The following is a 57,671-nucleotide window of genomic DNA, read 5'->3' as shown; positions in this document are numbered from 1 at the left end:
ACGTTGCTGCAAAGCTGCGTGAGCACTCAGATGAATTAGCTCGTGCTTGTACGATTGATATGGGTAAATTAATTGGCGAATCAAAAGGTGAAGTTGAACTTGTTGCCATCATCGCTGATTGGTTTGCTGATCATGGTGAGGACTTATTAAAGCCAGAAAAGATTGATACCATTGCCACTGGTGATGCTGAAATTCAACATCACGCAACCGGTGTTGTTATGATGGTTGAACCTTGGAACTTCCCTTACTACCAAATTATGCGTGTGTTTGCACCTAACTTTATGGTAGGGAACCCGATGATTTTGAAACATGCTGCCAACACCCCAACATCAGCTAAGATGTTTGCCGATGTTGTTGCCGAAGCTGGCGCACCTAAAGGCGCCTTAACCAACATGTTCCTTTCATATGATCAAGTTACTGAAGCAATCGACGATCCTCGTGTTCAAGGCGTTGCTTTAACTGGTTCCGAGCGTGGCGGTACAGCCGTTGCCGGAGCTGCTGGTAAAGCACTCAAGAAGAACACAATGGAGCTTGGTGGAATGGATCCATTCGTTGTATTAGGCGATGCCAACATGGATGATGTTAATGACATCGCATGGCGTGCACGGATTTACAACGATGGTCAAGTATGTACTTCATCCAAGCGATTCATCGTTATGGACAACGTATATGATGAATTTGTTGAAAACTTGAAGAAGAAGTTTGCTGCTTTGAAGCCCGGCGATCCAATGGACCCTAAGACAACTTTAGCTCCAATGAACACTGAGAAATCAAAGAACAAGCTTCAAGGACAGTTGGACGACGCAATTGCTGCCGGCGCCAAAGTTGTTTATGGTAACGAACACATTGACTTACCAGGTCAATTCTTCATGCCAACAATTTTGACTGATATTGACAAAGATAACCCAGCATACAGCGAAGAAATGTTTGGCCCAATCGCTGCTGTATACAAGGTTCACAGTGAGCAAGAAGCAATTGATCTTGCCAACGACAACCCTTACGGACTTGGTGGAATCGTCTTTGCCGGCGATCCTGACCACGGTGCCGAAGTTGCATCACAAATCGAAACTGGAATGGTATTCGTTAATAACTTCATGGCAACATTGCCTGAATTACCATTTGGTGGTGTAAAGCTTTCAGGTTACGGCCGTGAAATGAGTCACATTGGTCAGATGGCCTTTGTTAACGAGCAATTAATCGTTAAGACTGACAAACCTAACTTGGCTAACCCAGCAGGTGGTTTGGTAGCAGCAGACCCAGAATAGAGAGTGTAACAAACCGTTTAGATCTTGAGTATTAACGGAATAACCGGAGGTAATGCGTGGTTCATGCGCATTACCTCCGGTTATTGTGTTAAACGGAAATGGTTTGTGGAACTCGTTTCGGCAAACTGAAGCAAACCGTTTAGATACTAGGCGTTTCACGCCGTCGGAGCATTGACGGAATAACCAGTTGTGATGTGCAGTTCGTGCACATTACGACTGGTTATTTTAGTTAAATGTCAGGGATCAGCCTTTTGCTGCACATTGTATCTATGGAGAAGCAGAACTGAAGCGGTGCAAAAAAATCGTCAATCACATTTATGATTGACGATTTTTTAGTTTCTCGGCACAACAACCTGCAAAAAGTCCGCCTTTGTTTTCACTGTAATAGGCAGTGACATTGCCGGATCACCATCAATTCGGGCCTGAATGTCACGTTTTGATAATCCTTCAATTGTAAGTGTTTGAGTTTTAAAGTATCGAACTCCTTTGGCATTCTTTAAGTTACCCGTAATGAAGTAGCTCAGGTAAGCGAGCAGGGACATTGGCGTGAAGCTTTTTAGTAGGAATACGTGGAGGTAGTCATCATCATAGGAAGCATCAGGGTTGAAGGCAACGAAGCCGCCAACTGAATTGGTTGTGGTGATGAGCAATATCTGCGCCCGCAAGGTTTCGGTTTGATGGTTCGCTGTGATTTTTAGTTTATAAGATCGGTTAGCGAACAGTTCTTTGAAACCTTTGATGAGATAAATGATTTTCCCGAAGCGTTTTTTATCCTCATCCTTCACATTTCTGGCGATATCGGCTAATCGACCCAGTGTCAGACTGCTGATAATTGGCGTCTGATTAATTGCTCCGAGATCAACTTCAGTTGGATTACCGGCTACCAAGTTGTGGATTGCCTTATCAGTATCCAAAGGAATTTTGAGCGCTCTGGCAAAGTTATTGATTGTCCCGCCTGGGATGATTCCCAGTGGGATGGATTTGCCTGCAGTTAAAAATCCTTCACATGCGGTATTGATCGAACCATCGCCACCAATCGTGACAAGGCAGTCATATTTGTCTGTGGCCAGTTTGGCTTGTTCAACGGCATCATCACGTGACGCTGTTTTGGACAGGGTGACATGTTTGCCGTTTTCTTCCAAGAAAGATTGAGCCTGTTTTGCAATTTTTTCGTTATCACTTGTTCCTGCATTGGCGTTATAGATGATTAAATAATTGTTCATGCTGCACCTCCTCAAGAGGATCGATTTGGATTACATCTATATTATATGTTGATTAATCCTCATCGTCTTCTTTGGGGATTATGGTCAGCGGACCGTTCATAACTGGTGAAGTTGCGTCAACAGTATGGGGGTTTGTGAAAATTTGGAGAAATTTCATGAAACTTTCGGCTGTATTATCTTCGTTCAAGTCTTTCAGTGGCAGCCAGTAGTTTTTTCCCTCATCAGATTGTTTTAAAGTTCCCTGGAAATCACTGGTGCGGTACAGGAAGCCCACCCGTCGGTAAGCTGGTTCGTCGTTGAACCATTCAACAGTTCCGCAAGACTCTAAATTTTTGACAGTGAGGCCGGTTTCCTCAAAGACTTCCCGAACCATGGCATCATAAAGACTCTCACCTTTTTCAACATGACCGCCGGGGAAGGTGTGGCCGAATTTCCAGGCAACATCGGTTTTATCTTCAACTAAGACTTCCTTGGTTTCTTCATTATAAATCATGCACATATTGACCATTTCGATTGATTCAGACCTTGAATATGTCATTTGGCAGCCTCCATTTTATGATTTCGTTTGATTGTTTAATTACAGTATAGGGTAGACGTGATGTGCGGACAAGGAGGGATGAAGTCCAATAATTGTGGATATCATTGCAGGTAGTATAAAGCGCTAAGCTCCCGGAAAAGAAGATACTTCAGTTTTTAAAAGAATTTCTCTTTAAATTCCGTATATATTTTTTAGAAAGACTTTTTATAGCATATACGGTATAATTAAGGCCCATCAAATGAGATTTGAGTATTACAATTATGATGAGTTTCGAAAATTTTTGAGATCACTATCCACCGCAGGTCAAACCACTTGATCATAACTTATATGAAATTAGAGTACATTTAAGCCACAGCATAAGCCGTTCGTTGTATTTTAAATCCATGAATGGACATTACGTCATAACGCAAACATTCATCAAAAAGTCCCAGAGGACACCTAAATCTGAAATTGAAAAAGCCAAGCACAGAAGGAGGAAATTTAATGACTCAAACCGATGATTTGATTAAACAAATGAGTAAGGACCGTCCGGGATTCAAAGAAAAGTTTGAACACTATAATCAACAATTTGACTATGCAGTTGCCATCGTCAATCTCCGTAAATTGGTTGGTTTGACGCAACAACAACTTGCTGATAAAGTCGGTGTTCCGCAGTCGACAATTGCCAGGTGGGAAACTGGTGATGGCAATATTACTATGAAAAATATGGAAAGGATCGCCGCGGCTGTTGACAAGCAGCTGGTGATTGAGTTTAAGTAAACGTAGCATCTCAAAAGAGCCCCGAATTCATTGGTGTGAATTCGGGGCTCAATTATTAGTTGTTATGAATGTTTTAATCAATGTACATGAGAATCTTTGTTGGGATCCAGTCCGCCCAACTGTCCTCTGAATTCTTTTGAGTAGAGATTCAAATCAGATCTGTATGCGTCAAGGTTATCACTCATGTCGACGGTGTAATCAACTTCCTCACCGTGTTCACCTTTATCAAGACCCATTTTTTCTTCTTTACGGTTAACCCGCATTGGCATTACAAGACTCAATAATTTGATGATCACTGAAGCAGCAATTGCAACGAAGACGATGGTTACGAGGGTGGCCAAAATTTGAACGCCTAATTGATGGAGACCGCCACCATAGAAGGCACCATTATGGGTCACAATCGGATTAACGGATTTTGAGGCAAATAATCCAGTGGCAATTGATCCGACAATTCCGCTGACACCATGACATCCAAAGGCATCCAAAGCATCATCGACACCGATTCGGTCTTTAAGATAGTTAACGAAGAAGTAACTCGCAAATGTTGAGAACATGCCGATCCAAAATGATCCGGCGATCGTTACAAAGCCACAGGCAGGGGTGATCCCAACCAGCCCACAAAGGGTACCGGTACAAACTCCGACCAAAGTAGGCTTGCCGCTGATGATCATGTCCAGAATCATCCAGGTGACCATTGCGGTTCCTGTTGACATAGTGGTTGTAATTGTTGCCTGAGCGGCAATATTATCAACACCTAATGCTGACCCGGCGTTAAATCCATACCAACCGATCCACAAGATGGTCGTTCCAAGAAGGACCCAAGGCAAATTGTAATGAGTATGAGGAATGTCGCCAAACTTAACTCGTTTACCCAAGAATGCTGAAAGCACAAATGCAGTAATCCCGGCATTGATATGAACAACGGTTCCACCGGCGAAATCAAGAACACCAAGGCCGTAAAGAATGCCATGAGGACTCCAAACCAGATGGACCATTGGATAGTAAATCAGGATTGACCAAAGAATTAAGAACACTAGTAAGAAGTTAAACTTAATTCGGCCAACAACTGCCCCAACAAACAACGCAGGTGTAATAATAGCAAACATCATTTCAAATACTGAGAAAATACCTGTTGGGATCTTGGTTGCCGTCAATGAGGTCAAATCAACGCCATTCATGAAGAAGTTCTTCACATTTCCGATAATCCCGGCAATATCGCCTGAGAACGACAATGAATAGCCGATAACAATCCAAAGAACAATTGCGACACCTGTCATAATAAAGACTGACAGCATCGTGTTAACAACATTTCGCTTTGAAACCAGGCCCCCATAGAAAAACGCTAGTCCGGGAGTCATGAATAATACTAAAATACTGGATAAAATCATGAACGAAGTATTTGCAGCATTCATAACATCGCTTCCTTCTCTTTTAATGTCATAAATTCTAACATCATCTTTTTAAAACGTCCAGTCTTTTTTGAAATTGGTTAGAAAATTAGAATTCACCTCATTAACTTGAAAACGATGCCAACCCCGGCGCCACGCCAGCTTTCGCGGCACAGTCTCTAATTAAAAAAGTTTAATTGAGCAATTGGTATATGTAAGTAAAGCTAACACAAAAGCAGCCCATCATAAGATGATGGGCTGCTTTAATTGTGATCTATCATTATTTAGTTAATCAAGTTCGTTGATTGCTTCGGGAATCGGCTCATTCCCGGTGCTCATTTCAATGACTTCTTTAATGCCCGCGTGATTTTCGACAAGACCGATCAGAACGTCGGCGACATTATCAATACTGTTTTCGTTTGTACTATATGATCCAAGGGTCACTTTACCAGAACCGCTTTTTTCAACCAAGGCGGTTGGTTGGAGGACGGTGTATTCCAAGTCGGTGTTGTGAATCAGCCACTCGTCCGCATAGTATTTTGCGATCAGGTAATTTTCAAGAGGTGATTCATTAAAATTATCAGGAGACAGTGAACCTTTAGAACTCAGCATGACAAACCGGTTGATTTCCATTTCTTCCGCTGCCTGCATGGCCTTAACAGCGCCATGGAGATCAACTTTCAGTAAATCCCGGCCGCCTGAACCGGCAGTGAAGATGATCGCGTCTGCTTCCGGCAGAGTTTCCTTGATATCGTCCATATCTTCAGTTAAATCTACTTTAAATGGGGTAACGTTATCATGAACAGGAACCCTTTCAGGGTGGCGCGCACCTGCATATATCTTGTCATTTGCATGCTTTGCAAGCTTTTCAACAACGTTTGAACCAACCCGGCCAGTGGCACCAATTACGATAATTTTCATTGTGGAATCCTCCTCTTCTCTCGTTACCTCAATTATGGTTGATATAAGGCTAGATTGCAAAAGAAAAATTCAAATTGGGTCAATTGAGCTTTTTTAACTCGAAGGTTCCTAGCAGCATGTGAGTAATTTTTAATGCAACCACTAGTGAAATGATCCAGAAAATCAGCAGTAGAATTAGTTCAACGCCTGATAGGGCAAGAATTGACATGCTCTCCGGAAGCAGCAGAGTTAACCATCTTACAAAATATAACGAGAGTGTTAAAAATATCCCCACAAAGGCCAAGTAGACAATCCACCAGACAATTTCATGCTTTAGTCGAGCTTTACGATGTTCCTTATATGAATCATCGTCGTTCATTACAATCATCTCCAGAAAATATGTATTCATGCTAAGTGTAACAAACAGTAGAGTCGATATGTGGAAATTCATAAAATATTCAAACTTGATCCAGGTCAATTCTTTATAGCTGTTTTCCCCATATACTTAAGACATAAATTAAGGAATGGAGCGGGAAATTATGAAATTTCAACGATATATTAATCAGCATACAAATCAAATTACGCTGGCAACCGCAATTTTAATTGGGGTCGGCCTGCTTGGAAAAGTTATTAACAGCGATATGATTTACACGGTTTCCTTCATTGTTGCCTCTATCATATCCGGAACGCCGATTGTTCTTCGAGCAATTTCCGCACTGCGGTTCAAGACCATCAGTATTGAACTGCTTGTCAGTATCGCCGTGATTGGGGCTTTTATCATTGGTGAATACAATGAATCGGCCATTGTGACCTTCCTGTTCTTATTTGGAACATTTTTGGAAGACAAGACTTTGGCCAAGACCCGTCACTCGATCAAAGATTTGACGGAAATGGCACCAACAACCGCTTTGGTAGTTGATGAAGATGGTGAAACCGAAGAAACCGACGTCGACTTTGTGGATGTCGACGACATCGTTCTCGTCAAAGCCGGTGGTCAAATTCCCGTCGACGGTGAAATCGTTGACGGATCAGGCCACATTAATGAAGCCAGTATTACTGGTGAATCCAAGTTAGTCACCAAAAAGGCCGGTGATCAGGTATTCTCAGGGACGATGCTTGATAACGGAACGGTTAAAGTTCGCGCAACCAAAGTTGGTGATGACACCACGTTTGGCAAGATTGTCGAATTGGTTGAAGATGCCCAGGATACCAAATCACCAGCAGAAAAGTTTATTGACAAATTCGCCACATACTACACCCCGGCCGTTTTAATTATCGCCTTGATTGTTGGCCTGGTTACTAAAGACTTTCGATTAGCGATTACCGTGTTGGTATTAGGGTGCCCAGGGGCCTTGGTTATTGGCGCCCCGGTTTCAAACGTTGCCGGAATTGGCAATGGTGCTAAAAACGGTGTCCTGATCAAGGGCGGCGAAGTGATGAATACCTTTGCCAACGTTGATACGCTGGTATTTGATAAGACCGGTACCTTAACTGAAGGTAAAACAGCTGTTACTCAGTTCAAAGATTATTCAAAGGATAAATTAGGAATCCAAATTGCTGCCGCCGTTGAAAAGCAATCCGATCATCCACTGGCTCAAGCGGTCGTGAGTTTCACAGCCGATCACAAAATTGACTTTGACAATATCAAGGTAGCCGATGCCGATACGATTAAGGGCCGTGGGGTCAAAGCAACTGCGGATGACCACCAGGTATTGATCGGTAATCTGAGAATGATGAACGATGAAAAGATTCAACTGACAGCACAACAACGAGAAGATTTGGAAAATAGTCAAAATCAGGGCAGTTCAACGGTGATTGTTGCCTTTGATGGTCAAGTTCAGGTAATCTTTGGAATTTCCGACGTTATCCGTCAGGGTGTCAAAGAAAGCCTGGCTCAGCTTAAGTCATTGGGCATTAAGAAGACCGTCATGCTGACAGGTGATAATTTACAGACTGCCAATGCCGTTGCCCAACAAATCGGGATTGATGAAGTGCATGCAGAACTGTTGCCTGAACAAAAGGTTGACTATGTTAAACAGTATCAACAAGAAGGTCATAAAGTTGCCTTCGTTGGTGATGGGATTAACGATAGTCCATCATTGGTAACCGCCGATATTGGGATTGCCATGGGTAGTGGAACCGATGTTGCCGTTGAAACATCTGACGTGGTCCTAATGTCATCCGGATTTAACGAATTAATTCATGCATACGGCTTATCAAAGAAGACTGTCATGAACACCAAAGAAAACATTTTTATCGCAATTGCCACAGTTGCCGCATTACTGATTGGTTTGATTCTTGGCTTTATTTACATGGCCAGTGGGATGTTTGTCCATGAAGCAAGTATCCTGGTTGTTATCTTCAATGCCATGAGATTGATCAAATATCAGCCCAAAAAAGCAAAACTTGATCCAGATCAATTATCTGTCAGCCAATACGGTTTATCATTAAAGCAGTAAAAGAGATGGAGGTCATTAATATGAGTAAAGCAATTTTACAGTTAGACGCATTATCATGCCCGTCATGTATGCAAAAGATCCAAGGTGCACTGGAAAAACAGGATGGCGTTGAAAACGTCAAAGTGTTGTTCAATGCAGCCAAAGTCAAAACCGAGTTCGACGGTGACAAAATTTCCGCTGACAAATTGTCCGACACTGTAACCGATTTAGGTTATGAAGTTCAATCAATGAAAGTGAAATAGGTGAAGAATATGACAACAGCAACTCCAGAAAAACTATTTGAAGCAGAAGTAAAACAAGCAGATATTGATCATCACACCCCAACTGCCGGCGCTATGACCGGACATATTGTTTCAAACCTGGTTGTTTTATCAGACAAGCTCCAGATGGCAAAGTGGTATGTGAAAGGGATGCAGGCTGAACAACTCAAAGCTTTATTCGGCAGACTGCTGAACCAGACATATGCTCAAAAGGATGCCTTGGGAACAGTCTTGATTGACGAAGCGTTGGTGACACCAAGTACTCAAAAAGAGTTTGGCGAGTACGCCATGCTTGAAGAAAACGGCCAAAACAAATACGAATCTGCAGAGTGGATTGTCAATGATTTGGTTCATGATTATGACACTGAGAACATGTTTGTGACCCGTGCTATCAAGCTGGCAGACAAAGAAGATCGCCCAGTTTTGGCACAGCATTTGGTTGGTTTGTTACGGGATAACAATCACAACATTGCCAAACTTCAAGCTTTACTTGGCAAGACACCACGTGAAGGTCTGGATGAGGAAGACGATGAAGACTAGATTTAAATGATCCTTCATGAAATACAAAAAGTTCCGGAGCAGATTTTGCTTCGGAACTTTTTTGATGCAATTTTTTGAGCTTAAATGTTTAAATAAACGAGCAAAATGATAAAAACAACTGTAACAGCTAAAATCCACCAGCCAACTCGATAAGCAGTTCCTTGATACTTTGAAATCTGATCTTCACTCAAATGTTCGAAATTGGGCATTTTCAGCGAGGCGTTTTGAAACATACTGGCTTGCAGCAGGGTAAAGTCTTTCCTAATGAGAAGCCGGTAGGTTGTCCACGACAACACCAAAATAAATCCAATCATCGCGATGTTGATTGAGACAAAAAGCAATAGGGCACAAATTATTAGAGCACTAGTTAAAAAAATCTGCGAGCTTTCATCGTTAACCACGCTTTCTTTATTTCAAATCGAGTCGCTGCGTTTAAATTACCAGAGATATTCAACTGGGTTTTTAATGTATTTATCGTAAACGTCACGGACAATCTGCATTTGCTCATCGGTAAAGGCCGGCAAATCGGCAGCTGTTGTATTACGTTCAATTTGAGTGGGATTGCTTGCGCCGGGGATGACTGCTGAGACGGCATCATACATTAGGATAAAACGTAAAGCCATTGCAGCAAGATTGTCTGTTCCAAGGCGTTGCTTTAATTCATTTGCAGCTTTGACGCCAGTCAAATAATCAACACCAGAGAAGGTTTCACCTTTATCGAATTGTTCACCATGACGATTGGTAGTTCGATGATCTTCGGGTGCAAATTTCGTGTCGGCTGTGTACTTACCGGTCAAAAGACCACTCGCAAGGGGAACACGAGCCAAAATACCGACGTTGTTCTTCTTGGCCAAGTCGAAGAAGAGATCGGCTGGACGTAAGCGGAACATGTTGAAGATGATTTCTACTGCTGAAATATTGTAGCTTAAGGCTTTGATGCCTTCTTCAACTCGTTCAACACTGACACCGTAATTCTTGATTTTACCTTCCTTTTTGAGTTTGTCCATTTCAAAGAAGGTTTCCGGCATGTAATAGTTCATCATTGGTGGGCAGTGGAGCAGAACCATATCCAGTGAATCAGTTCCCATATTTTGAAGCGACTCTTCAACGTAGCGGGCAAGGTGGGCTGGATCGAAGTGCTTGATGTCCAGTGGCATTTCTTTTCGACCAATCTTGGTGGTGTAGTGGACGTCAGGATGGTTCTTGATGAATTCACCCACCGCTTTTTCGCTTTGCCCATCCTGATAACCATCAGCAGTATCGAAGAAGTTGACCCCTTGATCATAGGCTTCCTCGAGTGTGTCCCGAGCATCTTTTGGATCAAATGGGGTTCCCCATTTACCACCAAGCTGCCATGTTCCAAGAGAGACCTCACTAATCTTAAATCCGGTTTTTCCAAGTGTTCTGAATTGCATGATTGTTCCTCCAATTTATCATATTGATATGTTTATCATAACATTTTCCAAAGTGTGGTTGAGGGGGGCTAAAACGACTGACTAAAGCTGGACCGTGAGAAAATGCTGATATTTTAGAAAAAGAATGATTAAAATACGTAAATTAATCAAAAAAATTAAGTAAAAATAGTCATATACCGTTTTAAACACGAACATTAACGTTGACTTCCATTATGATGTCAAGTATATTGTAGACACTAAATAAATTGAAAAGGTGAGTGGTTGGAATGGCAAACGTTGTCGGTGTGGCAATGGGATCAATATCTGATTGGCCAACGATGAAGCTGGCTTGTGAACAACTTGAAAGTCTTGGAATCCCTTATGAGAAGCACGTTATCTCAGCTCATCGGATGCCCGATGAACTTCAAGAATTTGGCAAGACAGCTCGTGACAAAGGGTTGAAAGTGATCATCGCCGGAGCTGGTGGGGCTGCTCATTTGCCCGGAATGATTGCCGCCAACACGACACTTCCAGTTATCGGCTGCCCCATGAAAACACGAACATTAAATGGTGTTGATTCATTGTTATCGATTGTTCAAATGCCATTTGGCGCTCCGGTAGCCACTGTCAGCATCGGTGAAGCCGGCGCGAAGAATGCCGCTTTACTTGCTGCTCAGATTTTAGGAACAACCGATCCGACAATTGCCAAAAAGCTTGCCGACTTAAAAGAAAAGCAAAGAGTGGAGGCCAAAAACAGTGAGCAGCAGTTCGATTAAAACCATTTTGCCACCAGCTACGATTGGAATTGTTGGCGGTGGCCAGCTTGGCCAAATGATGGCCCTGATTGCCAAATCAATGGGCTATCATGTTGGAATCCTTGACCCAACCCCTCAGGCACCGGCTGGACAGGTTGCCGACTTCCAAATTGTTGCCGAATATGATGATGTTGATTCATTGATGAAGTTGGCCGAAAAAAGTGATGTTCTAACTTATGAATTTGAAAACGTTGATGAGGATTCACTTCTCAAAGCCAAAAAGGTTGCCGAACTTCCTCAAGGTGTCAATTTACTTCATATTACCGGCCAACGGTTGAACGAAAAGAACTTCATCCAAGATTGTGGCATTCCGGTAACCAAGTTCGCCGCAGTTACTGATGAGGATTCACTGAAGACAGCGATTGATAAAGTTGGATATCCGGCAATTCTCAAAACGGTCTCCGGCGGTTACGACGGCCACGGCCAGATGGACATTAACTCAGCTGATGACATCGCCAAAGCTTCGGAACTTTACTCCAAAGCTGAATGTATTCTCGAAGCCCGACAAGATTTCATTGCCGAAGCTTCAGTGATGGTGACCCGTGATTTGAACGGTAAGGTCATTACCTTCCCACTTGTTGAGAATCGCCATAAGAACCATATCCTCCACACAACCATTGCACCTGGAAGATTTTCCAAAACGGTTCATGCCAAAGCCAAGCAATATGCCGAAACCATTGCTGATCGGCTCGACTTATATGGGGTTCTTGGAATCGAACTTTTCGTTATCGACGGTCAGGATGTCATGGTTAACGAACTGGCACCCCGTCCACATAACTCCGGTCACTACACGATCGAAGCCTGCAACATCTCTCAATTTGAAGCTCACATAAGAAGTATCTGCGGCTTGCCAATCCCTGAAATCGTTCAGGAAAAGCCCGCAGTGATGCGTAACCTATTAGGAACGGATTTAACCCTTGCCCGCAAGCTGCTCACTGAACATCCAGAGTGGCATTTCCATGATTACGGCAAGGCTGAAATAAGACCACAACGTAAGATGGGCCACGTTACCGTTGTTGGTGACGACATTGACCAGTTGCTTAAATCAACAGACATGCTAAAGGGAGAAAACTAAAATGACTGAAATTGTTAAAAAAGATTTGTTGTATAAAGGTAAAGCTAAGGAAATGTTCACAACCAACGATCCTGATACCATGTGGGTTCACTACATGGATCAGGTAACTGCCTTTAATGGAAAGAAAAAAGTTCAGATGGAAGGTAAAGGCCAAACCAACTGTGAAATTTCAGCTTTGATCTTCAAAGACCTAGCCAACCACGGCATTAAAAACCATTTCATTAAGCAAATTGATTCAAATAACCAATTAGTTAAGCGCGTTAAGATCATTCCACTTGAAACAGTTGTCCGTAACTTTGCTTCAGGAAGCTTTGAAAAGAAATTCGCTGTTAAGCACTTGATGAAGTTCGACAAGCCGGTTCAAGAATTCTTCTACAAGAGTGATGAACTCGATGACCCCTTCATCAATGATTTCCAAGCCGAAGCTTTAAATGTTGCCACTGAAGGTCAGATGAACAAGATGCGTGCCATCGCTCTTAAAGTCAATGACCGTCTTAAAGAAATCTTCTCAGAAATGAACATTGATTTGGTTGACTTCAAAGTTGAATTTGGAATCGACTCCGACAACGAATTAATCTTGGCTGACGAAATTTCTCCAGACAGCTGCCGTTTAATTGATCGTGACACTAAGAAGTCACTTGACAAGGATGTCTTCAGAAAAGGTCTTGGCGCTTTGGTTCCTGTCTATAAAGAACTTCTTGGTCGCTTGGAAAAAGTGGAGGATGTTAAATAATGGCTCTTGTAAAAGTTTATGTTAATTACAAAAAATCAATTTTAAATCCTGAAGCAGAAGCTGTTCACAAGGCCCTTAAGCGTTTAGGCTATGACAATATTGATGACGTTAAACTTGGCAAATACTTTGAATTAACCGTTGCAGACGGCAAATCAAAAGCTGAGCTTGACAGCGAAATCAATGAAATTTGTGACAAACTTTTAGCTAACTACAATATGGAAAACTATCACTACGAAATTGTTGAAGCGGAGGCTGCCCAATGAAATTTGCCGTCCTTGCATTTCCAGGTTCGAATTGCGAAATGGACCTCTACAACGCAATTAAAGACATCATCAAAGAAGATGTCGAACTGGTTTCATATAAAAAGAACACACTCGAAGGTTTTGACGCCGTACTTATTCCCGGCGGTTTCTCTTATGGCGATTATCTGAGAAGTGGCGCAATTGCCCGTTTCTCACCAATCATTCCTGCTTTACAGGAATTTGCCAAAAGCGGCAAACCAGTTCTTGGAATTTGCAACGGATTTCAAATTTTGACTGAAGCCGGATTACTTCCCGGCAGCCTGCAGAAAAATGTTTCAGCTAAATTTATCTGCAAGACCGAACCACTGGTTGTTAACAACGATCATTCAATGTTTAGTTCAGAATACAAAGAAGGCCAATTGATCAGCCTGCCTATTGCCCATGGTGATGGTAATTACTACTGTGACCAAGACACATTAAGGGAACTGGTTGCCAATGACCAAATCGTTTTCAAATATGCCAACAATCCAAACGGTAGTGTTGATAACATTGCCGGAATCATCAATAAACAGGGTAATGTCCTTGGAATGATGCCCCATCCTGAACGAGCCGTTGAAGCAGTCCTTGGTTCAGATGACGGCATCGGCGTTTTCCAGTCAATCGTCAATCACATTAAGAGTCGAGGGGTTATCTATGAATAGTGTAATGGATCAAACAACCGAAGCAACGCCGGAACAAATCCGCGATAACAAGTTATACCAATCAATGGGATTAACCGACCACGAATATGGTTTGATTAAGGATGAAGTTTTACACCGTCTTCCCAACTACACCGAAGTAGGTTTGTTCTCAGGAATGTGGAGCGAACATTGTTCTTATAAAAACTCCAAGCCTGTTTTGAAGAAGTTCTTTACTAAAGGCAAGCACGTTGTTAAAGGTCCTGGTGAGGGTGCCGGGATTATTGATATCGGCGACAACCAGGGAGTTGTGTTCAAAGCTGAAAGTCATAACCATCCGTCAGCCGTTGAACCTTTCCAAGGCGCAACCACGGGTGTTGGTGGAATCTTGCGGGACATCTTTTCAATGGGTGCCCGTCCAATTGCCAGCATGGATAGTTTAAGATTTGCAGAACCTAAGACAGATGCCGACAAATACTTCATCCAACAAATCGTTGCCGGAATCAGTGCCTATGGTAACTGTATCGGAATTCCAACGGTTGGTGGCGACACAGCCTTTGATGACGCTTATGCCCACAATCCTTTGATCAATGTAATGTCCGTTGGTTTGATGGATCTTGATAAAATCGAAGTTGGCGCAGCAGCCGGTGTTGGCAACAGTATCATCTACGTCGGTCACAAGACTGGTCGTGATGGAATTAACGGTGCCTCATTTGCCTCATTCCAATTCGATTCCGAACACGAAAGCCAACGGTCAGCTGTTCAAGTTGGTGATCCATTTGAAGAAAAATTAGTTATGGAAGGCTGCTTGGATGTTATCAATAACCATTCTGACGCCTTAATTGGTATTCAGGATATGGGTGCTGCCGGATTGGTTTCATCATCTGCAGAAATGGGCTCAAAAGCCGGTGGAAACGGAATGGAACTTGATCTTGACTTGGTTCCTCAACGTGAAGCAGGGATGTCAGCTTTTGAATTAATGCTTTCCGAATCCCAAGAACGGATGCTCTTGTGTGTCAAAGCGGGTCATGAAGATGAAGTATTAAAAGTTTTCAGCGATCATGGCGTTAACGCAGTGGTAATTGGTCACGTTACTGAGGGCCACAATTACAAACTGCTTCATCACGGTAAATTGGTTGCTGATGTTCCTGTTGATTCACTGGCTTCACAAGCTCCTGTTTATCATCGTGAATCAGAAATGCCTGAACATTTAAAGAATGCCGATTCCAAGCAATATCAACCAAAAATTACCAACCCAACTGAAACATTAAAAGAAATGCTGGGTCAATTAACAATTGCTTCAAAAGAAAGTATTTACGAAACATATGATACCCAGGTTCAGACCAATACCGTTGTTGCTCCTGGATCAGATGCAGCAGTTGTCCGGGTTCGTCATCATGACAAAGCTCTGGCAATTACCACCGATGTCAATGGTCGTTACCTTTACTTGAATCCTCGGGTTGGCGGTGCCATGGCAGTTGCCGAAGCAGCGCGAAACATTGTTGCTTCTGGTGCTGTTCCACTGGGAATTACCGATTGCCTGAACTTTGGTAATCCTGAAAAGCCTGATCAGTTCTATGAATTGGATCAAGCAGTTATGGGAATGAGCGAAGCCTGTGAAAAGTTTGAAGCACCAGTCATCTCAGGTAACGTTTCCCTCAACAATGAATATGACAACGTACCGATTTATCCAACTCCAATGGTTGGAATGGTTGGTTTGATTAAAGGATTGGATCACATTACAACCCAAGATTTCAAGCAAGCTGGCGACGCGGTCTACGTTGTTGGTAAGACCGAACCAGGATTCAACGGTTCTCAAATTCAAAAGATGCAAACCGGTGAGATTTCCGGTCAGCTCTTCAACTTTGATTTAGATTATGAAGTTAAAATTCAAAAATTAGTCACAGCAGCAATCCAGCAGAAATTACTCAACTCAGCCCATGATATCTCAGAAGGCGGTTTGATTACTGCGATTGCCGAAAGTACCTTTGGTAATCAATTGGGAGTTGATTTAGCCGCCGACTTAACAGTTGCTGATTTCTTCTCAGAAAGCCAATCAAGATTTATTGTTTCTGTACCACAAGAAAAGCAAGCTGAATTTGAACAATTAGTTGGAAATGACGCCCAAAAGCTTGGAAAGGTAGTCGATGACAATCACCTGTTTGTCCAAGCCAACGACGGTTACTTCGATCTTGACGTTGATAAAGCATTTGGTATTTGGAAAGGGGCATTGCCATGCCGTCTGAAGTAAAAAGTTTAAATGAAGAATGTGGGATCTTTGGCGTTTGGGGTTCTCCCGATGCTGCCAAGCTTACCTACATTGGCCTCTTTGCCCTTCAACATCGTGGCCAGGAAGGTGCCGGAATCACAGTGAACGATGATGGCCACTTGACTACCAAGCGGGGATTTGGGTTGTTAACAGATGTCTTTGACTCACCCAATGCGGTTGATGATATGACTGGGGATGCGGCAATTGGTCACGTTCGTTATTCAACTGCCGGCAGCAATCTCCTGGAAAATATTCAGCCATTACCATTTAATTTTAGTGATACGCAATTTGCTTTGGCTCACAACGGTAACTTAACCAACGCCATTTCAATTCGTAAAAAGTTGGAAGACCGCGGTGCCATTTATCATTCAAGTTCAGATACAGAAAATCTGATGCACCTGATTCGACTGAGTCGCAAAGATAATTTGGACGACCAGATGAAAGAAGCTCTTAACATCATCAAAGGCGGCTTTGCTTACCTTGTGATGACCAAGGACCGCTTATATGCCGCCCTTGATCCCAACGGTTTTCGACCTCTAGTCGTTGGCCAACTTCCAAACGGGGCCTACGTTGTCTGCAGCGAAACCTGTGCCCTTGACGCGGTTGGTGCTGAATTTAAATTTGACGTTCAACCAGGTCAATTGGTTAAAATTGATAATTCTGGGATTACCGTTTCTCAATACACAGATGATACCCAACTGGCAATCTGCTCAATGGAGTTTATCTACTTCGCTCGCCCGGATTCAGATATCTATGGGGTTAACGTTCACTCTGCCAGAAAACGGATGGGTGCTCGGTTAGCTCAGGAACAGCCGGTTGAAAATGCCGATATGGTGATTGGCGTTCCCAACTCATCTCTTTCAGCCGCAATGGGTTATGCCCAAGAATCTGGTTTGCCATACGAGATGGGACTTGTGAAGAATCAATATTCTGCCCGAACTTTCATCGAACCAACTCAGGCGCTTCGTGAGCAGGGGGTTAACATGAAGCTTTCTGCCGTTAAAGGCGTTGTCCGTGGTAAGAATCTGGTACTTGTTGATGATTCAATTGTCCGTGGGACGACGAGTCGTCGGATTGTTAAGCTGCTTAAAGATGCCGGTGCAGCTTCCGTTCATTTGCGGATTGCTTCCCCACCATTACGCTACCCATGCTTCTATGGAATTGATATCCAACACGTTCGTGAACTTATCGCTGCTAATAAGACGATTGAAGAAATGCGTGAAACCTTTGGTGCCGATTCATTAGGCTTCTTGAGTGTTGAAGGCGTTGTGGATTCGGTTAATTTAAAGACCGATGCGCCAAATAAAGGTCTCTGTGTTGCCTACTTTGATGGCAAATATCCAACACCACTTTACGATTATCAAGAAGAATACGATCGTGATCAAGCTCAACTACAATCAATGAGATGAGGTAATTCGAATGGACGCCTACAAAAAGGCTGGTGTTGATATTAACGCCGGCTACAAGTTAGTCGATGATATTAAGAATTTATCCAAAAATAGTGACCTTGGCTCATTTGGCGGTCTGTTTCCATTGACATTGGGTGCTTATAAGAATCCAGTACTGGTGTCTGGAACCGACGGTGTTGGGACCAAACTGCTGATTGCCATCAAGGCTGATATGCATAAAACAATCGGCATTGATTTGGTTGCGATGTGTGTCAACGATGTATTGGCTCAAGGTGCCAAACCATTATTCTTCCTGGACTATCTTGGTGTTGGTCACTTAAACAACGAAAAAGCAAAGGATATTTTATCCGGTGTGGTCGATGGTGTTTCTCAAGCCCAAGCCAAGCTGGTCGGTGGCGAAACTGCTGAAATGCCCGATATGTATACCCATGGTCACTACGATCTTGCAGGATTTGCTGTTGGGATTGCCGATAAAGACAAGCTGTTGAGTTCGGATAATCTGCATGAAGGTGACGTGTTGTTGGGGTTGGCCTCTAATGGGCTTCACTCCAATGGGTTCAGCCTGGTAAGAGATATTTTATTCAAGCAGAACTCATATTCCTTGAATGACACGCTTTCCGGTTCCGACCTCGATTTAAAGCATGAGCTTTTACGGCCGACCAAGATTTATGTTAAATCAGTTCTTCCACTGGTTGAACAGGGCAAGATCGCTTCGATTGCCCATATCACTGGTGGCGGGCTGCCAGAAAACGTTGCCCGGATCTTGCCTGATCATTTATCCGCTGAATTCAATTATGGCAGCTGGGAAGTCCCAACGATCATGAAAGATTTGAAGGAGATTGGTGATTTATCGTTTGATGATATTCTGCATACCTTTAATCTTGGTTTGGGAATGGTGATTGCCGTTCATCCCGACGTAGTTGATGATGTTAAGAACCAACTTTCTGCGGCTGGCGAAACAGTTTACCAAGTTGGAAAGCTCATTTCTGGAGACAAACAAGTAATCATTCGAAAGGATCAGCAATGAAATCTGACGTAAAAAACATAGCGATATTTGCATCCGGTGAAGGAACCAATTTCACGGCATTGACTGAAACATTCAAAAAAGAAAAGCTGCCGGTTAATGTCAAACTGTTGGTTTGTGATCATAGTAAAGTTCACGTCCTTGATCGGGCACATAAAGAATCCGTTCCAACTTTTATCATCAATTTTAAGGATTATCCCAATAAAGCAGCCGCTGAAACGGTGATTGCCAAGAAACTTGAAGATGAGCAGATCGACTTCATCATTTTAGCCGGTTACATGCGAATCATCGGTCCCACTTTATTGGCAAAGTATGAAGGCAAAATTATTAATATCCATCCTGCTCTGTTGCCCAAATTCCCTGGTCGTCATGGAATTGAAGATGCCTTTGAGGCCGGTGTTGATACGACTGGCGTCACCGTTCATTGGGTGGATTCGGGAATTGATTCCGGGAAGATCATCGCCCAACGGGAAGTCCCTGTTCACAAGGATGACAAGTTGAGCGACCTCGAGCAGCGGATTCACGCTACCGAACATGTTTTGTATCCAAGCGTTGTCAAACAATTATTAGAAAGAGGAGAAATTTAATGTCTAGAAGAGCCCTTTTAAGTGTTTCTGATAAAAGTAATTTGGTTGATTTTGCTAAGCAATTAAAGGATTTGGATTTTGAAATCGTTTCAACAGGAGGAACCAAGAAAGCACTTGAAGATGCCGGCGTTGATGTTACCGGTGTTGAAGCCGTAACTGGTTTTCCAGAAATGTTGGATGGCCGGGTTAAGACCCTTCACCCAAAGATTCATGCCGGAATTCTTGCTAAACGTGACGATCCAGATCATATGAAACAATTAAAAGATGCTGGGATTACACCAATTGATTTGGTTGCAGTTAATCTGTATCCATTTAAACAGACAATTGAAAAGCCTGAAACAACTCAGGCTGAAGCAATTGAACAAATTGATATTGGTGGTCCATCAATGCTTCGTGCCGCTGCAAAAAACTTTGCCGGTGTGTTGACCGTTGTTGATCCAGCTGATTACCAACCCGTAATCGATGCTCTCAAAGAACATAAAGACGATGCCGATTTCAGAAAACATTTGGCAGCCAAGGTATTCCGTCACACAGCCGCTTATGATGCTTTGATTTCCAACTATCTGACTGAAGAAGAATTCCCTGAAAAGCTGACTTTGACTTACGAAAAGCAGCAGTCATTGCGTTACGGTGAAAACAGCCACCAAAAAGCTGCCTTCTACCGTAAAGCATTACCTTCAAAATTATCAATTATTCCTAACCAGCTTCACGGTAAGGAATTATCATATAACAATATTAAAGATGCCAACGCCGCATTGAACATGGTGGCTGAATTTGATCAACCAACCGTTATCGCAATGAAGCACATGAACCCATGTGGTGTTGGAGTTGCTGACACCCTTGAAAAGGCTTGGGACGAAGCATATGAATCCGACCCAATGTCAATTTTTGGCGGGATTATTGCAGTTAACCGCGAAGTTGATGCAGCAACTGCTGAAAAGATGCACAAGATCTTCTTGGAGATCATCATTGCGCCTTCATATACTGATGAAGCATTTGAAATCCTTGCAAAGAAGAAGAATATTCGTTTGCTTAAAGCTGATTTGAGTCATCGCGATGAACCAGACCGCTTCGAAGAAATTACTGTTAGTGGTGGGATGCTCATTCAAGAAAGTGATCATGAAATCGATCAGATTCCTGATTTCAAAGTCGTTACCAAGACCCAACCAACTGAACAGCAATTGAAGGCATTGCAATTTGGCCAACACGTTGTTAAGCATGTTAAGAGTAATGCGGTTGTTGTGACAACTGACAGCAAGACTTTGGGCGTTGGAATGGGTCAGCCTAACCGAATTGACTCAGCCAAGATTGCCATTCAAAAGGCAATGCCAAAAGATGGATACGAAAATGCCATCATGGCATCAGATGCATTCTTCCCAATGCCAGACTGTGTTGAATACGCTGCAAAGCATGACATTAAAGCAATTATCCAACCTGGTGGCAGCATCAGAGATAAGGATTCAATTGCAATGGCCGATAAGTTTGGTATCGCAATGGTCACAACGGGAGTTAGACATTTCAGGCATTAGAAGCAGAGTGTGACGAGCCCCGGGTGGCCCCGCCGAGTAGGCTAGGTATTTCATGACCGTCGGAGCATAAGGTAAAGGTAACAATAATGAACGGTTTGTGTTCATTGTTGTTAGCTTTGCCTTATGCAGTAGGGGTCAGGGGCATCGGAACACATTTCGGCTAGGATGCCTAAACACCCGAAACAATCAAGCCCACAAAGCAAAACCACAAACAAGCTCCACAAAACGTATCACACAACAAGGCTGCCCCGCAGCCTTCATACATAGAATAAATTACCCAACAAAAAGGAGATCACATCATGGCAAACGTTCTGGTTATCGGTTCTGGTGCACGTGAACACGCAATTGCAGCAACAATGTTGAGAAGTCCTCAAGTTTCAAATGTTTATTGTGCACCGGGCAACCCAGGAATGAAAAAAGACAGCATTCAGGTTGTGGATATTGATGAAATGGATTTTCCAAAACTGGTTGAATTTGCCAAGGAGCATCTCGTTGATTTAACTTTTGTTGGTCCTGAAGTGCCACTTTCCAAAGGAATCGTTGATGCTTTTATTGCCGCTCGTCTGCAAGTATTTGGGCCTGATGAATCGGCTGCCAGACTCGAAAGCGACAAGAACTTTGCCAAGGGGTTCATGCAGCGAAATGATATTCCAACTGCTAAATTCAAGACCTTTGCTGATTTTGATGTAGCCAAGAGTTATGCCGATGAACTTTCACTTCCTTTGGTCGTCAAAGAAAATGGGTTGGCCGCCGGAAAAGGTGTCACAATCGTTAAAGATTCATCGGTTTTGGATTCAACGATCAAAACAGCCCTTGATAAGTCAGGTGAAATTTTGATTGAAGAATTCCTCGAAGGTGAAGAATTCTCATTGATGTTATTTGTCGGTGGCGATAAAAAAGTGATCTTCCCAATTTCTCAAGATCACAAGAAGATCAGCGAAGGCGAGACAGGTCCAAACACTGGCGGAATGGGGGCATATTCACCGGTTCCCCATATTACCCGAGATGTTCTGGATACCACTGTTCAACAAATTGTCGACCCGACGATGGCTGGACTTGCCAAAGAAGATCTGGAATTTGCCGGTGTCATTTACATTGGCTGCATGCTGACAAAACAAGGCCCCAAAGTGATTGAATACAATTTGCGACTTGGTGATCCCGAAACTCAAGTGTTATTACCACAGCTGAAGAGTGATTTTTATCAAATGACTTTGGATTTAATTGACCATAAATTGCCCAAGGTTGAATGGCAGAAGGGTGAATTTTATCTCGGTGTTGTGATTGCTGCACCGGGATATCCAACTTCTCCCAAGCAACACATTGCTTTACCCGAAGATTTACCCGGCAATGTTTTCTACGCGGGTGTAACTGAGGAAGACGGCAAATTGTACAGTTCAGGTGGCCGGATCTTTACTTTGTACAACCATGCATCAACGCTTGAATGCGCTCAGGCAAAAGTATATGCAGAGTTGAGTCGGCTTGATCTGTCCGGATTCTATTATCGAAAAGACATTGGTTTTAGAGACTTATAATGAAATTAAACACTAAAGCGGATACCCAATTTGGGCATCCGCTTTTTAATTCATGATTTTAATTTTTCAGCAAATTCCTTAATATTTTCTTTGGTGAATTTTGACATTGGGACATACAACCCGGCATTTGGATATGCATATTTGAATACTGCATTGCCAAAATTCAACAGGATGAAGTTTGTCGCAGCAGTATCCAGGTCTACGTCTTTATCAAGCTCGCCAGTTTTGACCATTCCAGTAAACTTTTCGATCAGGACAGCCTTTAAATGGGTCGGCAGCTGTTTAATGGCACTGATGATTTCCGGGAATTGATAACCATTCCGTAGGCCCAGCAGGAACAGGGACTTGTGGTTCTCGATAAACTGGTCGTAGGTTTTCGCAACCCGCATCAGATCTTGGACAATGTCACCTTTGATTTCAAATGAATCACTGATATTGTTGATGTCAGCCATATATCCTTCGATCAACTTTGTCAGAATTCCGTGCTTATCTTGAAAATGACGGAAGATTGTACTTTCGTTAACCCCGGCCTGCTCAGCAATTTTTTTAGTGGTGGTGCCTTCGTAGCCGTTGCTGAATAGTAATTCAGAAAATGCGGTCAATATTTTGTCGTCTGTGGATTGGGTTGCAGCCATGTTATCGCTCCATTTCTATTAACTTAACTGTTCAAATTGTAACATTGGTTGGTGTTTTCGCAATGCCACAATGATTAAATCGATTAAGAAAACGGCAATTGTTAGTAGTCCCAATCCCACCAGGGTACCAGTAATTGCGGATCCACCAAACATGGTATTGAAATCCGCCTGAATGCCATAAAACATTGGTGAGACATAGTGACTTGCTTTGAAGAAGCTGTTCATCGTCGCAACTGGAACCATTCCTGCACCAGCAACTACTTGAATCATGGTTAAGAGGATGTTGAGGGCTGTTCCGATCTGGCCCATCGCGAGGACCAGCATTTCGTTGAAATTATATGAGCCAAACAAAAGCAGTCCGTGGATCAGCCAAAGAGACCATAGTTTTGACCAAGCTAATCCCATCATCCCAACAATTGTTGCACTGACAAAGAGTGAACCCAGGGCAGCAAGGATAACCATCGACATTTCCATGAGGGCAAATGATCGATACTTGCCGACTAATTTTGAGAACTTAACGAAAGACCCGTAAAGTAACAATGCGCCGATCAATGATCCGAGATAAATTGCGAGGTTGGAAATAAACGGCGCCATTGAGTTGTTGAGACCGGTTGAAACCTTGTTAGTGGTATGAATGTTGACCATGACTGAATTCTTCACCGGGGCATATGCAGCGGAGGCTTTCTGTTGAATCTTTTGTTGGCCTTCAGTCGCTGCGTTGGTAATTTTAGCTTTTTCCGATACCGTTTCTTGTTGCAGTTTTGCGGCAAGTTGTGCTCTGCTGGATGCCGGTGATGCTTGGATAGTTTGCTTTTCTTGAGCAGCTTTTTGTTTGAGGAGGGTTTCCTGTTTTTTGAGCTGAGTCTGTAACTTCATCAATGGCTCTTTTGTCAGCATTGCTTCGCCTTTCTTTAAGATGACTTGCTGGCTTACAGAAGATCCGATTGTATTGGCCACAGATTTCATTCCTGAAACGACCGATGTTTGATTGGATTCGTTAATATAAAAATTTAGTTTAGCGGGTTGGTTCGCCTTTACATTTTTTGAAAAATTGCTTGGGACATGAATAACAAGATATGTTTTGCGGTTATTCAAATTCTTTTTCGCTTTGCTCAAATCAGAGGTGGTCTTAACAGTATCAAAAGGTAACGACTTTGTGATTTGACTGGTTAGCTTGCTATTTTGCTTGTTGCTGCTGACAACTGTAACCGGTAATTTGTCCATATTTGTTGGCATTGCGTGATATCCAGTGTAATAAACAGCGAAGATAAAAATGCCATAAAGCAGGGCAACAACTAATGCTAGAATTGGTCCTCTACTGGTAATAAATTTTTTTAAGTTCATGATGGTGCCTCCTGAAATATTTGTTTTTAACGATTTTTAGATTACCACCATTTTTAAATGCATGCAAGTACATGCTTGCATTTTAAAATATTTGCCATCAAAAAAAGACACCAAATCCTTTGGAGGAGAAGGTGTCTCAACTGTAAAATTATTTTTTACGAAGGAATACAAAATTCGTCTCTGATGAATAAGCCTCAGCGAACTTATAATTAGGTGAATCAAATTGTTTCAGTTCTTCAACATCGGCAACCTGGTGCTCTGCCATAAACCGGACCATTTCACCACGGGCCATCTTGGCAAAGGTTGCGCGGGTTTTGATGCTACCATCCACCAGGTGGCCAAAGGTGATATTAATAAATTGATCGTTGGGCTTCAGAAATTTGGTGACAGCTTTTGAATACTCTTGTGAGGCCAAATTGATGATCGGGCCATCATTGACCAGGGATCGGTAGATGCAGTCACCCCAATAATCATACATATTTTTTGCTGAACCGACTGCCAGTCGCGTATCCATATCAAACCGATAGGGGGCCACGCCATCGAAGGGTTTCAGGATTCCGTAAAATCCCGACAGAATTCGAAGACTATTCTGTAGATAGTCTAAACCGTCTTCACTCAACAGATCCGGTGCCATATATTGATATTGAATCCCCGAAAAGCTGAGGATTGCCGGTGTCAGTTGACGGTGCAGATCGATTTGCTGTAATTGCTCGTAACTGGATTGAGTCAGCTTGTCACTGGTATGCCACAGCTTTTTGAGCTGATCATAGTTCAATTTACGCAACTTACTCAGTATTTCAGCTGCTTGATCGAGATACATCGGCATTCCCCGCACATCAAAGTCATCTTGATTAACGACCATTTTCTTAGCGGGTGAAATAATGACTTTCATCGCTAATCGTTCTCTTTAAGCCAGCTATCAAGGACGTTGATAAATTCATCGTGCTGATCCAGCAGGGCTAAATGACGGCTGTTGGCAAATAGATGCCACTTGGCACCTGGAATATGATCGTAAACTGTCTTGGCGATTAACGGCGTACAGAGGTCGTCTGTGCCGTTGGTAACCAACACTGGTACATGAATGTTCTTTAGGTCGTCAGTGACGTCAAAGTCGCTGATTGTGCCGTTCTCGGTGAACTCGTTGGGTCCCTCGGCAATTAAGCTGGCTTTTTTACCATTGGTTGGTCGACGTAATGGCTCTGGCGAATTTTCATCGGGATCATCCCAACAGTACATTTCCATATAACGGTCGTTGGCAGCCAAATATTTGGGACCGGAAAAGTCCCCGGTACGCTCTGCTTCGGCAATTGCCTGGCGGTCTTCATAGCTGAGGTATTTCAACAGGCGGTGTTGTTCTTTAATCCATAACTGAATGGAAGAAGGTGAGCCATCGATCATGACACTTTTAACACCTTCCTGGCTGTAATGGGTCAGGTAAAGCATTTCCAGCATTCCACCCCATGATTGGCCGAGCATATGTACTTCATCCAAGTGCAAATATTTTCTGAGGGCGATTAATTCTTCCGCCCAGGTTTCTTTAACGTAAATGGATTCGTCTTCTGGAAGAGAAGATTTTCCACAGCCAACCTGGTCATACATAATCAATTGGCGGCCGGTATCAGCGTAATCGTCGAGCAATTCGAAATAGTTGTGAGAGGATCCCGGACCACCATGAATTAGTAGCAGTGGTGCCTTGCCAGGCGTCTTTTCCCCAACAATTCGATAGTATGTTTTGTAGCCTTTGAATGGCATGTATCCTTCTTCAATCTTCATTAAATAATCAAGTCCTTTCATGCAAAATTGTTTGATTGGCATAAATTATACTCCAGTTGGCAGACAATTATTAGAGGATTTATCATAAATAGACAAAACAAAGGCTGGATGTGATTACCCATCCAGCCTTTGTTCAGTCATACAGATTATTCATTGATTAGTTTTTCTCTTAGCTGATCAACCGAGGTATACGTATCATCAGGGTTGAGCTTTTCAAGTTCTTTGGTTTTGGCATTAATTGACCAGGCAGCCGAGTAGCACTTGATCCCGGCTTCGTTACAAGCAGTGACGTCGCTTGGGGCATCACCTATGTATGCCATGTCTTCCTTGGTGGCACCATATTGCTTGATGACATCACCAAACTGCTTTGCTTTAATGGAGCCGTCCGGTGAACCCGACAGTACAGGAGAGAAAGAGTCGCTCAAGCCGAGGGAATCAAGGCTGACCTGCAGGCTTTGTTCACCTTTGCCGGTGATCATTGGTGTGATAACCTTACGTTCGTGAAGTTCCTTGATTAATTTCTCGATGCCTTCAAACGGGTGGCGCAACTGAAGATGTGCCCGACGATAATTTTCGTGGAAGGTTTTTAACACTTCATCAGAATAATCGGGAACCAACTCTTTAAGCATTCCAATTTCATTAGCTCCAAAAGTGGCGAGGATGACCTGGTTACTGATCCACTTACCAGTGTAATCATGAACAGTTCTTCTAAACGAGTCAAAGATAACAGGGAAAGTCTCAGCGACCGTTCCATCCATATCAAACGCAATAATTTTTTCCATTACTAATTTTGACCTACCTTTCGAAGTACATGGCAAGGATTCCCAACCTGGACGTTGCGTTCACAACAGGATTCCTAAATGTGCCTATACAACCATTATCGGCTACTATAGGAAATTATTCAAATAATAAAAAAATCGCCGGCAAAATGTCGACGATTCATCAAAAATTTCATTTAATTATGCTTGCTTCAAGCTCAACTTCTTCAGTCCGGGTAAAGTGATCATGGTGATGAAGCTGATGACGTAGAGGATTGATAAGAAGCCCATAACAACTGTTAATGAATAGTTGTCCATCAGGATTCCGATAATGACTGATGAGAAGCCACCAACCGCACGGCCAATGTTAACGATGACGTTGTTGGCAGTTGACCGGATTTCGGTTGGGTATAGGCGACTGATAACGGCACCGTAACCACCAAACATGCCGTTGGAGAAGAAGCCAACGATGGCACCAATGATAAGCAGAGAAATTGTGTTGTGTGCCAATGTGATGGTGAAGACCATTGCTGCTGAGGCAATCAGGAAGATTCCAAATGCCCGGCGTGGTCCGAAGTAATCAAGGATTGAACCGAAAGTAATCATTCCAAGGCTCATTCCAATGATTGTTGAAATCATCCAGAGTGATGATCCTGAAACGTTTAAGCCCAATTGTTTTTGAACAATGATTGGCAGCCAGTTCATTAAGCCGAAGTATCCGGCAATTTGAACAGTGGTCATAATCATCAATGCAAAACTTTGATAGGCTAATTTGGGTGAACTGAACATGTATTTGAAGACGGCGCTGGTTGTTGATTCTTTCTTTTCTGCTTCAACTTTCTTTGCTTCAACGAATTCCTGAGTTTCGCTCAAGTGACGACGAACAAAGTAAGTTAAGACAACTGGTACGATTCCAACAAGGAACAGTGCATGCCAGCCCAGGTGAGGGATGACGATTGCGGCTGTGACCGCTGCAAGAATGGCACCAATCTGGCCGCCAATTGCAGCAACGGACGTCATTTTACCGATTTGGTTCTTGTGGAATGATTCGGCAATCATTGAGATGCCGACACCATACTCACCACCGGCACCAATTCCGGCTAAGAACCGTAGTATGTAAATCAATGTAATGTTATTGGCAAAGGCCATCATTGCGGTTGCGAATGCAAAGATGAAGATGGTGTAGGTGAAAGTCTTAACCCGGCCGAAACGGTCACCGATCAAGCCAAACATAATGCCGCCAAATAACATTCCCAAGTTCGTGATTGAGCCAATCAGCCCGGCAGCGCCACCGCTAAGATGTAATTGGCCAATCATTGAACTCATTGCAAAGGATAAAAATAGCACATCCATATTTTCCAATGCGAATCCAGAACTGGTAGAAGCAATTACCCATTTCTGATTCTTTGTAAAAGTACGGCTGTGCGTAAGTGTATTTGTATTTTCCATGTTCGTTCCTCCAAATGAATGCTCGCTGACATTCTTTATTTTTGCTGTTCATATTATTACACGGATGTTCTGGGAATGCAAGGTGATTAATTAAGGATATCGGTGATTGTTTGCTTAGCTTGGACAAAGGAGGGTGTATCAAGTAGGCTCACAAATTCTGCATGACGACTTTGAAAATCATAAGTAAAAAATTGAAGTGGATTCACAAACCCATCAATCTTTTCGTTATTAACTCTGATTAGAAAGCCACTTTCTCGTAACGAGTTGTTCACTGCATGGGTTATTGGGGCAACCACTACCAAGTGAGTCATTCGACTGTAACCTTGATTGCTTAAAACCAGAGCAGGTCGTCGTTTCCTGATTTCATGACCGACGGATGGATCGAAGTCAATGTAGATGATGTCTTGTTGATTTGGGATGTATGGTCTAATCTTTGGGGATTTCATTGCCAACTAATTTACCCCCAAATTCTTCTTGTTGTTTTAAATCGTGTGATTCTATGAACGCTTCATTGTGGAATGGATTGTCGTGCTTTGGGACATAAACAATTACACCATCTCTACCCTGAAAGACATCAAACTCGTGTGCAATTGGTTTGATATCATTTGGGACAGTTAAGGTGTTCGAATTGCCAACCTTGCGAATTTTAACTGACATGGATATCACTCCTTTCTTTTGTATACATGAAGTATACACAGAATGCGCCCGATATTCAACAAATGTGATCAATAAGTTTCACTTGAACAACCTGGTCCAACGTGATAAAGTTATAAACAAATAAAAGAGCTTTAATTTGGTTCAGAGAGGCCAAAAGCGGACGACAAAATAATCAAAGAGTCCGTGATTTTGCAGGAATTTGGTACAGGGATGTACTGAGTTCTGCAGTCTCGGGCTCTTTTTCTGTAATCAACCAGGAGGGTAATTATGCGAGGACCGTTAATTGTATCACTTGATGTTTGGAATCGAGAAGGCTTGTTCAAAATTATCGACCAGTTTCCAACGGACGAAGGCATGACTGTAAAAATCGGCATGGAGCTGTTTTACGGTGAAGGGCCAGAAATCGTTAAGGAGCTGCTTAATAAGGGCTTTAAAATCTTCTTGGATCTCAAGCTTCAAGATATTCCCAACACAGTCAAAATGGGAATGATGCAAATTGGTCGGATGGGCGTTACCTATACCACTGTTCATGCGCTTGGCGGTTCGGAAATGATTTCAGCGGCTAAGGAAGGTTTGGAACTCGGTAGTGAAGAAGCTGGAGTTCCAACACCCAAGTTGCTTGCCGTAACCGAGTTAACCTCAATTACCGAGGATGCTTTGGAAAACGAGCAGAACTGCAAATTAGATATGGTCAATCAGGTTGTTTCATTGGCTAAATTAGCTAAGCGATCCGGTGCCGATGGGGTTATTACTTCACCACTTGAAGTGAGCTCGTTAAAAGAACAGGTTGGCGATGACTTCCTATATGTTACCCCAGGAATTCGACCAGCCAACTTCCCCAAGGATGATCAGTCACGGACTGCCACACCAAAGCAGGCTGCCGAGTATGGTAGTTTAGCATTAGTTGTCGGCCGGCCAATCATTCGAGCTGAAGATCCGGTTGCCGCATATCATAAAATGTTGGAGGAATGGAACTATGCAAACTAATCAAATTATTCAATCATTGATTGATAACCAAATTGTCAGTATCAACCTTGAAAAGCCATTTAGATATGCGAGCGGGATTTTATCTCCTATTTACACCGACTTTCGATTGACTATTTCAATTCCGTCACTTAGAGACATGATTGCTGACGGTTTAGCCGAAAACATCAAAAAGAATTATCCTGATGCCACAGTTATTGGTGGGGTTGCCACAGCCGGAATTCCCCACGCTGCATGGGTAGCCGAACGACTAGACCTGCCACTGATTTATGTCCGAGCCAAGCCAAAGGATCATGGTGCCGGCAAACAGATTGAAGGTCGAATCACCAAGGATGACAAAGTTGTTTTGATTGATGATTTGATTTCAACTGGTGGAAGTGTCCTGGGAGCCGTTAAAGCCGTTCGCAATGAAGGTGTTAATGTGATTGGTGTGGCATCGGTATTCACATACGGATTGCCGGATGCCGACAAGAACTTTGCCGACGCAGACACGAAGCTCGTTCCACTACTCAGTTACGCTGATTTGATTGCCCAAGGTCACAAAGAAAATAAATTCTCAGACGAACAATATTCACGTTTATCAACTTGGCACAAAGCCCCTTGGGACTGGACAAAACGGGAGGAAGCAAATGCAAAATAATATCTCACTCGCCTCACACATTGGCGACTACCAATTCGATAACTTACTATTAAATGCTGCCGGCGTTCGCTGCTCAACCACTGATGAGCTTAACAAAACATTGGATTCAATGGCTGGTGGTTGTGTTACCAAGAGTGCCACACCAGAAGAACGGGCCGGAAACGAAAGCCCACGGATGAAGGCATTACCCCTTGGAAGCATTAATTCAATGGGATTGCCTAATCATGGGATCGATTATTATTTGAAATTTGCTGAAGAAAACCAAGGCAAGAACGGTAAGCAGGTTATCCTGTCAATCGCCGGCTTGTCAATTGATCAAAATATTGAAATGCTCAAAAAAGTTCAGGACAGTTCATTTAGCGGTTTAACTGAATTGAACCTGTCATGCCCAAACGTTAAAGGGAAGTCCCAAGTTGGTTATGACTTTGACGCAGTTCGGGACGTTTTGACTTCAACATTCAAGTTCTTCAAAAAACCACTTGGTTTGAAGCTGCCACCATACTTTGATTTTAATCAATTTAATGGGATTGCCGAAGTTCTCAACGACTTCCCAATTACTTACATCAACGTTATCAACTCAATTGGTAATGGTTTGGTTGTTGATCCAGAGACTGAATCAGTAGTGATTAAGCCAAAGGGTGGTTTTGGCGGACTTGGCGGCGACTACGTTAAGCCAACTGCATTGGCTAACGTTCGTGCCCTTCGTCAACGGTTGAACCCAGAAATTTCCATCATTGGAACTGGTGGCATCAAGTCAGGAATGGATGTTTTCGAACATGTCCTTTGCGGTGCCAACTTGGTTCAAATTGGAACTGCATTCGGTTATGAAGGCACACCAATTTTCGAACGGATTTCTAAAGAATTAAAAGAAATTATGGATAAAAAAGGTTATAAGACTCTGGATGATTTCAGAGGGAAACTCAAAACAATCTAAATAACACAAAGTTCCAGCCAATTCGGCTGGAACTTTTTTATTATTTCATCGTATATCCACCGTCTGCAGTAAATTCTTGCCCGGTTACGTAACTCGCTTCATCAGATGCCAGGAAGTTGACGACGTTAGCCAGTTCTTCTGGTTTACCAAATCTGCCCATTGGAATTTCCCTCAGACTTGCTTTGTTCTGCTCATCTGGAATGTCGTTTAAGATTGGTGTTTGGATGACCCCTGGGTGAACCGAATTGACTCGGATGTGATCGCCAACCAAATCAAGGGCAGCATCTTTCGTCATGCCACGAACAGCATACTTGCTGGCACCATACGCAATTGAGATTGGCATGGCGACTAGTCCTCCGATAGAAGAAATATTGACAATTGACTCAGAACCAGTTTTTCTCATGGATGGGAGTACATATTTCATACCATAGAAGACAGAGTATTGATTAATCTTGATGACCTTATCGTATTCTTCTGGGGTAATTTCATCAATGGGTTTCATGATGCCAATTCCTGCATTGTTCACCAGTACATTAATGTCACCAAATTTTGATTCCCCATCAGCGACGACCCGTTTCCAATCATCAATCGAGGATACATCTTGCTTGAAGAAGACAGTATTCTCTCCAAGCTCTTGTTGAACCTTCTTGCCATTTTCTTCATTAACATCAGTAATAATGACTTTTGCACCATGGTCAATAAAATTCTTGGCAAATGCTTTTCCCATGCCACTTGCGGCTCCAGTGATAATTGCAACTTTATTTGTCAAATCTGCCATAATATAACCCCCTTGAGAAATTTTTGATTACACCCCAAGAATACCACGCCAACGCTTTCAACCACATGATTATGTTTCTAGCGATGAAGAGAAATCATTCTGCGTTACAATTAACATAATCACATTTTCGAAAGGAGTCATCACATGCCAACAACCAAACTACCAGATTACATCGAGGTCATCGGTGGAAAAGTGAACAACTTAAAAAACATTAATGTCAATATTCCTTTACATAAATTTGTCGCAATTTCCGGGCTTTCCGGTTCCGGTAAATCATCACTGGCAATGGGCATTTTGTATTCCGAAGGGGCTCGCCGTTATCTTGATTCACTGGCGACATATACCCGTCGCCGGATCAGTCAGGTTGGGCGGGCCGATGTGGACTCGGTTAAACATATTCCGTCTGCCTTGGCCTTGCGTCAACGGCCGACTGTTCCTGGAACTCGTTCAACGGTTGGCACGATGACTGAAATCTTCAACGTTCTGCGATTGATGTACTCACGCTTAGGTTCACCCAAATGCCCCAATGGTCATCAAGTACCGCCAACAATTAAGATTGCTGAAGCTATGGACGTCATGGGGGATCAAATGGGTGTGATTACCTGCCCAACCTGTGGTGTTCAATTTCATGCTTTCGGTGCTGAAGATTTTGCCTTTAATTCAGATGGCGCCTGCCCGAAATGTGAAGGACTGGGAATCACCAAACAGCTGGATCCGGATAGATTAATTGGCGACGAAACCAAGACGATCCGTGATGGAGCCGTTGCCGCATGGCGGACGCCGGGCCGTAACTTCATGCCGATTGTCGCTCAAGCTGCCGGTGTCAGGATTGATGTGCCTTATAACCAGTTGACCGACAAAGAAAAAGACATGGTCTTACATGGCCAGCAGAAACACTATGCCATCGATATTCCCAGCAAAAATGGGCGAGTCTTTCATATGGACAACGCGCTGTATGAAAATGCTTATAATGCCATCGAAGACAGTATGGCAACCACCAAAAGTGAGATTGCTTTGAAACGTTTGAACCGTTTCTATCGATTCTTTACCTGCCCCATGTGCCACGGAACCCGAATGAATCCCAATCGTCTGGGGCAGTTGATTGATGGGATGAATATTGCCGAAGCCAGTCATATGCCGATTGGAAAGCTGCCGGCATTTGTTGACCGAATCAAGAAGTGGCTGCCGGCAAATATGCAGAAATTGGCGAAGAATTTGACAACCGAACTGTTGAATCAAACTCAGCCTTTGTTGGACCTTGGTTTGGATTATTTGACCATGGATCGGGCTGGTGCGTCACTTTCAACCGGTGAACTTCAACGAATTCAGCTTGGCCGGACTCTGAGAACTCAGACAACTGGGGTCCTGTATGTATTGGATGAACCATCTGTCGGCCTGCACCCTGATAATGTTTCCGGATTAATCAAGATTTTCCATCAGCTGGTGGAACAGGGGAATTCCCTTGTGGTGGTTGACCATGAAACGTCGATCATTGATGCGGCCGACTACATTATTGAAATTGGCCCTGGATCAGGTGTCAATGGCGGTCAAGTCATTGACCAGGGAACTCCAACTCAAATTCGCCAGAGCAAGCATTCTTTGATTGGCCCATTTTTGACTGGGGATGCAAAGCTACTGACCAGAAAGATTGCTGACAACGATGCTTTTGCCAAAGGGTCAGTGACGTTAACGATTAATCAGCGCTTTAACTTGAACAATGTAACCGCTGAATTTCCAGTTAATCGGCTGATTGCAGTTACCGGATTTTCGGGTGCCGGCAAGACAACTCTAGTTCTGGATGGCCTGCTTGACGCCTTTAGTGCCAAGTTCCACAAACATTCGCTGCCAAGCTATATCAGCAAATTCGAACCCGGCAAAATGAAACACGTTGTCAGTGTTGACGCGACACCCGTTGGTAAGAATGCCCGTTCGACGTTGGCAACTTATACAAATATCATGGATAATCTCCGCAAAAAGTTTGCTCAACTACCGGATGCCAAGAAGCATCATTACACGCCCAGCTATTTTTCTTACAATAATAAGCAGGGTGCGTGCCCGGCTTGCGGTGGAACTGGTGAAATTTCTCTGGATATTCAGTATCTGCCTGATATGGTAGAGACTTGTCCAACCTGCAAAGGCCGTCGATTTAATCAAGATATTTTGAAGATTAAGTGGAACGGTAAGTCGATTGCCGATGTCCTCGATTACGATGTTGATCACGCAATTGAGCTGTTTAAAGATGATGAATCAATTCTAAAAACCTTGGAAGTCCTTCAACAGATGGGACTTGGCTATCTCCACTTAGGTGAATCTACTCCAAGCCTTTCCGGTGGTGAAGCGCAACGCTTGAAGCTGACGTCTCACATGAAGAGCCGTCAAAATGATACTTTGTTTATATTCGATGAACCCACAGTGGGGCTGCATCCGCTGGACGTTCATGTCTTGCTGAAAGTCTTCTCGCAGCTGATCGATCAGGGAGCCACCGTTCTCATGATTACCCATGATCTCGACTTGATGGCCAACGCCGATTATCTGATCGATATGGGACCTCGCGGGGGCGATCAAGGTGGTCGGATTGTTGCTAAAGGCCGACCACAGGATTTGATTAAGGATCCAAAGAGTTTGACGACAAAGTATTTGGCAGAACATTTTAAAAAATTTGATCAAAAATAACTCCCAAATGATTGCTTAAGGAGGAAACAACATGACTGATTGCGTATTGGGCGTTGACCTTGGAACGAGTTCTGTAAAGGTCACTGCAGTTACTAAAGTGGGTGATATTATTGCTCAGGAAGGAATGAATTTTCCGTTAAACCAGCCAAAACCTGGTTATGCTGAACAAGATCCGGAAGACTGGGTAAGTGCCACAACGGTGTCAATTGTCCGCCTGATTTTAAAGGACAGAATCAAACCAGAAGACATCAAAGGCATCAGCTATTCAGGCCAGATGCATGGGCTCGTACTGCTCGATAAGAATCATAAAGTGTTGTGTCCAGCCATGCTTTGGAACGATACGCGTTCGACTAAACAACGCGAAGAGATCATGGCCAAGATGGGCGAACGGTTTGTTGAGATCACTCATAATAAGCCGCTTGAAGGATTTACGTTGCCCAAGCTACTTTGGGTAAAGGAAAATCAACCAGAAATATTTAAGCGGGCAACAACAATGCTGCTCCCAAAGGATTACTTGCGTTTCAGGATGACTGGTAAGCTGGCGATTGATTACTCCGATGCTACTGGAACGGTCATGTTGGATGTTAATCAACAGCAGTGGAGTAAGGAAATTCTTGATGCATTCGATATTCCAGAGAGCCTTTGTCCGCCATTGGTTCGTTCAATTGATGAAACCGGGAATGTGGATGAGTGGTATGCCGAGTATTCCGGCCTGTCCACTGACACCAAGACATTTGGTGGCGGTGCCGACAACGCTTGTGGTGCCGTTGGCGCCGGAATTGACGGTCCAACCAAGGTACTTTCAAGTATTGGAACCTCTGGCGTCATTCTTAAGTATGAGCCAAAGAAGGAAACCAATTATGGTGGTGTGATTCAGTATGAAGACCATGCTATTCCGGATGCTTATTATTCGATGGGGGTGACTCTGGCTGCCGGATACTCGCTCAGCTGGTTTAAGAAAACCTTTGCCAATAGCGAAGGCTTTACAGACGTTGTTGAAAGTGCCGGAAACTCCACTGTTGGGGCCAATGGCCTGTTATTTGCACCATACATTGTCGGCGAAAGGGCACCTTATGCTGATGCTGATATCCGTGGCAGCTTTATCGGGATTGACGGCATTCATCAACGTTATGACTTTGTCCGAGCAGTTCTTGAAGGAATTATTTTTTCCTTCAGAGATATTCTTGATCTGTATGAGGGAAAGGGCAGTCAATTTGATACGGTTATCTCAATTGGCGGTGGTGCTAAAAGCCCATTGTGGCAACAGATTCAGGCCAACATCTTCAACGTTAAAGTGATCTCGCTTCAAAATGAACAAGGACCTGGGCTGGGCGCGGCGATGCTGGCGGCAGTCGGTATTGGCTGGTACAAGGACATTTCGGAATGTTCAAAGGTCTTTGTTCAATTCAAAGATGTCTTCCTGCCCGAACCCGAGAGCGTTAAGAAATATCAAAAGTTACACGAGATTTATCGCAAAATTTATCCAAGTACAAAAGAAATTACCCATGATTTAGTCGACTTTCGCAGAGAAAACAATGATTAACAAACTTCAATGAGGCATCAAATAACTGATGGCTCGTTTTTTTGAACAAAAATAGTGACACGGTGTCACTAACGTGCTATTATTAATTCATAAAGTAAAGTGACAGTGTGTCACCGACAAAAACAACTTAATCAACATGGAGGCTTCAACATGAATATTAAATTAATCACAGCAATCATCACCATTTCACTGGCACTCGTCTTTTACACGATCGGCGTGTTCTCAGAACGAAAGTCTGGATCACTCAAACTCAAGCAAATTCTATTCTTCGGTGTTGGCTTACTTTTTGATATGACCGGGACAACGATCATGTCTTCTATCGCAAACTCATCGGCCACAGTGACACCGATGCTTCATTTGGTCACCGGAATGGCGGCGATTATCTTAATGGCATTTCATTTCATCTGGGCAGCTTATGTGCTATGGCTGGGAAGTAAAAAATCTAAAGTTAACTTCCACAAGTTTAGTCTGGTTGTATGGCTGTTTTGGTTGATCCCATATGTTGCAGGGTTGGTTATGGGGATGACCAGTTAAGCCGATACAAAAAAAGCCGCCCATCTTGAGCGACTTTTAAAATCTAAATTTTTAATTATTTTCAGCATCGGCAAGTGCCATACTGCGTTGATGGAGATAGGTTACCCCACCAAAGACAACGGTCCAGATGATGGCACCAACGGCCCCAATAATATCCTGTGGAATGAAGAACAGGGTGACAAAGATAATTGCGAAAAAGGCAATTGTCAATGGGCTTGTGAAGTTGTACCAAGGCATCTTGAAGCCATTTGGCAGGAAGTCACTAGATTCACGGTATTTCCGATGAGCAATCATTGCTAAAGCATACACGATGATGTACATGTCATTCGATGAACCGGCCACGATGGTGAATACTGACGCGGTGGCGTTAGTTAAACTCATCAGTGGGGTAATCAATAAGCACAGAGCCGAAAAGGTAATGGCAGCGGCTGGAACACCATTTTTAGAAATCTTGGCAAAATGACGGTTCATGAAGCTGTCTTGTGGAGTTTCGGTGGCCAGTTGATAGAAGTGACGACCAGCTGAGAAGATGAAACTGTTTAATGATGATGATGCGGATGTTAAGACAACAAAGTTGATAACGGCAGCTGCGGCTGGAAATCCGGCTAGCTTGAATACTTGAACAAATGGACTGCTTGCGGGTGTCAAGTGAGTCCAAGGAATAATTCCCATGATCACAATCAGCGCACCAAAGTAGAAGATCAAAATCTTTAACAAAGTTTCATTAACCGCTTTTTTGATAATTTTATGCGGCGTCTCAGCTTCACCAATTGTGATTGATACAAATTCGATCCCTTGAAAGACAAAGAAGACCATTGGAAAGGCGGAAATGAAGCTCAAACCACCGTGTGGGAACATGGTGAAGTTCTGGAAAATATTTTGAACGGAAGCATGACCAAGTGGGGTCACTGAATGACTGAACATCATGAACACACCGGTTACGATTAATGCAATAATGGCAACAATCTTGATTAGGGCAAACCAGAACTCAGCTTCACCGAATACTTTGGCGGCAATCAAGTTGACACATGCCAAAGTTCCCAGGAATACCAGCTGGATAATCCACGATGGGATATTAGGGAACCAGAATTGAACGTATGTAGAAATGGCAGTAATCTCGGCCATGGCACAAAACGATAATCCCAACCAATACGTCCAACCGGTGAAATGACCCACCGTTGGTCCGAGATAACGAGTGATGAACGATACGAAGGTGTGCTGGGATGGATCTGAATAAAGCATTTCACCAATTGCCCGCATCATTAGGAAGAAAAAGATACCTAATACTAAATAAACCAATAATATGGATGGACCGGTTTTACTAATTGTGGTTCCGGATCCTAAGAATAATCCGGTTCCAATCGTGCCCCCGATAGCGATCATTTGAACATTTCGGTTGCTCAATGAACGCATCGTGCCGTCGGCGTTTTCTGTTACTTCATTTTTTTGCATAAAAAAATCTTCCTCTCTGTAGAAATGGTAGATTGAATTAGAGGCCTCTAATTAATTTGCCATTATACTAACACCACCGTGTTCATTTTCGATGGTTTTGAGAGGAAGTTTTCATATGATTTTGTGAATTTGATTATTTTTTCATGAAAATAAGGCAGAGATGTCAATTTGCCTATGAAAACAAAAAACTTTTTTCAGGTCGATGTCACTTATCATCCTCAGGCAATTTGAGTGGTCGAGGGCCGATATTCGTTGTAAAGGCAACGTTTGTGTGGCTATAGCCGAAGTCTTTGAGTGAGGCGTTGAATTCGTTTAGTTCGGTCATCGTCTTATAAAAGACTTTCAACTGAACCGATGCATCACCAGTAATATAGTTGCATTCCACCACATTGGGAATCTTTGAAATGAAGTCGACAAACTTTGGCATTTCTGTGTAACTGACATCAATTCGGACAAACGCTTTAATCAGGTAACCCAGCTTTTCATAGTTCACGTTGGCTGTATACCCATCAATGAAGCCGTGACTTTCAAGGTTCTGCAGCCGAACGGACGCTGACGGTGCAGAAATGAAACATTTTTCAGCAATGCTCTTTACGGATGCCCGGCCGTCTTCTTGGATGATGTTTAAAATTTTACGATCTAATTTGTCCATTCGAGTTCTCCTTAAAAATATTTTGCGTACATTATACCATTGCTTTTTACCGAGAATGAAAATGAGCATCCGATTATAATTGCCACATACAACAATAATCGCTATAATGAATTTTGTATCTAAAATTCGAATTTAGTAAGGATCTTATAAAATCATGACAAAATCTGCAACACCACAATGGAAGAAGAATATGTGGGCGCTTTGGTTTGGCAACTTTGCCACGGGTGCGGGGGCGAGCATGTCGATGCCGTTTCTTCCATTATTTATTAATACAATGGGCAACTTTCCCAAATGGGAATTGACGCTGTACGCCGGATTGGCATTTTCCGGAGTCTTTTTAAGTCAGGCCATCGTTTCGCCATTATGGGGGAATTTGGCTGACAAGACAGGCCGGAAGCCAATGCTTTTGAGAGCGGCAATTGGAATGACCATCAGTGCCACGTTGACCGGCTTATCGCCCAACGTGTGGTTTCTGATTATCATTCGTTTCATCCAGGGAACATTCTCAGGATACATCAATAATGCTTATGCCCTGATTGCCAGTGAAGTGCCGACTAAAGACAGTGGTAAGACCATGGGAACGTTAACGACTGGGAATGTTGGCGGTCAGTTAATTGGACCAATTATAGGTGGTTATCTATCAGGGGTCTTTGGTTACCGGCTGCCATTTTATATGTTTGGCTTCATGATGTTTCTGGCTTCTCTTTCAACGCTGTTCTTCGTCAAAGAAGACTTCACCCCAATTAAAAAGGGTGCCAAGACGGGAATCAAAGACGCATTCAAAGGTATCCAACACAAGTGGGTTGTCTGGGCAATGATCATTTCTTCAATGCTCATCATGGCCGCTACTACTTCAATCAACCCAATTATTAGCTTATTCGTTAAAGAATTGATGCATAATCATGGCAATGTCGCCTTCACCAGTGGGGTGGTCGCGGCACTTCCTGGAATTGCTACAATCTTTGCGGCCCCTTATCTGGGTCGGCTTGGTGATCACATCGGACCGGAGAAGATTCTGCTGGCTGGACTTATCTTTTCAGCAGTCGTTTTCTTCCCAATGTTCTTTGTTACAACCGTTGTCATGCTGGGAATTCTTCGCTTCTTGATTGGGATTGCCAACGCGGCCTTGCTGCCAATTACACAGACGGTTATGACGCTGGAGGCACCGGCAAGGTCAGTCAGTCGGATCTTTAGTTATAATCAATCATTCCAGGCAATGGGGGCTGTTGTCGGACCGATGCTGGCTTCAGGAGTTGCCGGGATTTTGGATTACCGCTATGTATTCTTGATGACGACTTTGATTGTGGCTGTGAATATTGTTGTGGTGATTATCGCCTATAAAAAAGACCACGTTGATGTGGGAATTGTTTCTAAATAATTGTGAGCTGGGGCATTCTTGATATAGAATGCTCTTTTCTGTATCCAGGTAAAGTTTGTGTGGGCTTGCTACTAATTAGTAGCAAAACACTTAAAAATCAGTTATACTTCATTTATAGAAAGTGTGGTGTCTTCCTTGGAGTTAGCTGAAGTTCTGGCGCAACTTAAGTATTTGGTCTCGAAAAACAACTTCTCATTGGTGAACCGCCGAGCTCAGCACGCACGAGCGGTCACCACGTCCCTTGCCAAGCTGATCGTTCGTCAATTAAGCATTGAGGACTTCCAAAAATATGAGGAGGACCGGGATCGGCCTCACGAGTACGTCTGGATTTTCGAAACAGATTATGGTGATACATATTAAATTCAAATTCATTGAAAACAATCAAAAAGTTCGATTCATTAGCTTTCATCTGTCACATTAATTCGAGGAGGTAGATTGGTATGACTCAAACTTATATTAAAAATCACACGAATACATTTTTGATTCATGGTCATGAATATACTGTTACTGCTCCTGCCCGATTTGACAGTGCAACCGATAAACTCGTCGATGACACTAAACTAGATGACCAAGCTGTGGAAATTGCCAACGCCATGTATCGTAAAGATCTGGATCTGGTATCTCCCGATGATATCAAGAGATACCGTGCAAAGGTGGGGCTGTCACAGAGAGAATTTGCTAAACTACTTGGTTGGAGTCCGAACACAGTTGCGTTATATGAAACAGGTGCTTTTCCGTCTGAATCAAACAATCAATTGCTGAAGGCATTAATGTCTGATAACCATTTACTGAACAATTTCATTCAACAGAATGAAGATAAACAGCAAAATAAGTTACCAAGTGTTGTTGTCAAAAAAGTTAAGGATTATTTGGACACCAAAAATGATGATGTTGTTGTTTCAAAAGCTCCCCAGCCCAGGTACACTGCGTTGCAGCTGACCAATTGGTATCGGGTTACCAATTATTTTGATGCTAAAAGCGACGAAAATATTGAGAATTTAACTCAAATGAAGGTTGTTAAATTACTTTATTTTGCATTTGGAAGATATGCAGCTAAAACTCATGGGAAATTATTTAACTCACCGATTGTTGCAATGCCTTATGGCCCAGTCGTCGAAGAAGTCCATCAAGCGTTTAACGGGCATCGGGATATTATATCTGTGGGGCTTACGAAAAGGGCTTTTGATGATTACAATCTAATCCAGAAGGATTCTGAAATTTCTGATTTGTTGACTGATATTTTAAATGATTACGGTGACAAAACTGCTGCTGGTTTGAGTAAAATTACCCATCAGACTGGTTCTCCATGGTCATTAACTGGAAGTGGTGTGATCAACCCTACTCTGATTGCGGAAACGTTTATTCGTGGCGCTGAACAATAAAATTGATGTGTATTTATAAGGGGATGCCAATCAGGTGTCCTTTCTTAGTTTTGGACGAAGTGCTTGTAACTATTAGGAAGCCAATAATTAAGCTTCAAACCATGCATACTGATATAATAAAAGGGTAAACTAAAACAGATTTTCATTGTTATATCGGGGGGGATATCTAATGGTTAGAAAATTTAGTAAGCTTTTCAAACTTATTATGATGATTGCAGTGTTTGGTGTTTTGGGCTTGTTTGGGAGCGGCCTGAAGGCAAACGCTGATTCAATCATTTATAACGGTGCCGGTTCAAGTAATACGGCACTTTCATCCTATAGTAATCAACCAGCGCTTCAGCGTGCGGTTTACTTTACAATCAATGGGGAAACGTCAAACTATGGTGGTACCAGTCGCCAGTCTCTGATTGATGCAAACAAATGGGTAGCTGCTGGAAAGCCAAATATTGATGCGCATATTTATTTGAAGAATAACAATCCGGCTGGTGGTGCATCCATCCAATTGAACCAGTTGTTGCGTTTTCCAAAAGACTTTAACGCAAATGCACCATTTGTGGTTGCCGGAACTGGGAACCCTGTAACTGAGGGCAGAATTACTGGCGATACCCAAGGGATTACTTTGTATCAGCCATATCCAACCAATGTTCAAGTTAATGGCAGTTTGGCACCTGGAAAAGCAGTTGATGTGGCAGTTCCGTTAAAGTATGATCAATCATCTCCAATTCGCACATCTGATACGTTCCAACTTCGGGAAAACAACTGGAGTTGGAATGCTGATCAAGGTAATTTTGACGGCACTTCAATTTACTTCAGGTTTGCTATTCCGATGGATGTAAAAACATATCCTGATTTTATGAATGGCCAGTACTTGGTCACTTATAAAGATCAGGATGGCTACTATCGTCAGGCAACTGATGTGCAGTCGCTGATGCCTCAATTTAATTTGAACAATGATATTGAGATCGACAATGTTTATAAAGGCTTGGGCACCAATGACGGATCCAACTTTTATAGCAATGCCACATATCGGGTTTTGGGCGACCAAATGAAGGCCGCTAATGGGCAAAAGTTTTGGGATATGCTTCAATCACGAGGATATGCGCCAGTTTGGAATTATGGCCGTTTATTAACATATGAGAGCTTTACAGCCAATGTTCCAGGTTCATTGACCCCGGGCAATCCTGATTACTTTAAATATATGCATGATGTTTTAAGCCATAATGGAATTGGTGGCATCAACTGGCAGGTCGTAAAAGTATTAGTTGCCGATAATGCGACCGTCAACCGCGGTACTAAATGGAATCCTTTAGATCATGTTACTTTGTATGATCCGACAAAACAAAACAATTCCGATTCGGCCAAGATCCCAGTTACCAAGGACAATGTTAAGGTAACGTCCGATAATGGTCATATCAACGCTGACGGCACGCTGGATACCAGCACGCCAGGCGTTTACAATGTCACTTACACTTACGAAGCTGTTTATTCAGATTCCGTCAAGCGGACAATCACCAAAACCATCCAAGTAACCGTTCCGGGAAGGACACCATCACCGGTAAATCCAACCCCAAATCCAACTCCGACACCAACACCAAGCAACCCTAACTGGAATCCAAGCAGTCCAACCAAGGGCGATGGGACAACCGGGTTACCAAACTACGCCGCTGAAAAAGGGGCAGCAGTCTATGCAACCAAGAAGATTTACATGTACAAACACGCAACATTCAAGAAATCACAACGGATTGCCACTTATCCAAAAGCAGCAAGAACCAACCGGCCGATGTTTGTTATCGTTGGCTACGATCGTTCCAATGGTGGCGCATTAAGATATAAAGTGCGTGACGTCAATCATAATAAGAAGACGGCTGGCAAAGTTGGTTACATCACCGCCAACCGGAAATATGTGGTTAATGTTTATTACAAATCAATGCCAAAGAACAAGACAATTACCGTGATTTCGAAAAAAGGTGTTCATGTTTACAAGAATAAGAATTTGACTGGCAAGACGAAGTCATACAAGAAGGGTACTCATTTGAAAGTTAAGAAATTGATTGGCCACAATTTGACCACTCGGTATCAACTATCAAATGGTTACTATGTCACAGCAAATAAAAAATTAGTCATTCAAGGAAAATATTGATTAGATAAAAGGTTGGCGCTGAGTGCCAACCTTTTGTGTCTTCAGGGTTACAGCCGCAAGTCGATTTGGTTAATTCAATCAAGAAATGTACAATAACATTTGGGAAAATGGTAACATTTACTTAATACGATTGAATGAAGAAAGAATATGGGGAGTGGATTTCATGGCTTTGAGTTTCAAAAAATCAATGTATTTTGCTTTAGCGATTGCGGCGATGATTGGCACAGTGGGCTTCACAACTACTAATGCCAGTGCCAGATCTTATGCTAGGATCACATCCAATCAGGCATTGCAGACGGCTCCACAGAACCGCAATGTGACTACCAATGGTACCAATGCTCTGTACACAAAGGCTGGTACGCTACGCGGTGCTCGGATGCTTGCCTCTAAGAACACCTTACAGCAATATGGCTCATCCAAAAATTCAAGCCAATATTTTCGTGCCTACAGAGTGGCAACGACTAGTCTAGGCGCCGTTTACTACAAGATCGTTTCATTTAACGGCGTCTATCGTGGTTGGATTTATGGCGGTCGGGTTTCCGGTAATTTTGGTGGTGGCTTAAATCCCGCCAACACTATGGCAAATGCCAATTTGCCCCTCCAAAAGAAAGGCTACACACTTACCAACCCTGAGAAATACACATTGTGGGTAGATCCTAAATGGTCCCAATATAAAGCCAAACAAGTGGATATGAGTACTTACAATGCTAGTGATACATTTACCATTACCGATGCTGCGGTTAAAACCCGGGAACAATATCTCTACTACAAAGTGACCGATGATAACAACTCCGCCATCGTTGGCTGGGTTTATGCCGGCGGTGTCACTGCACCGAACTCCCAACAAGCTACAAATGACAACAGCGTGAAGATTAATTATGTGAACGCTGCTGGCCAGTCGGTTGGTGCTTACACTTGGATCATCCAAAAGACTGATTTAAAAGCAGAGGCTACTTTGACCAATGGTGCCAAGTTAGGAGATATTCTTGAGAACGCCACTCAGCTCACTGACATTGCCACCAAGAACGTCCCAACCGGCTATAAGATCAGCAGCAGTCAAAACCCGACCAATCTACCGGCCAATGTCACGATCGGAACAAACGACTATCTGATTTATGTCGATGCGATCACGCCTAATTTCTTGTCGCCTGTTGCTTATTATTTGACCAACACAGGCCAACAGATTAATCCATCTCAGCTGAAGGACAACACGTACCCAATTTTGACGGACGCTCAGATGACCATCTTTTCAAGTCAAACTCAGGGAACGGTTCCGGCAAAAGTCTTTGACAACGTCTTATTCTCTGATCCTAATAAATTATCATCATTGACGGGTACTTCAGTTAAGAACGCCGATGGTACAACGACCACGCCGATTTATTATTTCAATAAGCAGGCAACGGTTTCTGCCAATGCCAATGCGAAGTATGGCGATACCTTGAAGCTGTACTATACGATGCCACAAAGATAGAAAATAAATAATGATGACCAAATTCAATTTGAATTTGGTCATCATTTTAATTTACAAAGCTATAGAAGTTGTTCAATGCCAGACAGATATACAACATCTGAATGATGACGGTCAAGCCCAAAATACGTCGGTTTTGATATCTCCAAGTGTTATAAGTTAAGTAAAATAGCCATGGAATTGAAATGATTTCCGGTAAGGAGATGGAGACGACTCCAATGACGGAATAATGGGTGATGTCGGCAACTGCGCTGCCGGTGATGATTAATATGGCAATAATTGCTGAAATGGATGTTAGAAAGTAATTACTAATGGGTAAACTTGCCAGTCGTTTCTTGGAGAAAATCCAAGTCGTTAGGTAGTTCAGCAAGCATAAGAGTCCAAAATTCCAAATGAAATTCAGAATCAACGGTTTGGTTCCTGCAAATGATCCAGAGGGCTTATTTAAATCGAACAGGGTGAAGAAAGTGAAGCTGTTTATCAAAATGAGGATGACTGGGCTAAGCAAGAATACCAGCCAATTAATCAAAATTGTTGAATAATTGTATTTCCGCATAGACTTCACCTCCACCTTTAGGATACAACGAATCGCTTGTTGTTTCATAACCGGCTGTCCCAAATAGTTGGTTTTGACCGATTTGTATAAAAATGATAACGATTGAGGCCCTTTGCTTACTTTTTTGGCCTAATAAGCCCATAATGTAAATACTCGCAAAAGCAAAGGAGGCATTTTACATGTCGATTTTAACTGATACCTATAAATTAAATAATGGAATTGAAATTCCCAAGGTGGGCTTTGGAACCTGGCAGATTCCTGGCGGCAAAGACACCTATGATGCAGTCAGCATGGCCCTTCAAGCTGGGTACCGTCACATTGATACTGCCAAAGCATATCGAAATGAAAAAAGTGTTGGTGATGCGATTCTGGATTCCGATGTTGATCGTGAAAACGTCTTTGTCACTTCAAAATTACCTGCAGCAACTAAATCTTATGATGGCGCAATTGCTGATTTTCGTTCAACCATGAAAGCTTTGAACCTTTCATATTTGGATTTATATTTGATTCATGCACCATGGCCATGGGGCGAACGCGGGTCAACCAATTATGATGCCGCCAACGTTGAAGTCTGGAAAGCCATGCAGGATATTTATGCCAGTGGCCAAGTTAAGGCGATTGGGGTCTCCAACTTTAATGCCCACGACCTTCAGAATATCTTGGATCATGCCGACGTGAAGCCAATGGTTGACCAGATTCGTTACTTTGTTGGGTTTACGGAACCGGAGACAACTAAATTTGCCAAAGATAATGATATCCTGGTAGAAGCCTACTCACCGCTTGCAACTGGTGCGATTCTTGAGAACTTGGACATCAAGAAAGTTGCCGATAAATATGGTGTGAGTGTTGCCCAGTTGGCCATTAAATTTGTTCTTCAAAATGAGGTGCTGCCATTACCAAAGGCAACCCATAAGGCCCACATTGAAAACAACACCCAATTGGATTTTGAGATTAGTCCAGAAGATATGAAGCTTTTGAATGAATTAAACGCAACTGATATTTAACAAAATTTCGACGGATCGCAACTATTTGCGACCCGTTTTTTGGTGAAATTTGTTACAGTGGAAGTAGGCATTAATTGAAAAGAGGCTATTATTTATGGCAAATGTATTGATTTTAGGGGCAAATGGTCAGATTGCAAAGTTGGTTGAAAAGCAGCTCCTCGACCAGACTGACCATCACCTGACACTTTTCTTGAGAAACGCCAGTCGTTTGAAAGTGACTGACCCCAAACGAGAAACCGTTGTGGAAGGGGATGCCACTGATAAGCAGGCAATCATCAAGGCGTTGGATGGGATCGACATTGTCTATGCCAATCTCAGTGGTAAGAATATTGAAGATGAAGCCAAGGCGGTAGTCGGGGCGATTGATCGAACGACACTTCAGCGCTTGATTTGGATTTCAACCTTAGGCATTTATGATGAGGTTCCTGGAAACTTTGGCAAATGGAATCATCAACAACTTGACGGTGGTTATTTGGAAACATATGCGGCTGCAGCTAAAGTTATTGAAAATTCGGACTTGGATTACACCATTATTCGACCGGCCTGGCTCTCAAATAAAGATATTGTCAGCTACGAAACAACTCAGAAAGGTGAAGCTTTCAAGGGGACCGAAGTCTCGAGAAAGAGTATTGCCGACTTTGTGGTCAGCCTGATCAATGACCCAAGTCAGGAAATCGACCATTCGGTGGGTGTTAATCAACCAAATACTGACGGCGATAAGCCAAGTTGGTATTAACGCTCAAAAGGTTCAACAATATAGCATTAAATACTTTCAGCCATGATCTCTATGATCATGGCTTTTTATATTCAATCATTGCGATTTCCTAAAAAGGTTTGCGTTTTAATTAAGGAAAGTGCACTTTCTTGAATTGGTTTCCGATTTTAAGTTGCGTTTAAGCTCCCGCCATTATTCTAAGATCATTCAATAACGAAAGGAGCGATGCCAACGAATCACAACCTGCATGACTGATATCAACCATTAAATATCAGACCAACACATTCTTAACCAAGAAGGGATTGATAGATTGGATATTAAAAAATTCGGGTACACACTTGGCGCAGCCATGACAATCTTTGGGACAACTTTTTTACCAACGATTGTGGCTGACGCTTCCACGGTTCGAACCGAAGCCGTTAGAAATGCGGCTCTTTCAGCTCAGGATAACCCATTCAAACATCGGCAGACTAAATCCACAAGTCAGGCCGATAAATTTAAAGAAACAGTTGAAGTTCTCCAAGAAAACACCGTCCTCAAGTACCATGTGACAGAAATTGAAGCACGCGGTGACGAGAGCAATCAACCATTTAAAATTAGGATCTATAAAAACGGCAGTGTCTACAAAACTATCGATGTTGATTCTGGAAATGCCAACGGTTCATTGCCGGTTGAAAAAGGCAATTACACTATTGAAGTTGTTGGCACCCAGGTCGGCAGCTACCAAGGAGGATTGGCAGTCGAATAAACAATTTGATTTTATTTTCTCATTTAAGCTTCATTTAAGTTCAATGAGATAATCTATAGACAATCAAATAAGAGAGGAGGTAAACATCAAACAACTCGAACAACTGTACCAACCCCTAAATAATTTCCAATCAGCTCCAGACTAAATTGATATGCGAAAGGAAGGATCAATTACCTAATAATGAAAACTCAAAGAAAATCCAAGTTTAAATATGAGATTCACAGTTCCAACCGGCATACGAGGTTTGTTGTGTGGAGCTGCTACTAAAACCAAAGTACCACATGAGTTAACTTAAGACCGTGCGCTGAAACTCACGCCAACATTGAAAGGACTGATGCCATGGAGAAAGTTCAGAATCACTAGCGTCTCACAATAAAATATTCACCCCTCAAATAATTACAAAGAATTACCCAACAAAATAAAATTCTTAACTTCATGAAATACCCCTCAATATGAAATGAACAAGAATTACCCCTCAATATGAAATATAAAATTCCCTTAGGAAGTCCTGTATGCGAGCAGGACTTTCTTTTTTGATCAAAAAATGAGATGAATTCAGTTCTTTTTGAATTTTAAGGTCCATTTAAGTTAAGTGCGGTATTCTTATAACAATCAAATATGAAGGCATGATGCATTTGCATTCCTGCCGGATTAGGAGATTACCCCAACAAGAATTACTAAGAAACCCCAACAATTTCTTAGCTTCATGAAATACCCCTCAATATGAATTTCCCTTGAAAAAGTCCTGTATGCGAGCAGGGCTTTTTTGTTGCTCTCGGCAGCCAAATCTTTGTTGTCCATCAAAAAGCTGTGTACAATTGAATCAACTAATAAATGACGTGTGAATCCAAAGGTGATGGTAATTGTGGAGACGACGACAAAGTGGTCAACCCGCTGGCCGGAACGGATCAGTTACGGACTAAGTGATGCTGCCGACAACCTGATTTTTCAAATGATGACGACGTACCTGTTGTTTTTCTATACCGATGTGTATGGATTAACCCCAAGTGCGGTTGCCATCTTATTTGTGGTTGCCAGGGTGGCCGATGTGGTGGAAAGCTTTATCATCGTTGTCATGATTGACCATACTCATTCAAGGTTTGGCAAGAGCCGGCCGTTCTTCCTTTGGTACTCAGTCCCATATGTGGCCTTTGCGATCTTAACTTTTGTGACACCCAACTTTTCTTATGGAGGAAAATTAATTTGGGCGTACGTTACATATCTTGGCCTGGGCTTTCTATATACGGCGGTTAATCTGCCGATTACTTCAATTTTGCCGACCATGTCACAAAATACCCGCGAGTTAACCCTATTAGGGGTCATTCGCCAGTTCTTTGGCAGCTCTGTGCAAATTGTTGTGGCGGTGTTCACGCTGCCGTTGGTATGGTTATTTGGCCACGGTGACCAACAGAAGGGGTTTCTGGGAACGATCATCGTTTTTGGAATCATTTCATTATTTTTGATCTTAAATACATTCGTTCATGTACGGGAACGCTTTTCAAATTCCCACATTTCCCATCAACCGATCAAAGTGGTGCTTTCAATGTTAGGCCACAATCAGCCGTGGATCGTGATTTCGATTGTTATTTTTATGTATTGGCTGGTCACGGCAATTAAGAATCAGACAACCATTTATTATTTCAAATATACCGTTGGCAATGAGGGCTTGGTCCCTTGGGTTAATGGGTTTACACTAGCCGCGCTGATCGGAGTTCTCTTGATTATTCGCATGACCGACCGCCAAAGTAAGAAGCAGACCATGCTCCATGGTATTTTGGTGGCATTTGCCGGGCAGGCAATTATTGCGGTCGGGGTTTATGGCAAATGGTTACTGGTCCTGTTTGCCGGTGTGTTCATCAACTCAATTGGTAACGGGATTATCATCGGGCTGGTCTCAATCATGATTGCCGACACCATTCGTTACGGTGCCAGCATGGGGATTCAGGCGGAAGGAATTTTAGCCTCCACCGATGATTTCGGAGTCAACTTTGGCCTTGGCATTGGCGGCTTAATTACCGCTGGATTATTCCACTTGTCAGGATATGTTGCCAACCATTCACAGAATGCGGCGACCTTGTCGATGATTAATTGGAATTATGTTTGGATTCCGCTGGTTATATATGCTGGGATGTACTTTGTCTTGAAGTTATATGATGAGGGGCGGATTAACCGGGCTTTGAAGGCTAGTGAAGTTGGTTAGATGATTGTAAATTAAAGGAGTTCGGACAAAACTGGTGTTTTGTCTGGACTCCTTTTTTGGTTTGTGGTTTTGATTTTATATAGTTGAAACGTGTTCAGATCCTCAGATGCTAATTTCTAAGGCAAGTTTGATTCAAACCCAAAGTCGGGGTTTAAACCAAACTTACCTTAGAAACCGCATCTCCCGAGGCTCTTCACACTCTACATTTTCACATTCGGATTATTTGCCATCTCAAACAACTGCGCCATCTTGGCTGATCCATCATCGTGGAAGCTGAAGGCCACTTCGCTGTACGTTGCCCAGCTGTTTAGCTCAGTGTCTCGGTGAAGCGCATCGCAGGTTAATAGTTCGTGGCTGGCCGTTTTTGCGGTCTTCTTGTAAGATACATAACCGTTTGAATTGTAAGTCAGGATTGCGCCCTGGCCCGAATTATAGGTTGTGATGCCGCCACCCACGAAGTAGGCCGGTAAGACGGCCATACATTCGGCATAACCGCTGTTAGTCGAGTTGTATGATTGACCATTTGGCCGTACGTGACTCAACTTTTGCCACAGTTCCTTTGAACGGACGACGGTTTTGGCTTTCAGGGATGCATTATGCTTGAATGTTTTTAACCCCTTGGTCTTTCGGTAAGCATTGATCTGCTTGATGTACTGGGTGTCGACCTTTTTGGCAAGCGTTGATTCCTTTATGTACGTCACATTCAGTGAGGTTGGCACGTTGCTTGCATTGTAAGTCTGAGGAACTTTGTGAGGCAGATAACCCGGAATTGCTTTGATGAATCCTGCACCGGTCGTTGGATAAGTTGCACTTGGATTGTATGAATAGCTTGATTTGGCTGAATTAGTCGAATAAGTGACAGGTGCTCTTAATACTTTTCCAGTAGTTGATACATAATTAACTGTGATTGATTTGGCTTGCGCATTAACCCCAAAGGCTGCAGCACCGATCAGGCCAAATGCCAAGCTGATAATTGTTAGTAATTTATTTGATGATTTCATCTATATCCCCCCAATACGGATATGAAATTATTAAGATTTTCTTAAGCTACATTTTCATTATAGCAAATTATTGGGGAGACGTTTAGGAAAAAATCTGGAATTGACAATTAATTGGATATCGGCGATCATTTTGAGCCAACATTTCGACAAGAAAAAGCCACCCACATTTCTATGAGTGACTCTAAATGAAGTTTATTTGCCTCTGAACCAAAGCTGCTGAGTACCAGTCTTGTCAAAGAATCCCAAGTGTTCGATGAGAACCTTTTGGCCCTTGTAGCGACCGGCTTTCAATGTCTGGATTGCATCTGATTGTTTCAAACCAATGTTATAGAATCCTTGCTTAGTCTTCTGGACGTATAGTTGACTTGGCTTTACGTAGCCCTTATTGACAACTTTATGAAGTGTCTTGCTGTAACGCCAGCCGGTCATTGAGTGTTTCTTGATGATCATGACATAACGTGACTTAGTCGTTGTTCGGTGCCAAGCTCCACGCAAACTTGTGGGAGTAGTTGCACTCTTTGCCATAGCCGGCTGTTGACTAGCTAATCCAACAAATAAAGTGAACGAGAAGGCTGCAATGGCAAGGTAAAATAGCTTTTTCAGTTTCATTTTTAATTCCCCCTTTTTACACATTCAATATATCATGAAATTGGGAAATTGGTGTGGAATATGACTCGGTATTTATGACTTTAATGTTTAATTTGTGATGTAGTTGACAAATGGCTTTGGGACGGCGTTTGTGGGTGCCTGGAAGCCAAAAGAAAAAAGTCGCCGGAAGTTCCGATGACTTCATAATTATTTGCCTGAATACCAAATTTGGTGGCGATGACCATAGTTGAAGAATCCTAAGTGTTCATATAGAACTTTTTTGCCATGATAACGCATCGGCTTGAGGTCAGATACTGCGTCGGTTTGGGTTAGACCAATTTCATAATAACCTTTGCCGACATACTTGCTGTAAAGACGATTACGAGAAACATGGCCACGATCAACGATTCGCCCAAGCTTCTTGCTGTATCGATAACTGGACATGGAATGCTTGTGGATGATCATGACGTAACGCGATTTAGTCGTGGTTGAGTGCCAGGTACCACGCAGTGCGACTGGGGCAGTGCCATTTTTAGCCATTGCTGGTTGTGAGTTGATGCTTAGGAACAGGGTAAACGACAGGGCTGCGAGGATCAGCCAGAGAAGTTTTCTTGATTTCATATTGAGGCTTCCTTTATATGTAGAATATTGGTTTTCTGATTCCGATTCAGTTATATTCTAGGATTATTTTTGTCGTGGTACAAGGGATGTTTGAAACATCACAGCAGTTCTTCTGAAATGCTTACGCCGTTCCCAATTGATAGCGATTTAATCAATATATTTCTTCAAAAAGTAAATAATAAAAGACGTCCGCAAAGACGTCTTAAAATACACATGTCGCTTGAAATTCTGATTCATTAATTATTTTAGCACCTCACTTCAGGGTTTCTAGAACGTTTCAACAAACCAATTCATGTCCAAACACAAAATTTAGGATTGCTCCGCAGCCTGCGAGAATGATGCCGCTGTTCTCAGAGCATAAATGTTTGCTTCCGGAACTTCTTGACTCGCAACGCATCCGGGGCCAATGATCAAGCCTTTCCCATCGACTTCATCAATGGCTTCCTGCACGTGTTCTTCAACTTGATTGACTGTTCCGGTCACTAAAATACTTGGTGCGGTGATTTGGCCATTTGTGATGTATGGCAATTCATGGAGACCGCCAATAAGTGTTTTGTCGGTAATCTTGCGGGCTTCTGCAAGACTTGGTGATACTGATCGGTCATGCCAGTTTAATGCTTGCACCGGGTAGTCGGCGATAATATCAAAGTAAGTATTATCACCGTGAATGTGGGCGACATTAAACCAGGTTTTATCTTTGAATGCATCCAGTACCTTTAGATCATATGGCTTACCAAATTCTTCATATTCCTCCCGCGTTAGTAGGTTTGCTGTGGCAGTTTGAGTGGCGTAGAAGAACCCGTCAACGCCGGCATTGATGTTTTCCTTAACAAAATTAATTGTGGTTTGGGTCAGTGCATCCAAAGCTGCTTTGACTTCATCGGGATGTTCCTTAATATCTAGGATAAGTCTGTTCCCGGCCAGCTTTAGCGCAGTTGTTAAAGGGTTAAAAATTGTTTGAATAAATGGAAATTCACCACCAGAAAATTCTCGGACATATTTGGCCAATTCAACCTGCTTGCCGTATGTGCCATAATTTCCTGGAAGTGGGTCGATGTGGGTCCACTCTTGGTAGTTTGAGATTCCAGGTCTGCTGAGAACAGCAGGATGATCTCGCTTGGCATAGTAGGTAATTTCTGCGCCATAGTCTTCAACACCGTAAAGGCCAAATGGCATTAACTTTATAAAGTCAAAGTCATATTTCCTGGCAAACTCGACTTGCTTACGAGCCAATGATTTGGGATTTTGATCATACTCTGGCAGGTGAGCCCAGAGGTTGACGGGTACCCGATCAACGGGTTCTGATTTTAGTGCTGCTCTAATTCTTTCGTAATGATTCATGCTAGCTGTCTCCCTTCATAACGCCTGAGATACTTTTCAATTCTGGAAAAGATTGCTGTCAAAATGACACATAGGATCCAGTAAACCAATGCTGCTGCACAGAACGCTTCAATATATCGGTCGTTTCCTGCAGATTCAAGCTTTGCCTTAGCAAAGATATCGACGACGGACACCAAGAAAGCAAGGGAAAGCTGCCGAATCAAAAGGGTATAGTAATTCAGAATTTTCGGGACGGCATCACTTAGTGCCTGTGGGAGCCAAATCGCCCAAAATCGTTGGAGATGGGTATATCCAAGGGCTGAAGCCGCCTCGAGCTGATCACTGCCAACTGATTTGAATGAACCGCGAATAATCTCTGATAAAAAGCAGGCCGAGTAAAGTGTGTAGCTGACAACGACCGCATAGATCGGATTGAGATGGGTTGTGTCAATCCCCCAGTTGAATTGATCACTGAAAACTTTAACGACGCTGGGCAATCCATAATAAAATACCAGCAGATGGATTAATAACGGAACACCCCGAAAATAGGATAACAACCCACGATAAACGCCTTTAACGACATGATTATTGGTCTCTTGGATTCGCCAAAATATACTGCCGAGAATAACGCCAAATAGCAAGATGAGAAACGATAATCCAAGTGTTTGAGGGACGACTTTCAGGATCCCAGTAACGTCATTTAATACAATTTGTGAGTTCATGAAATCCCTCCATCCTGTAATGTGTCACCTTTATAAACATCAACTCGTTTTTCCACCTGATGAACAATAATCATAATGACAATGGTGAAAATCCAATAAATGATCCCGGCACAGAAGTACGTCAGTAGTGGAGATGAAGTGAAATCTGTGGATACAATCATGTCGGCTTTCCCCATCAGATCAACAGTTCCTAAGACAAATAGGATAGATGACTGATGGACAAGGTTGATAACTTCGTTTCCTAATGACGGAAGTGCCACTGACAACATTTGCGGGATGACAACGTGGATATTCGTCTGGAGCTTTGTATAGCCAAGTCCGTAAGCTGCATCATGCTGTTCTTTTCGAACTGATAGATATGCTGGGCGCAGGACTTCGGATAGGTAGGCTCCATAGTAGATGGAGAAGGTAATGACACAAAAGACCATCTTGTTAATGTCGTTTATATTAAGACCAAACAATTGTTGGACCAGAACTGGAAGGCCATAGTAAACCAAGAATAGTTGGAGAACGATGGGAACACTGCGTGTAAAAGATACCAGTAGATTCAACGGATACTGAATCAGCTTATGACTGCTTAACCTGCCTGCGGTCACAAAGGCAGACAAACTGAAGCCGATTATCCATGAAGCTAATATGAATTGGAGAGTTATAGGCACTCCGGTAAGTAACTGTTTAAACAAACCCACTACATAACCAAAATCATGCATGTAATCACTCCTTTGTCGTCAAGTTAGTTTTCTTTGACTTTATATTGAAAGACATTTTCACCAAAATATTTTTTGGATAGTTTGGCTAATGTTCCGTCTGATTTCAGTTCTTTCAATGCCTTATCCACTTTCTTGGCCAATGCTTTGTTGTCTTTGGTGTAAAGGAAGTATGTTGGGAATGCTCGAACAGGTTCTGAAACACCGATGTTTTTAAGCTTGAGGCCGGAAATGATTTGATCTTCACCCAAGTTTGATGGATCAATCAGAGCATCATATTTGCCTGTATTGACGTCCTTTAGCAGTTGTTGAAGAGGGAATTGGTCTGAAGTTAATACTTTGACCTTTTTGTCTTTGTTGGTTTTGTTCCAAGTGGTTAAAAGATTATACATACCACCGTTTGGATTGACAGGAGCGACTGAAAGGCCTGATAAGTCATCTAAATTTGAGATTGTTTTTTTGACTTTATTCTTGTTGTAGTAGACCTTTACCAGACTTAATCCGTCATTTTCTTTCGTGATCAAGTATTTCTTTTGTCTTTCGGGATTGCTATAAAATCCGTTGGCTGCAAAGTCATATTTCTTGGAGTCTAGTCCAAGAAGTTCGGCAGTCTGGGAAACTGCTGTCAACTTGAAGTTTGCGTCAGGAACTTTCTTGTCAACGGCCCGGATGACATCCACCTCATAACCTTTTAACTTTCCACCTTCCTGGTAGCTTAAAGGCTTGCTGGCAGTGGATACTGCGACGTTATAAGTTTTACCGCTCTGGCTCGACGACTTTCCGCAAGCGGTAAGGAATACGGTGACAAGTAGTAATGGGATAAGTGCTAATAATTTTGATTTTTTCATTGATTAAACCACCTTAAATTTTTTTAGTTGTGCTCTGGCTGGAGTTGTTGGATTCACATGGTAATTTTTCAGAAATTCCTTGGTACGGATGTTTTCAGGATGATGAAAGACTTGATCCGGGGATCCACTCTCAATGATTTGGCCGCTTTCCATGAAAATAACCTGGTTGGAAATTTCCTCTGCAAATTGCATCTCGTGAGTTGCCAACACAATCGTGATTCCCAAGTCGGCAACTTTGCGGATCGCATTGAGGACGTCTCTTGAAAGTTCTGGATCAAGCGCACTGGTAGGCTCATCGAACAAAATTACTTTTGGATCCAGTGCCATTGCCCGAGCGATGCTGACACGTTGCTGCTGGCCACCTGAAAGCTGTGCAGGATATTGATTCTGAAAATCTTGCATGCCCACTTGTTCCAAAAATTGTTGTGCCCGCTTTTTAGCTTGTTGCTTATTCGTTTTGTTCACTAAAACTTGAGGCTGCACGACATTTTGAATGACGGTTTCGTTTCTGAACAGATTGTATTGCTGAAAGACCATCGCAGTTTTCCGTCTGAGCTGGAGAACTTTGGGCTTGCTGATTTCTTGGGTATTGATGGATACACCATCAATCTCAATCTCACCATGATCAGGCTGTTCAAGCAGGTTGATGCATCTGAGCAACGTCGTTTTACCGGTTCCTGATGGTCCGATCAAAGTCACCACATTACCGGCATCGGCATGCAGACTAATGCCATCAAGGACAACTCGATCATTAAAATTCTTATGGATATTTGAAATATTAATCATTTTGCGACCTCCTCAGTCAAATCTGGGTACAAAAAAAGGGGCCGGGACATAAGTCCCGCCGAT

At 42.7% G+C, this 57,671-nt stretch carries 57 protein-coding genes and 1 pseudogene (1 of these 58 running past the window's edge); 32 read left to right on the top strand and 26 right to left on the bottom strand.

Translation table 11 applies throughout. The features are described from left to right. A protein-coding gene (locus FD17_RS07460; protein WP_057825180.1) for an NAD-dependent succinate-semialdehyde dehydrogenase crosses the window boundary here: on the top strand, positions 1-1,265 show its 3' portion. It extends 157 nt beyond the left edge of the window; only the last 1,265 of its 1,422 coding nucleotides appear in the window; its start codon lies beyond the left edge, outside the window; the stop codon is at positions 1,263-1,265. Between the two features lie 332 nt (positions 1,266-1,597). On the opposite strand, the gene FD17_RS07455 is transcribed toward FD17_RS07460, so the two are convergent. Both FD17_RS07455 and FD17_RS07450 read right to left on the bottom strand, forming a co-directional pair. Further along, on the bottom strand, positions 1,598-2,488 hold the full coding sequence (locus FD17_RS07455) for a diacylglycerol/lipid kinase family protein (protein ID WP_057825179.1): 891 nt from the start codon (positions 2,486-2,488) through the stop codon (positions 1,598-1,600). A 52-nt stretch (positions 2,489-2,540) separates the two neighbouring features. Beyond that, the gene (locus tag FD17_RS07450) at positions 2,541-3,026 is read right to left on the bottom strand and encodes an 8-oxo-dGTP diphosphatase (protein ID WP_057825177.1); all 486 of its coding nucleotides are present in this window, start codon (positions 3,024-3,026) and stop codon (positions 2,541-2,543) included. 305 nt (positions 3,027-3,331) lie between these two features. Here FD17_RS07450 and FD17_RS13565 point away from each other — a divergent pair. Together FD17_RS13565 and FD17_RS07445 are read left to right on the top strand one after the other, a co-directional pair. Next, positions 3,332-3,526: pseudogene (locus FD17_RS13565) on the top strand (type II toxin-antitoxin system RelE/ParE family toxin); the annotation flags it as partial. Beyond that, entirely contained in the window at positions 3,510-3,785 is a 276-nt protein-coding gene (locus FD17_RS07445) for a helix-turn-helix domain-containing protein (protein WP_057825175.1), read from the top strand. The pseudogene FD17_RS13565 and the gene FD17_RS07445, both read left to right, overlap by 17 nt. Before the next feature lie 77 nt (positions 3,786-3,862). Here the strand turns inward: FD17_RS07445 and FD17_RS07440 are convergent, their stop codons facing one another. From FD17_RS07440 to FD17_RS07430, 3 genes are all read right to left on the bottom strand, one after another. Beyond that, the gene (locus tag FD17_RS07440; RefSeq protein ID WP_057825174.1) at positions 3,863-5,197 is read right to left on the bottom strand and encodes an ammonium transporter; all 1,335 of its coding nucleotides are present in this window, start codon (positions 5,195-5,197) and stop codon (positions 3,863-3,865) included. 264 nt (positions 5,198-5,461) lie between these two features. Continuing rightward, positions 5,462-6,094, bottom strand: coding sequence for an NAD(P)H-binding protein (locus FD17_RS07435; RefSeq protein ID WP_057825172.1), 633 nt, complete (start codon positions 6,092-6,094; stop codon positions 5,462-5,464). A gap of 79 nt (positions 6,095-6,173) precedes the next feature. Continuing rightward, complete coding sequence (locus FD17_RS07430; protein WP_057825170.1) at positions 6,174-6,452, bottom strand: hypothetical protein; 279 nt, start codon at positions 6,450-6,452, stop codon at positions 6,174-6,176. Between the two features lie 160 nt (positions 6,453-6,612). Here FD17_RS07430 and FD17_RS07425 point away from each other — a divergent pair, with 160 nt between their 5' ends. Genes FD17_RS07425 through FD17_RS07415 form a run of 3 tightly spaced genes read left to right on the top strand, consistent with a single transcriptional unit; the run spans position 6,613 to position 9,332 of the window. Next, positions 6,613-8,532 carry a heavy metal translocating P-type ATPase gene (locus FD17_RS07425; RefSeq protein WP_057825168.1) on the top strand — a complete coding sequence of 640 codons (1,920 nt, stop codon included), beginning with the start codon at positions 6,613-6,615 and terminating at the stop codon, positions 8,530-8,532. A 20-nt stretch (positions 8,533-8,552) separates the two neighbouring features. Continuing rightward, a complete protein-coding gene (locus FD17_RS07420) occupies positions 8,553-8,774 on the top strand; it encodes a heavy-metal-associated domain-containing protein (RefSeq protein ID WP_057825166.1) in 222 nt (73 codons plus the stop codon). Between the two features lie 9 nt (positions 8,775-8,783). After that, positions 8,784-9,332, top strand: a complete 549-nt coding sequence (locus FD17_RS07415) for a ferritin-like domain-containing protein (RefSeq protein WP_057825164.1) — start codon at positions 8,784-8,786, stop codon at positions 9,330-9,332. Between the two features lie 437 nt (positions 9,333-9,769). Here the strand turns inward: FD17_RS07415 and FD17_RS07410 are convergent, their stop codons facing one another. Beyond that, the gene (locus FD17_RS07410; RefSeq protein ID WP_191983132.1) at positions 9,770-10,747 is read right to left on the bottom strand and encodes an aldo/keto reductase; all 978 of its coding nucleotides are present in this window, start codon (positions 10,745-10,747) and stop codon (positions 9,770-9,772) included. 266 nt (positions 10,748-11,013) lie between these two features. On the opposite strand from FD17_RS07410, the gene purE reads away from it, so the two are divergent. From purE to purD, 11 genes are all read left to right on the top strand, one after another. Further along, complete coding sequence (gene purE, locus FD17_RS07405; RefSeq protein WP_057825161.1) at positions 11,014-11,502, top strand: 5-(carboxyamino)imidazole ribonucleotide mutase; 489 nt, start codon at positions 11,014-11,016, stop codon at positions 11,500-11,502. Continuing rightward, positions 11,483-12,616 (top strand): 5-(carboxyamino)imidazole ribonucleotide synthase, encoded by a 1,134-nt coding sequence (purK, locus tag FD17_RS07400; protein WP_057825159.1) that lies wholly within the window; start codon positions 11,483-11,485, stop codon positions 12,614-12,616. Before purE ends, purK begins: the two co-directional genes overlap by 20 nt. Position 12,617: 1 nt before the next feature. Beyond that, the gene (gene purC / locus FD17_RS07395; protein ID WP_057825157.1) at positions 12,618-13,349 is read left to right on the top strand and encodes a phosphoribosylaminoimidazolesuccinocarboxamide synthase; all 732 of its coding nucleotides are present in this window, start codon (positions 12,618-12,620) and stop codon (positions 13,347-13,349) included. After that, positions 13,349-13,612: a phosphoribosylformylglycinamidine synthase subunit PurS gene (gene purS, locus FD17_RS07390; RefSeq protein ID WP_057825155.1), complete on the top strand. Its 264-nt coding sequence runs from the start codon at positions 13,349-13,351 to the stop codon at positions 13,610-13,612. Before purC ends, purS begins: the two co-directional genes overlap by 1 nt. Continuing rightward, positions 13,609-14,292: a phosphoribosylformylglycinamidine synthase subunit PurQ gene (gene purQ, locus FD17_RS07385; RefSeq protein ID WP_057825153.1), complete on the top strand. Its 684-nt coding sequence runs from the start codon at positions 13,609-13,611 to the stop codon at positions 14,290-14,292. Before purS ends, purQ begins: the two co-directional genes overlap by 4 nt. Then, positions 14,285-16,519 carry a phosphoribosylformylglycinamidine synthase subunit PurL gene (gene purL / locus FD17_RS07380; RefSeq protein ID WP_057825151.1) on the top strand — a complete coding sequence of 745 codons (2,235 nt, stop codon included), beginning with the start codon at positions 14,285-14,287 and terminating at the stop codon, positions 16,517-16,519. The genes purQ and purL overlap by 8 nt, the downstream gene beginning before the upstream one ends. Beyond that, positions 16,504-17,946, top strand: a complete 1,443-nt coding sequence (gene purF, locus FD17_RS07375) for an amidophosphoribosyltransferase (RefSeq protein ID WP_057825148.1) — start codon at positions 16,504-16,506, stop codon at positions 17,944-17,946. Before purL ends, purF begins: the two co-directional genes overlap by 16 nt. A 10-nt stretch (positions 17,947-17,956) precedes the next feature. Continuing rightward, on the top strand, positions 17,957-18,973 hold the full coding sequence (gene purM / locus FD17_RS07370) for a phosphoribosylformylglycinamidine cyclo-ligase (RefSeq protein WP_057825147.1): 1,017 nt from the start codon (positions 17,957-17,959) through the stop codon (positions 18,971-18,973). After that, the gene (gene purN, locus FD17_RS07365; RefSeq protein WP_057825145.1) at positions 18,970-19,557 is read left to right on the top strand and encodes a phosphoribosylglycinamide formyltransferase; all 588 of its coding nucleotides are present in this window, start codon (positions 18,970-18,972) and stop codon (positions 19,555-19,557) included. The genes purM and purN overlap by 4 nt, the downstream gene beginning before the upstream one ends. Continuing rightward, positions 19,557-21,086, top strand: a complete 1,530-nt coding sequence (gene purH, locus FD17_RS07360; protein WP_057825143.1) for a bifunctional phosphoribosylaminoimidazolecarboxamide formyltransferase/IMP cyclohydrolase — start codon at positions 19,557-19,559, stop codon at positions 21,084-21,086. The genes purN and purH overlap by 1 nt, the downstream gene beginning before the upstream one ends. Before the next feature lie 299 nt (positions 21,087-21,385). Continuing rightward, a complete protein-coding gene (gene purD, locus FD17_RS07355; RefSeq protein ID WP_057825140.1) occupies positions 21,386-22,618 on the top strand; it encodes a phosphoribosylamine--glycine ligase in 1,233 nt (410 codons plus the stop codon). A 50-nt stretch (positions 22,619-22,668) separates the two neighbouring features. On the opposite strand, the gene FD17_RS07350 is transcribed toward purD, so the two are convergent. The 8 genes from FD17_RS07350 to FD17_RS07315 form a co-directional block, all read right to left on the bottom strand. Continuing rightward, positions 22,669-23,253 carry a TetR/AcrR family transcriptional regulator gene (locus FD17_RS07350; RefSeq protein ID WP_057825138.1) on the bottom strand — a complete coding sequence of 195 codons (585 nt, stop codon included), beginning with the start codon at positions 23,251-23,253 and terminating at the stop codon, positions 22,669-22,671. 18 nt (positions 23,254-23,271) lie between these two features. Further along, a complete protein-coding gene (locus FD17_RS07345) occupies positions 23,272-24,597 on the bottom strand; it encodes a YhgE/Pip domain-containing protein (RefSeq protein ID WP_057825137.1) in 1,326 nt (441 codons plus the stop codon). Positions 24,598-24,745: 148 nt separating this feature from the next. Continuing rightward, the gene (yaaA, locus tag FD17_RS07340) at positions 24,746-25,489 is read right to left on the bottom strand and encodes a peroxide stress protein YaaA (RefSeq protein WP_057825135.1); all 744 of its coding nucleotides are present in this window, start codon (positions 25,487-25,489) and stop codon (positions 24,746-24,748) included. Positions 25,490-25,491: 2 nt separating this feature from the next. Beyond that, positions 25,492-26,370 (bottom strand): proline iminopeptidase, encoded by an 879-nt coding sequence (gene pepI, locus FD17_RS07335; protein ID WP_057825218.1) that lies wholly within the window; start codon positions 26,368-26,370, stop codon positions 25,492-25,494. Positions 26,371-26,516: 146 nt separating this feature from the next. Beyond that, the gene (locus tag FD17_RS07330; RefSeq protein WP_176744895.1) at positions 26,517-27,152 is read right to left on the bottom strand and encodes an HAD family hydrolase; all 636 of its coding nucleotides are present in this window, start codon (positions 27,150-27,152) and stop codon (positions 26,517-26,519) included. Between the two features lie 177 nt (positions 27,153-27,329). After that, the gene (locus tag FD17_RS07325; protein ID WP_057825130.1) at positions 27,330-28,577 is read right to left on the bottom strand and encodes an MFS transporter; all 1,248 of its coding nucleotides are present in this window, start codon (positions 28,575-28,577) and stop codon (positions 27,330-27,332) included. A gap of 86 nt (positions 28,578-28,663) precedes the next feature. Further along, positions 28,664-29,023 (bottom strand): type II toxin-antitoxin system PemK/MazF family toxin, encoded by a 360-nt coding sequence (locus FD17_RS07320; RefSeq protein ID WP_176744896.1) that lies wholly within the window; start codon positions 29,021-29,023, stop codon positions 28,664-28,666. Next, the gene (locus FD17_RS07315; RefSeq protein WP_057825126.1) at positions 29,004-29,234 is read right to left on the bottom strand and encodes a hypothetical protein; all 231 of its coding nucleotides are present in this window, start codon (positions 29,232-29,234) and stop codon (positions 29,004-29,006) included. The genes FD17_RS07320 and FD17_RS07315 overlap by 20 nt, the downstream gene beginning before the upstream one ends. Before the next feature lie 267 nt (positions 29,235-29,501). On the opposite strand from FD17_RS07315, the gene pyrF reads away from it, so the two are divergent. Genes pyrF through FD17_RS07300 form a run of 3 tightly spaced genes read left to right on the top strand, consistent with a single transcriptional unit; the run spans position 29,502 to position 31,792 of the window. Next, positions 29,502-30,221: an orotidine-5'-phosphate decarboxylase gene (gene pyrF / locus FD17_RS07310; protein ID WP_057825124.1), complete on the top strand. Its 720-nt coding sequence runs from the start codon at positions 29,502-29,504 to the stop codon at positions 30,219-30,221. Further along, positions 30,211-30,858, top strand: coding sequence for an orotate phosphoribosyltransferase (gene pyrE, locus FD17_RS07305; protein WP_057825122.1), 648 nt, complete (start codon positions 30,211-30,213; stop codon positions 30,856-30,858). Before pyrF ends, pyrE begins: the two co-directional genes overlap by 11 nt. Next, positions 30,848-31,792, top strand: a complete 945-nt coding sequence (locus tag FD17_RS07300) for a dihydroorotate oxidase (protein WP_057825120.1) — start codon at positions 30,848-30,850, stop codon at positions 31,790-31,792. The genes pyrE and FD17_RS07300 overlap by 11 nt, the downstream gene beginning before the upstream one ends. Before the next feature lie 40 nt (positions 31,793-31,832). On the opposite strand, the gene FD17_RS07295 is transcribed toward FD17_RS07300, so the two are convergent. Beyond that, positions 31,833-32,570: an SDR family NAD(P)-dependent oxidoreductase gene (locus FD17_RS07295; RefSeq protein WP_057825118.1), complete on the bottom strand. Its 738-nt coding sequence runs from the start codon at positions 32,568-32,570 to the stop codon at positions 31,833-31,835. Positions 32,571-32,714: 144 nt separating this feature from the next. Here FD17_RS07295 and FD17_RS07290 point away from each other — a divergent pair, with 144 nt between their 5' ends. The 3 genes from FD17_RS07290 to FD17_RS07280 all read left to right on the top strand — a co-directional run bounded on the left by FD17_RS07290 (position 32,715) and on the right by FD17_RS07280 (position 37,320). Beyond that, positions 32,715-35,243 (top strand): excinuclease ABC subunit UvrA, encoded by a 2,529-nt coding sequence (locus tag FD17_RS07290; protein ID WP_057825116.1) that lies wholly within the window; start codon positions 32,715-32,717, stop codon positions 35,241-35,243. Between the two features lie 31 nt (positions 35,244-35,274). Next, positions 35,275-36,786, top strand: coding sequence for a xylulokinase (gene xylB / locus FD17_RS07285; RefSeq protein WP_057825114.1), 1,512 nt, complete (start codon positions 35,275-35,277; stop codon positions 36,784-36,786). Positions 36,787-36,936: 150 nt separating this feature from the next. Beyond that, on the top strand, positions 36,937-37,320 hold the full coding sequence (locus FD17_RS07280; RefSeq protein WP_057825111.1) for an HsmA family protein: 384 nt from the start codon (positions 36,937-36,939) through the stop codon (positions 37,318-37,320). Between the two features lie 51 nt (positions 37,321-37,371). On the opposite strand, the gene FD17_RS07275 is transcribed toward FD17_RS07280, so the two are convergent. Next, complete coding sequence (locus FD17_RS07275) at positions 37,372-38,772, bottom strand: amino acid permease (RefSeq protein WP_057825109.1); 1,401 nt, start codon at positions 38,770-38,772, stop codon at positions 37,372-37,374. A 205-nt stretch (positions 38,773-38,977) separates the two neighbouring features. Then, positions 38,978-39,424 carry an Lrp/AsnC family transcriptional regulator gene (locus tag FD17_RS07270; RefSeq protein WP_057825107.1) on the bottom strand — a complete coding sequence of 149 codons (447 nt, stop codon included), beginning with the start codon at positions 39,422-39,424 and terminating at the stop codon, positions 38,978-38,980. Between the two features lie 154 nt (positions 39,425-39,578). Here FD17_RS07270 and FD17_RS07265 point away from each other — a divergent pair, with 154 nt between their 5' ends. The 5 genes from FD17_RS07265 to FD17_RS07245 all read left to right on the top strand — a co-directional run bounded on the left by FD17_RS07265 (position 39,579) and on the right by FD17_RS07245 (position 45,795). Then, positions 39,579-40,802 (top strand): MFS transporter, encoded by a 1,224-nt coding sequence (locus tag FD17_RS07265; protein WP_057825105.1) that lies wholly within the window; start codon positions 39,579-39,581, stop codon positions 40,800-40,802. A gap of 135 nt (positions 40,803-40,937) precedes the next feature. Further along, complete coding sequence (locus FD17_RS07260) at positions 40,938-41,162, top strand: hypothetical protein (protein WP_338092494.1); 225 nt, start codon at positions 40,938-40,940, stop codon at positions 41,160-41,162. Positions 41,163-41,242: 80 nt separating this feature from the next. After that, complete coding sequence (locus FD17_RS07255) at positions 41,243-42,184, top strand: type II TA system antitoxin MqsA family protein (protein WP_057825103.1); 942 nt, start codon at positions 41,243-41,245, stop codon at positions 42,182-42,184. A gap of 169 nt (positions 42,185-42,353) precedes the next feature. Continuing rightward, positions 42,354-44,324: a DUF5776 domain-containing protein gene (locus FD17_RS13430; RefSeq protein WP_235803190.1), complete on the top strand. Its 1,971-nt coding sequence runs from the start codon at positions 42,354-42,356 to the stop codon at positions 44,322-44,324. A gap of 163 nt (positions 44,325-44,487) precedes the next feature. Next, entirely contained in the window at positions 44,488-45,795 is a 1,308-nt protein-coding gene (locus FD17_RS07245) for a hypothetical protein (protein WP_057825101.1), read from the top strand. 46 nt (positions 45,796-45,841) lie between these two features. Here the strand turns inward: FD17_RS07245 and FD17_RS07240 are convergent, their stop codons facing one another. Next, complete coding sequence (locus FD17_RS07240) at positions 45,842-46,348, bottom strand: hypothetical protein (RefSeq protein ID WP_057825099.1); 507 nt, start codon at positions 46,346-46,348, stop codon at positions 45,842-45,844. 179 nt (positions 46,349-46,527) lie between these two features. Between FD17_RS07240 and FD17_RS07235 the strand changes: the two genes are divergently transcribed. The 4 genes from FD17_RS07235 to FD17_RS07220 all read left to right on the top strand — a co-directional run bounded on the left by FD17_RS07235 (position 46,528) and on the right by FD17_RS07220 (position 51,015). Beyond that, on the top strand, positions 46,528-47,352 hold the full coding sequence (locus FD17_RS07235) for an aldo/keto reductase (protein WP_057825097.1): 825 nt from the start codon (positions 46,528-46,530) through the stop codon (positions 47,350-47,352). Between the two features lie 94 nt (positions 47,353-47,446). Further along, positions 47,447-48,088: an SDR family oxidoreductase gene (locus FD17_RS07230; protein ID WP_057825095.1), complete on the top strand. Its 642-nt coding sequence runs from the start codon at positions 47,447-47,449 to the stop codon at positions 48,086-48,088. 289 nt (positions 48,089-48,377) lie between these two features. After that, positions 48,378-48,815, top strand: coding sequence for a hypothetical protein (locus FD17_RS07225; protein WP_057825094.1), 438 nt, complete (start codon positions 48,378-48,380; stop codon positions 48,813-48,815). Between the two features lie 865 nt (positions 48,816-49,680). Next, complete coding sequence (locus FD17_RS07220; RefSeq protein ID WP_420864820.1) at positions 49,681-51,015, top strand: glycoside-pentoside-hexuronide (GPH):cation symporter; 1,335 nt, start codon at positions 49,681-49,683, stop codon at positions 51,013-51,015. A 200-nt stretch (positions 51,016-51,215) separates the two neighbouring features. Here FD17_RS07220 and FD17_RS07215 read toward each other — a convergent pair whose 3' ends face one another. From FD17_RS07215 to FD17_RS07180, 8 genes are all read right to left on the bottom strand, one after another. Then, positions 51,216-52,016 carry a hypothetical protein gene (locus FD17_RS07215; RefSeq protein ID WP_057825089.1) on the bottom strand — a complete coding sequence of 267 codons (801 nt, stop codon included), beginning with the start codon at positions 52,014-52,016 and terminating at the stop codon, positions 51,216-51,218. 192 nt (positions 52,017-52,208) lie between these two features. Next, positions 52,209-52,625 (bottom strand): hypothetical protein, encoded by a 417-nt coding sequence (locus FD17_RS07210; protein WP_057825087.1) that lies wholly within the window; start codon positions 52,623-52,625, stop codon positions 52,209-52,211. Positions 52,626-52,811: 186 nt separating this feature from the next. Then, positions 52,812-53,225 (bottom strand): hypothetical protein, encoded by a 414-nt coding sequence (locus FD17_RS07205; protein ID WP_057825086.1) that lies wholly within the window; start codon positions 53,223-53,225, stop codon positions 52,812-52,814. A 309-nt stretch (positions 53,226-53,534) separates the two neighbouring features. Then, positions 53,535-54,566 (bottom strand): uroporphyrinogen decarboxylase family protein, encoded by a 1,032-nt coding sequence (locus FD17_RS07200; RefSeq protein WP_057825084.1) that lies wholly within the window; start codon positions 54,564-54,566, stop codon positions 53,535-53,537. Then, a complete protein-coding gene (locus FD17_RS07195; RefSeq protein ID WP_057825082.1) occupies positions 54,563-55,267 on the bottom strand; it encodes an amino acid ABC transporter permease in 705 nt (234 codons plus the stop codon). Before FD17_RS07195 ends, FD17_RS07200 begins: the two co-directional genes overlap by 4 nt. Continuing rightward, on the bottom strand, positions 55,264-55,977 hold the full coding sequence (locus tag FD17_RS07190) for an amino acid ABC transporter permease (RefSeq protein ID WP_057825080.1): 714 nt from the start codon (positions 55,975-55,977) through the stop codon (positions 55,264-55,266). The genes FD17_RS07195 and FD17_RS07190 overlap by 4 nt, the downstream gene beginning before the upstream one ends. A 23-nt stretch (positions 55,978-56,000) precedes the next feature. Continuing rightward, the gene (locus FD17_RS07185; protein WP_057825078.1) at positions 56,001-56,822 is read right to left on the bottom strand and encodes a transporter substrate-binding domain-containing protein; all 822 of its coding nucleotides are present in this window, start codon (positions 56,820-56,822) and stop codon (positions 56,001-56,003) included. A gap of 3 nt (positions 56,823-56,825) precedes the next feature. Continuing rightward, the gene (locus FD17_RS07180) at positions 56,826-57,608 is read right to left on the bottom strand and encodes an amino acid ABC transporter ATP-binding protein (RefSeq protein ID WP_057825076.1); all 783 of its coding nucleotides are present in this window, start codon (positions 57,606-57,608) and stop codon (positions 56,826-56,828) included. Positions 57,609-57,671 lie beyond the last annotated feature (63 nt).

It is taken from the genome of Lentilactobacillus sunkii DSM 19904, from assembly GCF_001435575.1.
GTDB classification, from domain to species: domain Bacteria; phylum Bacillota; class Bacilli; order Lactobacillales; family Lactobacillaceae; genus Lentilactobacillus; species Lentilactobacillus sunkii.
Note: the sequence above shows the minus strand (reverse complement) of the source record. Positions and strands in the feature narration are given on the sequence as shown.

Coding starts and splice junctions, on each gene's coding strand:
- FD17_RS07455 (WP_057825179.1), bottom strand. CDS start 2,488: ATGAACAATTATTTAATCATCTATAACGCCAATGCAGGAACAAGTGAT.
- FD17_RS07450 (WP_057825177.1), bottom strand. CDS start 3,026: ATGACATATTCAAGGTCTGAATCAATCGAAATGGTCAATATGTGCATG.
- FD17_RS07445 (WP_057825175.1), top strand. CDS start 3,510: ATGACTCAAACCGATGATTTGATTAAACAAATGAGTAAGGACCGTCCG.
- FD17_RS07440 (WP_057825174.1), bottom strand. CDS start 5,197: ATGAATGCTGCAAATACTTCGTTCATGATTTTATCCAGTATTTTAGTA.
- FD17_RS07435 (WP_057825172.1), bottom strand. CDS start 6,094: ATGAAAATTATCGTAATTGGTGCCACTGGCCGGGTTGGTTCAAACGTT.
- FD17_RS07430 (WP_057825170.1), bottom strand. CDS start 6,452: ATGAACGACGATGATTCATATAAGGAACATCGTAAAGCTCGACTAAAG.
- FD17_RS07425 (WP_057825168.1), top strand. CDS start 6,613: ATGAAATTTCAACGATATATTAATCAGCATACAAATCAAATTACGCTG.
- FD17_RS07420 (WP_057825166.1), top strand. CDS start 8,553: ATGAGTAAAGCAATTTTACAGTTAGACGCATTATCATGCCCGTCATGT.
- FD17_RS07415 (WP_057825164.1), top strand. CDS start 8,784: ATGACAACAGCAACTCCAGAAAAACTATTTGAAGCAGAAGTAAAACAA.
- FD17_RS07410 (WP_191983132.1), bottom strand. CDS start 10,747: ATGCAATTCAGAACACTTGGAAAAACCGGATTTAAGATTAGTGAGGTC.
- purE (WP_057825161.1), top strand. CDS start 11,014: ATGGCAAACGTTGTCGGTGTGGCAATGGGATCAATATCTGATTGGCCA.
- purC (WP_057825157.1), top strand. CDS start 12,618: ATGACTGAAATTGTTAAAAAAGATTTGTTGTATAAAGGTAAAGCTAAG.
- purS (WP_057825155.1), top strand. CDS start 13,349: ATGGCTCTTGTAAAAGTTTATGTTAATTACAAAAAATCAATTTTAAAT.
- purQ (WP_057825153.1), top strand. CDS start 13,609: ATGAAATTTGCCGTCCTTGCATTTCCAGGTTCGAATTGCGAAATGGAC.
- purL (WP_057825151.1), top strand. CDS start 14,285: ATGAATAGTGTAATGGATCAAACAACCGAAGCAACGCCGGAACAAATC.
- purF (WP_057825148.1), top strand. CDS start 16,504: ATGCCGTCTGAAGTAAAAAGTTTAAATGAAGAATGTGGGATCTTTGGC.
- purM (WP_057825147.1), top strand. CDS start 17,957: ATGGACGCCTACAAAAAGGCTGGTGTTGATATTAACGCCGGCTACAAG.
- purN (WP_057825145.1), top strand. CDS start 18,970: ATGAAATCTGACGTAAAAAACATAGCGATATTTGCATCCGGTGAAGGA.
- purH (WP_057825143.1), top strand. CDS start 19,557: ATGTCTAGAAGAGCCCTTTTAAGTGTTTCTGATAAAAGTAATTTGGTT.
- purD (WP_057825140.1), top strand. CDS start 21,386: ATGGCAAACGTTCTGGTTATCGGTTCTGGTGCACGTGAACACGCAATT.
- FD17_RS07350 (WP_057825138.1), bottom strand. CDS start 23,253: ATGGCTGCAACCCAATCCACAGACGACAAAATATTGACCGCATTTTCT.
- FD17_RS07345 (WP_057825137.1), bottom strand. CDS start 24,597: ATGAACTTAAAAAAATTTATTACCAGTAGAGGACCAATTCTAGCATTA.
- yaaA (WP_057825135.1), bottom strand. CDS start 25,489: ATGAAAGTCATTATTTCACCCGCTAAGAAAATGGTCGTTAATCAAGAT.
- pepI (WP_057825218.1), bottom strand. CDS start 26,370: ATGAAGATTGAAGAAGGATACATGCCATTCAAAGGCTACAAAACATAC.
- FD17_RS07330 (WP_176744895.1), bottom strand. CDS start 27,152: ATGGAAAAAATTATTGCGTTTGATATGGATGGAACGGTCGCTGAGACT.
- FD17_RS07325 (WP_057825130.1), bottom strand. CDS start 28,577: ATGGAAAATACAAATACACTTACGCACAGCCGTACTTTTACAAAGAAT.
- FD17_RS07320 (WP_176744896.1), bottom strand. CDS start 29,023: ATGAAATCCCCAAAGATTAGACCATACATCCCAAATCAACAAGACATC.
- FD17_RS07315 (WP_057825126.1), bottom strand. CDS start 29,234: ATGTCAGTTAAAATTCGCAAGGTTGGCAATTCGAACACCTTAACTGTC.
- pyrF (WP_057825124.1), top strand. CDS start 29,502: ATGCGAGGACCGTTAATTGTATCACTTGATGTTTGGAATCGAGAAGGC.
- pyrE (WP_057825122.1), top strand. CDS start 30,211: ATGCAAACTAATCAAATTATTCAATCATTGATTGATAACCAAATTGTC.
- FD17_RS07300 (WP_057825120.1), top strand. CDS start 30,848: ATGCAAAATAATATCTCACTCGCCTCACACATTGGCGACTACCAATTC.
- FD17_RS07295 (WP_057825118.1), bottom strand. CDS start 32,570: ATGGCAGATTTGACAAATAAAGTTGCAATTATCACTGGAGCCGCAAGT.
- FD17_RS07290 (WP_057825116.1), top strand. CDS start 32,715: ATGCCAACAACCAAACTACCAGATTACATCGAGGTCATCGGTGGAAAA.
- xylB (WP_057825114.1), top strand. CDS start 35,275: ATGACTGATTGCGTATTGGGCGTTGACCTTGGAACGAGTTCTGTAAAG.
- FD17_RS07280 (WP_057825111.1), top strand. CDS start 36,937: ATGAATATTAAATTAATCACAGCAATCATCACCATTTCACTGGCACTC.
- FD17_RS07275 (WP_057825109.1), bottom strand. CDS start 38,772: ATGCAAAAAAATGAAGTAACAGAAAACGCCGACGGCACGATGCGTTCA.
- FD17_RS07270 (WP_057825107.1), bottom strand. CDS start 39,424: ATGGACAAATTAGATCGTAAAATTTTAAACATCATCCAAGAAGACGGC.
- FD17_RS07265 (WP_057825105.1), top strand. CDS start 39,579: ATGACAAAATCTGCAACACCACAATGGAAGAAGAATATGTGGGCGCTT.
- FD17_RS07255 (WP_057825103.1), top strand. CDS start 41,243: ATGACTCAAACTTATATTAAAAATCACACGAATACATTTTTGATTCAT.
- FD17_RS13430 (WP_235803190.1), top strand. CDS start 42,354: ATGGTTAGAAAATTTAGTAAGCTTTTCAAACTTATTATGATGATTGCA.
- FD17_RS07245 (WP_057825101.1), top strand. CDS start 44,488: ATGGCTTTGAGTTTCAAAAAATCAATGTATTTTGCTTTAGCGATTGCG.
- FD17_RS07240 (WP_057825099.1), bottom strand. CDS start 46,348: ATGCGGAAATACAATTATTCAACAATTTTGATTAATTGGCTGGTATTC.
- FD17_RS07235 (WP_057825097.1), top strand. CDS start 46,528: ATGTCGATTTTAACTGATACCTATAAATTAAATAATGGAATTGAAATT.
- FD17_RS07230 (WP_057825095.1), top strand. CDS start 47,447: ATGGCAAATGTATTGATTTTAGGGGCAAATGGTCAGATTGCAAAGTTG.
- FD17_RS07215 (WP_057825089.1), bottom strand. CDS start 52,016: ATGAAATCATCAAATAAATTACTAACAATTATCAGCTTGGCATTTGGC.
- FD17_RS07210 (WP_057825087.1), bottom strand. CDS start 52,625: ATGAAACTGAAAAAGCTATTTTACCTTGCCATTGCAGCCTTCTCGTTC.
- FD17_RS07205 (WP_057825086.1), bottom strand. CDS start 53,225: ATGAAATCAAGAAAACTTCTCTGGCTGATCCTCGCAGCCCTGTCGTTT.
- FD17_RS07200 (WP_057825084.1), bottom strand. CDS start 54,566: ATGAATCATTACGAAAGAATTAGAGCAGCACTAAAATCAGAACCCGTT.
- FD17_RS07195 (WP_057825082.1), bottom strand. CDS start 55,267: ATGAACTCACAAATTGTATTAAATGACGTTACTGGGATCCTGAAAGTC.
- FD17_RS07190 (WP_057825080.1), bottom strand. CDS start 55,977: ATGCATGATTTTGGTTATGTAGTGGGTTTGTTTAAACAGTTACTTACC.
- FD17_RS07185 (WP_057825078.1), bottom strand. CDS start 56,822: ATGAAAAAATCAAAATTATTAGCACTTATCCCATTACTACTTGTCACC.
- FD17_RS07180 (WP_057825076.1), bottom strand. CDS start 57,608: ATGATTAATATTTCAAATATCCATAAGAATTTTAATGATCGAGTTGTC.